We start from the raw sequence: 43,493 nt of genomic DNA on the forward strand, positions 1-43,493 counted from the left end.
GCCACATCAGACTCAGTGCTGCGCAAAAAGCGGCGACGCCGTTCGTTGGATCGACCTTCAGCGCTGAAAGACGTGCGTCGTGGGCTTCAGAAAGCCGGTAGGTTTTTTCGAACAAATTAGCGAGGTTCGTCCAAGCCTGCGTACGTAACTCCATATCGGCAGCTACGTCTTGCACCACCCTCCAATAGCATCGTCGAGCCTCAGCTCTGTGGGCACGAGTTTGTTCCTGATGATCTAACCATTCCGAACCAGCACTTCCACAGTTTGCTGCTTCCACAAGCCCGTTTGCTAAGTTGTAAGTCATATCTGCCGTGGGATACAGGTCGTGAAGCTCGCGGTATAGCTCAAGCCCCTCATGAATTGCATCTTTACGACCAAGCGAGGTGCCTGCATTGACCAAAGTGGCCGCGCGCAGGGACATCATATTTAAACGATCTCGCCCATCTAGAACGAGGTCACGAGCTTCTTGTATCGCAAGCTTGGGGTCAGTATCCACCAGGGAGTTGAGGTGTGATGAGAGTTCCGAGAATTTGCTCAACATAAAAAACGCCTTTTTTGAAATGGGCGTTACAACTGAGGCCACTTAACGGAAATCCAGAGTATCTAGGTCGTCAGTGCGCCCCAAGCCCAATCACCGCCGACAACAACGAAGATCTCAGATTTGAAAAGTCGTGCTCAAAAGGCAGCTTGTACCGCGTTACGGACATCGTTCCGTACAGCCGCCACGCTGGTGCCGTTAAAGAATCCCATCGTAGAGGTGGTAGGAATGACCACATGCTGCCCGTCGTCTCCCTTGACCACCTATGCTAGGCCAATGCGTTGAAGATCCGCATACGCATTTTCATAATCTTTGGAAGACGCGTTTTTTAGATCAAAAGTGCAGTAAACCAAATAGCTCATCACTCAAACTCCTAGAAACCTCATCACCAACTAAATGGGAGCCAGCCCAATTATGTGGCTGGCTCCCTATCAGAGACCTAACGTCCAGCCTCTATCTATTGGGTGTGGCACACCGAAGAACACGTCCGGCAACCGTTCGATTGCCGGTAGGTGTTGCGAGCTTGGCGAACAGCGGTCGCACAGGTGGTGTGGTAGCCAAGATCAAGACGGTTGTGAACTGCCGGCAAATAGATGCACGTACTGGTATGCACCTCGTGATCACCGTTGGTTTGCGCGTTGCGGTTGACGAAATACTGAGCCATTTTTACTCACCCCGCTCTTTGTTCGACTGGGCGAGCACCGAGGCCGCGAGGGTCTTGGTAGTGGCGTTGTACTTGTTGCTGTCGAGGACTTGACTGGCTTTGGTCTCCATGTCGGCACCCGTTTGCTTGCCGGTCGAAGATTGAGCCATAGCCGAACCTGCCAGTTCTTTCTGAATGGCCGAGGAGCTGTCGCTACGCAGGATTTTTGAGGCCAAGCTGGCCACAGGTGTCGAGGTTTGTTTGGTATTTTTAGGCACGGTTAGGTGCTCCTGTAACTATTTGAACATCGAGTAGGCAGGAGCGACCCTTGAGCGGAAACCCGAGCTGAATGGTTGACATCCAAAGTCGGTTTTTCTCTAATGCGCGTCCCACCAGTGTTTGCCATTGGTTCAGGGATAGGCGGGTATTCGTGCGCGGCGACCAAACTTTGCACGCATACCCGCTGTGTTCACTGAAACCTCAGCCTCCCGCCAAAAAAACACAACATATAGTGCCGATGCCGAGATGACCTACAAGATAATGTGGTCACTTTGACATTGCAAGATGACAAAGCTGTGGATAACTTGTGGGCAAACTCTGCGTTGGATCCATTTTCATCCTGTATGGATGCCCAGGCCCTCTATATTGCGGAGTGCGCCAGTGCAGGCCTGACACAGCTTGAAACATTTTCCCTACTGATGATCGCCTTATCGCCTGAAATCGGGGGCTTTGAGCATCTACGGATGACAATCCACTGGCGTCATTTATTTGGTTGAAGCAGTTTAGGGCTGAACTTTCGCTGGGTTTTCATCCAGCCAAAAGGCTGTCAGAACGCTTGGTTAGCGTGAGAGCATCCCCCTCGCCCCCTCGCCCCCTCGCCCTTTAAATCTTATCTTCCATTTGATAACGGCGTGGGCGACCAATGTCTCCACAAAAATGACAAATCTTATTTTAAGTCTCCGGCGCATCCCATTAATACTCTTCTCGCCTTAGGCAATACGTACGATAAATTTTATTTTTGCGCTGCTCACAAAAAACAAGGAATTAACCAGGTTAATATAGTTAAAAGAAATAATACTTATAGCAATGTCGACCATAGTTAGATTGCGAAAAGACGGCTTATTGCGAGCATTACCTGCGCTGGTATTTTATTTGTGCGGGCAAAGCTGGACATTTGTATCTATTCCTACTTAGCTACTGAGCTAGGCATTTTCATCAAGGCTGTGTCGTTTTCCAGATCAATCATAACTATTCTGCGCCCTGGCTATGATCTGATGGTGTAATGGCGCAACTCGAGGAGAAGAGCATGTCAAGACGTCATAATCGCAATCTATTCTTCCTGGCCGCGACAAATGAAATTCGTGGAGAAGTTAATCGGCCAGCAACACCCAATGAGGCCCAACGCTCCTTTAGATTTTCAGAGATTGTCTCTGGGACGGCGCCAGCACCGTCTGATGGATTGTTATTGGCTTTAGCCGACGCAATGACACGTCCAGGAGACGACATCGACAGTGACATTCCAGCTGGATTCACCTACCTCGCACAGTTTGTGGATCACGATCTAACACGTGATCGAACTGATGTCCCCTTTGGAACGCCTGTGACAGATCCAGGTCAACTTGAACAGGCTCGTAGTCCGGCATTGGACTTGGATTCACTATACGGGAACGGCCCGATTGTAGATCCTCAGTTTTATCTAGAGGATGGCATTCATATTAAAACAGGCCAAACGTCAGCATCACCTCCAGATGATATTGCGAACATCTCACTCGATCATTTTGACCTCCATAGAAGGGGTGCAAGTGCAACAGAGCCAAAGGAGGCGAGATCAGCTCAAATACCCGACCCGCGCAACGATGAAAACCTTGCGGTTGCCCAGACGCACTTGGCTTTCATACGATTCCACAACAACGTCTGCAATCGGTTGGCAAATGATGGACTACCAAGTGCAATGATATTCGAAAGGGCGAGGGAGTTAGTTGTAAAGCATTATCAATGGATGTTGAGGACGGACTTTCTCCCTCGCATTGTAGATCCTGCGATTGTCGATGACGTTTTTACCAATGGCCGTAAGGTCTTTGAAGTTGACGGTGTTGGATTTCCAACAATGCCACTCGAATTTTCGGTTGGAGCCTATCGCTTAGGGCATTCGATGATACGAGAGCTATATGATTGGAATGCGGTGTTCGGATTCAACGGGAGATTTCCAAGGCAGGGTACGCTTTTGAATCTGTTTAGATTTTCCGGCACTAGCGGTAACCTAAACCCTTCAAGTGATGTTAATAATCCAGTAGAAGGGACACTTGATAGGCTAGCCACAAACTGGATCGCAGACTGGACACGACTGTTTGATTTCAAAGCCGATGGCACACCGGAATTGGAACCTGAAGAGGGAGCAGTATTGAACTTTGCTCATCCGATAGACATTCGCCTTACCGATCCATTAAAAAATTTGCCATTGGGGTCGTTTGGCGCGCGAACCCCGAATGCCACTGTCCCACCAGAACAAATGAATTTGGCGTTTAGAAATCTGGCCAGAGCTAGGATGGTTGGTCTCGCTACTGGGCAGGAAGTCGCCGCACACATCGCAACGAAAGTTAATGGCGTCACCACGCTGACACGCGAACAGATCATTGGAAATGATCTCGATGCTCTCACTGATGAGCAAAAGGAAGAATTAGCCGTATCAACGCCGCTTTGGTTTTACGTTCTTCGAGAGGCATCTCTCAATCTAGCGGCTGGCGCTGGCACAGGTCGAATGGGGGCTGTTGGAGGGCGAATTATCGCGGAAGTCTTCCACCGCGCAATGGAAGGCGGTGACGTGTCAATTATTCGTGATCCAACGTTCGTACCATCCTTCGGAAAGCTGGTGGGTGTTTTTCGAATGACTGATCTTTTGCAAGTTGCGTACGATGCTACGAAGGGAGAACTTCGCCCACTTTCCCCAGGCGCAAAGAGGCCTTAATGATTTCAGGCCGAGTGGCTCTGCCGGACGATCTCCGGTTACTGCTGCGTTAGATACGGACAGCGCCGGTCTCTGACTGGCGCATGTATCTGAGGAGCACAAACCGCCACTCTGGAATGACTGCTAATGGCTGAAAGTAGTTATTGTAAGCGGCGTGATATTAAGCTGCAGATACCATCGCTACATGACTCTCAGCGCACAACTAATCTAGTTTCGTCGCATAGCGACGACTTGTCAGTTCCTCACGCATCGCCCAACCAAGCGCCACCGGCACGCTGGACAGCCGAAGCCCCTTTCCACAGCGGAACTTAATCTTATTCAGCCCCCATCACCTTGTCCGCTATCACATGCTGCGAATGCGCGAAAGGTCATTAGTGAATCCGCAGGGTTGTAGCTTCATTAGCACCACCGCAGAGGTAAAGGCAGCCCTATTTTACAACGTTGAAAGAGTAGGTTCCTATGCTCCTCGCCGGTCTGGCGGAGGTGCACGAAAGCTTGGAGCCAGATGACCGCGACGGTTTCGTCACCATCACAGCTGCAAGTGACCAGGACATGGTCGATATCCATGATGGCAAGCCGCTGGTTTGGGCACCTGAGCATGCTCGTGAATGGATTGATCCCGACACGCCACCTGAACGAGCGCGCGAATTAGCGATGGAGCATTGCCGACCAGCAGCAGACTTTCATTGGTACAAGGTTGGTAAGGATGTCGGAAATGTTCGAAACCAGGGCCCGCATCTGATTGAGCCGCTTTCCTTGGCCTCGGATGCCGATGATTGAGCGCAGATGCGACAACCTTGTCTTGGAGCGTCACGCTCTGCTTAGGCACGCGGACACCTACCTAAATTAGCTCACCCCGTTTTTTAAATCGGTATAACCGAGACCACTTCCACGTACTTGTACTTCTGTCTGGCAGCCTTCACAGCATCTTGCTCAGCCAGCAACGAGCTCAACGTGTCGGCGTCCTGAATGAGCTCGTGCATCTCCCCCTCGTATTCGTTTCCAACTCGAAGCGTGACCCTGAGCCTAGGCGTAAACGCTTTCGCCGCTTTTTTCGTAGCTATAGGCGCCGCTATCACCTTTGTGAATACGACTTCTGTCACAGGCTCCGGTACTGGAGAGGCAGGCACCTCTCCGGGTTTAGCCGTACCAAACAAGGCGCGGCGCATCTCTTCTTCAGTTAAATCAGCTTTCATAAATCGTCTCTATAGAACAGCAATTAGCTCAACAAGTTGTTCGGGAAGGCTTACGCCAAGAAGAGCTGTGGAGAAGCAGGTGATTTCAAATACCCACGTCGATTTCAAGACAAGAACCCCTCCAGGCTCGGGAAAGTTGCTCCTTCGGCAGTCGCGTAATAAGGCCGTCCACTAGGTCACTGGCGTGCCGGCAGTACAGTGTTACGGTGTCCGGAACCGGTGTCCGACCCGCAACGAATGCACCCACTCGCTCCTGGGCAATTTTCAGTATATTCAGGACTTCTTGGCTCACCTGTTTGGTGGACAGGTATTCAACGACTGGTTTGGGGGGAGGAGCGGCGTGACTCCATATTTCTAGGACTACCTTAAGGAGTCCGTCTGAGCCAAAATGCTTGAGGGCCATTTCCCACAACTCACCTTCCTGCACCATATCCAAGCGAGCCCTAGTCATTACGGAGTTCCAGCAAAGTGAGGCTCTTTCTTGATTGCGAGTTTACCCAGCTCTCAGCCACAGCGAAGCTGATATCACTCGCACTGGTAGCTGAGAATGGACGCGAATTCTACGTGGAATTGCTCGACACATGGCGAGTAGAAGATTGTAGCGACTTCGTCGTAGAGATCGTTCTTCCGCAGCTCTGGGGCGGTGGCAATGAACAACCCATTATCGGGGCGAGAGCTGCACTGCTCGATTTCCTCGCGTCGTTCGACGAAGTCCTGGAAATTGTCACAGACGCTCCACAGTACGACTGGGAGCTTTTCTGCGAACTCGCATATAAAGGTGGTAAATGGCCAAGGAACGTTCGGAATTACCCCACCAACGCAACCACTCTAGAGGCCTCAAGTGACGGGGATCCGCTTCCGCATCACGCTCTCCTTGATGCCCGTATCATCGCTAGCATGTTCACCACAAGCAATCCAAAAGGGCTACCCTGGGAAGGCACATGAATCAGTAGTCTGTATGTGTCATTCAAGTGGAGCGAAGTATGAAATGGAAAGCGCGCACGACCGAGCAAGTCGCCGAGTTGATCTGCGGTGACAACACGGACGGCTATTTTCGCTACCTAACCGGCCCAAACCTGACGCGGTTTTTCAGAGATGCCGAGACAGAGTTTGTCCATGACGGCTCAACGCGCCGATTCTGGGTCGCGAATGTTCTGCAGCAGATTCTGGATCTCCCAAGCTCAAACCCACTGATGCCGTCTGACGCCATGCTGCGAGTAATTCGCCTACTTATGGATAGCGAGGATGCGTTCAACGAAAAAACACCTCGCTTGAATGCGCTCAAAGCGCTGAACGGAGCGATCAAGCGTGAGGGCTTTGAAGCATTTTTCGCAGATGACGATCAGTGCTATCTCTGCCACTCCCGCACCGGCACGGTCGGAAATGAATTCGCTAGCCCCCACCGCCCTCTTACTACCGCAGAAATGGGGAAGAGAAGCCAACTGATCTCTTACCTTGATCAGTGCTCAGAAGATGATCTTATTGAGCATGTTCTGCTTCCTCTATTCAGGCAGCTCGGATTCACGCGAATTACTTCTGCCGGGCACAAGGACAAAGCCTTGGAATACGGAAAGGACATCTGGATGAAGTTCACACTTCCTACCCAGCATGTCATCTACTTTGGTATTCAGGTGAAGAAGGGGAAACTCGACTCGTCGGGAGTGACGAAGGGAGGACAAGCCAACGTCGCCGAGATCCATAACCAGGTGCTGATGATGCTAGGCCACGAGATCTTCGACTCAGAGCTCAGTCGGCGCGTACTGGTCGACCACGCTTTTATCGTGGCCGGGGGTGAAATCACCAAGGCCGCACGCAACTGGATAGGTGGCAAGCTCGACCAATCCAAACGGAGCCAGATCCTCTTCATGGATAGAGAGGACATCATTAATCTATTTGTAGTGTCGTCTTTGACCGTGCCGCTCGTGCCTAAAAAGGCATCGAGCCAGTTTGACGATCCAATCCCGTTCTAGCTAATTCGGCGGCAGGTTTTTTGTTAGAGAACGCATCCCTATTGCAGAGCTGCAGCAGCTTGTCTTAGATTCACTCCCCTTTAAGCATGGCGGTAGGCTGCCAGTCCCGGGATTCTGAGGTTACGGCTAATGAGCTCCACGATTAATTGGGAAGTCGAACTTACCAGCGGCATACCCATGTACTTGCATCAGCTTTCTCGTGAAAACGATAACAACGGGCATTTTTGGGTCTGGGGAGGAGTCGACGACTACCTCGACTGCACAAATGACCACTTCAGCTTCAGCTCCTCACATTTCGACGATATCGAAGACAACCCTGATGTTGCCTGGCAGGTAGCGCACGAGCTTCTGTCTCTGTTCAATGGAGCCATGGCTTTGCTGTGGAACCAGCAACATCCATTCCGAATTGCGCGCCTCTTGTGTGAGGGCCGGAGCGTAAACTACGTCGAAAAGCGTAACCTGCATGGCCTTCTGGGTGCTCTCCCAGATTCAGCGAAGCGAGGCAGGGATCGGGAAGACAGTGCGTATATTTTTCACCTTGTATCGCTTGCTTGCGAGTACCAAGATGCGTACCACGTGGTCAAGCTCTTTGAGCAAAAGGGCGGTTGGACTACCTACTACAAGATTCTCGAAACAATTGAGTCCTATACGGTGAAGTACGGTTTAAATGTGCATGTAGACAAAAAGATTAAGAAAAGCTTTGAGCTGACTGCTAACAATTTTTCGATTAGTGGATTTGAGTCGCGGCATGGATTCAAGCAGCAAGCGAAGGAAATCAAAACCGCCTCGCTGACTATCGAGGAAGGTTATAAATTCATCAGTGGGTACGCCAGGCGGTATCTGTCCGCGCGGTTCGGCCCCACACTCCGGCAGAGACCGGCTGTTAGATAGTTTCGTGTGCGAGCTGATAGCCTTAAACAGAACGTTTGCCAAGGGCACCGTACAACAACGATGCAGGATTTATTGCAGCCGACTAGGCGTCGGGACAAAACGACCACCTGCAATACGTATGAATTCCCGCAAGCTACGGCGCCCAACGTCCCGCCTGAAAGTCGCAATGACGTACTTCGAGTTGACCGTGTTGATCACCCAAAACCTACCTTCCTTCGTAACGGACTGAATGTCCGATGTCCGGATCAGCCTACCATCTGCAAATCGTTGGTATGGCCCAGGGCAAATGTGACTGAACACCACGCCAACGGCACTGCACGCATGAATATGGACATTTACCAGGTAGGCCGTGACCAGGCCGTCGTATTCTTGATTCACTGCCTTGGCGATGCGAAGTAGGTCGAAGTCCGAGTAGCGCTTTTCGTGTAAATCGACTGCGATGGTATCGATGTAGTCCATGGCTACATGTCCTCCGACGTTGATGCTAAACCGGTGGTCTCAGAACGGTGCCGATATAGCTCTCTGACCCCAACTAGGGCTGCAACATCTAGGTCGCGCTGATGCGTATTGACGTAGACATCACCACTCTCGACCCGCAGAACGCAGACCGGCACCTCCACCTGATTGAATCCCATGGACAAGGAGGTCAGCATTTCCATTTTCCAACACGAGCCTTTGTTCATCCATGCCGGGGTCACGACCTGGACTTCTTGAACGACCAAGTTTTCGTCTTGGGAGATTAGTAACTCCACCAAGCGTGGCTCATCGTTGAGCATCTCTTCGTAGGCTACGAACCGTCCCTCATGCCGGCGCTTGAGATTGACGTGATACCAATGAGTAGCCAAGGATCGCGATATGGCGTGGAAGTGAGCGAGACCGTCCCCGAACATACCCACCGGGCCGGCCTGGTCTTGCATGCTAATCCTGAACATCGCGTATCTCGTGTGGAGCAGGCCTGCTTAGCGCCTGCGATTAACATAAGCCGAATATTGTCTTGAGCGATGCGGTCATCTCACGCCCCTTGCCCACCAGGGCATACACCGTGTTACGAGTCTCGAACAAGCAAACGCCGTCGAACGACTTGCACAGGGTCGAGCGTACCCAGCCCCCTGGAGGGAACCGGCCCTGGCTGTCGTAGGTGACGCAATGGGAATAAAGGAACATTGTCTGCAGGCCTATGGCGCGCACCCTGGCGAGCGATTCAGGAGGCTCGTCCACATGAAAGATCAGCCAATCCTCGACCAAACAGTAGGGTTTCCGACCGAAACGATCCGCCACCAATGCCTCTATTTCGGCTTTACGCAGCTCTGTTCCAAAGGACGATATCTCACCCTCGCGGAGCAACTCATGCTCCGAAGAATTACCCATAAATTGATGATCCTCATGGTGCGAACCCAAAAATCAGGCTCTGCGAACACGCAAAATACCGGGCAACAAGCCGGAAATCCCATCGATATGATTATATGCATTTGTGTGGGATCTATCAAACGGGTCATACCGTCTCTTTTTTGGAGAGGTAGGTTGGATGTCCCTGCGGAAGGCTTATGCGGCGACGCTACAGTGGCTGAGGATTCGAAATGGCTTATCTCAAGCAGACCTCCAGCATCAAGCTGACCAGGCTCACATAAGCCGCTTGGAGGCTGCGACGACGACACCGACTATTGATCTGAGTGCGGATCTGGCTCATGCGCTGGGCCTAACACCTCTGTCGCTGCTCACGCTGGTGGCCGCAGCCGACGAGGGCAAGACAGCACGCTCTGTCTTGAATGAATCGATGAGAGAACTCATGCGGCTAGGAGTTCTTGATGAGGCACTGCCTGCCGAGCCGCATAAGATCACCACACCACAGAGAATCGCTGCCGCAGAAAGGCTCGAGGCAGTACGCAAACTCAAGGCAGAAGGTCTTTCTCAGGCAGAGATATGCCGGTACTTAGAATTACCCAGAAGCACTGTTGGCCGCCTGTGGCACGTAGACGATTAAAAGTCCCACCTCAGCTCAAAGCAACAGAGGCACGTCACTGATCAATAAGCCAAACTTCTTGCCATTCTTACGATGCTTTCCTGTATCCATTGCTCCACGATGGGCCGTGTAGCAGGGATGAAAAGTCGTGACTCACTAACGAGCTTTTCACGGCGCATAGGCATCGAATAGCTGCTGGGGGCAGTCGCTGGCGGCTCTTCTATCTTCGCCATGTCTAAATTCTTCAAGGTAATGCGATACCAACCGCTGTTGAATCCGGCCACCTCGAAGCTGGACATAATTAGCTTTGATAGGTTGGTCGGAGACACGAAATAGAGACCAGCCGTACGCCCCTCGACTGGCACACTTGCGTCAGTTTCCAAAAGGACGAGCCCGTCGTCAAAAAGGCGCCAAGACGTGTCTCCGGACTTCAGTCCTGTGAACAACTTGTCATCCCAGTCTTCGTAACCTTGCTTGAACTTCGCCAAGCCGAGATTATGGAAGCTATGGAAAATCTCATCACGGCGTTGGGCCGCTCCGTGCACCGCGTGCTGCTCAACGGGCTGTGGCAGAAACGCGAACTCAAGCTGTGGCGCATAGGAGTGACCGCCGTAGGAGCGAGCGCTTGATGCATCTGTAATGCGCTCGTGAAAGGCTTTCTCAGAAATTGCGCTTTTGGATTTCTCCATTCTACTCAGGCCCTGGACAATGGCTTTCAACAGCTCTTGGGGGTCTGAGAATGAGGCTCTGAAAAAACCTTGTTTGTAGTCAGACACCTCGTTGACGAACACGGCCTGCTTCGCGTCAAAGTCAGTCTGCTGGATGAAAACCAAAATCGGTTTACGCTTGCTCACTGCCTGGTGGAATTCTTGCTGCGTAACCGAGAGACCTGGCTGAGGTTCATAGCCGAAGTTAGCGCCAAGAATCAGTATATAAACGTCGCACTGGTCGACCTCTGTCAGGCAGGCGTGCTCCGAGGAATAGGTTCGCGCTCCGAAGTGCTCGCTCATGACCGGCTTCATGTCCAGTGTCTCCACCGCGTCTTTGGCGGCGGCTCTGAACTGCTCGAATCCTCTTACTACGGAGCTTATGAACACCTTCATCAGTGCATCCTCTGAACGCTGGCATATGTGTCCTTTTGGACTGTAACTAGGTGTGATCGCTGCAGATTGTCTCAATGGTGAACAGCAGATCAGACACCGTATCGTTTGTTACCGCCAGAGGTAATGCAATATCGACCACCACGAGGCCCGATACACACGTTCCCAGAGGAACAAGGACAGGATGAACCGTAAGCTGGGGTCTGTTGGCGAGCTGGCTGTTTCGGCTGAATCGCTGTTCTTGGCTTCAAAACGACGTAGCAGTCTGAGCCGCTACACAGGCTTTTGGACGAAAGCCACTTTGAAGGTTGACCATCAATGCTGATGCGCGCCCAATCCTTTCGGGTCTCAAAAACTTGAACCTTCTCCCCGCGCTTCAGTTTTGAGATGACCTTTCCGCTTGGTTGATCCCGGACATTGAGGTTGTCAGCGCTCACGAACTGCTCAGTTGCGGAGGTCGGCGTGGGTGGGGATGGAGACGTTGGCGTGGTTGATAGAAGCGTGCTCAGAGTGCTCGGCTCTACCGGGGTTTGAGGCGTGTCTTTTTTTCCCATTGCCCATAGGACGGCAAAAAGAATCAGGAGCGGTATAAACCACGACTGGGAGTTTTTGCGCATATCCATTGCTCCCGCCTAAGACTCAATACGCCGGCTGCCATGCAGACCTTTCCTTCGGACTACTGCGAGCTTAGCCAAGCTTCCATTTTTTGCAGCTTGTCAAAATCTAAAAGTTTGCGCCTTCCCGAATTCAGGATCTCTAAAAGCCGCTTCTTCGTTTCGGACGAGGGAAACCAATCAGCGACCTCGACGTTGCAGTGCTTAGAATCACTTAGCACCCATTTCATCACCATGTCTGCTGCGGCTCTGCAGTGATCCGCCATGAACAGCCTTTTACCGTCTTCTGACCAGCCTCGCATCGCAAGCTCGTCGGTTACGTCGATGACTCCAGCGTCTCCAAAAAAATCGGTCGTATCTGGATAATGAATACCTGCCAAGGACACTTTCGCTATGCCCGAATCCCGGTCGAAGTAGGACAGGAAATGCCATCCGCCAGTGATGCTTCCAGGGTGCGGAAAGTTGATCGCAGCCTTGCCAGTGATGTAGTGCGTGCGGCAAACGCGTTTGAGATCAAAATCGAAAAGCGGCTGGGTCATGGGAGCCTTCTGATTTGCTTGCGCACGTATTCCAGCGAAACGTCGGTCATCTGCTGGGTCAAGGGTAAGCTGCCATTGTTAAAACTCCACAGTTCAATGCATTGAGATACCAGGATAGATGGAGTGATTCCGGCTGATTCACGTCGGAGAAAATCGCAGGTTTCAAACTGACATATGTTTCGAGCTTTTTGCGCATCAGATCGATCTGATTGGCATATTCGGTAAAGCACGGTTGCGGCTTACGATTCTCCTCATTGATGAACTAAAAAATGAGGCCATTGCTGTGACTGAATACAAGATTGCTTTGCTGGGTTTCGGCGGTGTCAACCGAGCGCTTGCACAGTTGGTTGCTGAAAAAAACGAAGCTTGGGCTGATGAGCTCGGGTTCAAATTAAGAATCGTAGGTGTGAGCGATATCTTCTTGGGTTCCGTGATCGACAAGCACGGTCTTGACCCGCAAAAATTGATCGCACTGCCAGCAGAAAAAGGTGCATTCGCTTCCTTGGAAAATGGGATTGCGGAGCCTGCGAACGAGAATGTCATTTGCCACTCAGGGGCGGACATCGTAGCTGAGGCTACTTTCACCAATCCTGTAGACGGTGAGCCGGCAACGTCGTTTTGCCGCGCCGCCCTTCAACAAGGTATCAGTGTTGTTACGACCAATAAGGGCCCGGTAGCTCTGCATGCGGCAAGCCTGAAGAATCTTGCGATGACCACTGGCTCGTCGTTCGAATTTGAAGGGGCAGTAATGAGCGGCACGCCGGTAATCCGCATGGCGCAAGAAACCTTGGCGGGTTCGGAGATCACTGGTTTCAAAGGTATTCTGAACGGAACCTCAAACTTCATTTTGAGCAGCATGCAAGCGGGTCTGGACTTTGGAGAGGCGTTGGCTAAAGCGCAAGCATTGGGCTATGCCGAAGCAGATCCTACCGCTGACGTTGAGGGGCACGATGTCCGGCTTAAAGTAGTGATCCTAGCTAACGAGCTGCTAGGCGCGAAGCTCACGCCGAACGATGTCTCATGTGAAGGCATTTCCAAGATCACTTCTTCCGATATTCAGAGCGCCGCGAAGAACGATGCTCGGTGGAAGCTGATTGGCAGTGCCAAGCGCAGTTCGTGTGGCGCAGTGACCGCTTCGGTTAGTCCTCAGCTCCTGACAACTACTGACGCCTTGGCAGGTGTCACTGGTGCCACTAACGCCGTCACTTTTGACACCAACCTTCTCGGCCCTGTAACGGTAGTGGGCGCAGGTGCCGGTCGAATTGAGACCGCCTATGCGTTGCTTTCGGACATCGTCAGCATTCACAAGAAAAAAACCAAACAGGCCCACTGACATGAACAGCTTGACTCTGAAATTGCCTGCAGACGTGGAGACAATCACTGTCTTCAACCCGTTCGACAATACCGTGATGGGCGAGGTTTCAAGGATTCCAGCTGCGGCTGCCCATGCCGTTATCAACGTTGCCCTAGAGGGGGCCGTCATCGCTCGTGAACTCTCCCGAGCTGAACGCTCGCGCATTTTGGAGCAGGCAGCAATTCTTGTAGAGCGAGACAAGGACGATTTCGCACAACTTATCTCTGGTGAATCGGGCAAAACCATTCGCCAGGCACGCAAAGAAGTTCTCCGCTGTGTAAACACGCTCAAGCTGTCATCTGAGGAGGCCAAGCGCAATGCTGGGGAGGTGATTCCGTTCGACTCCTATGTCGGATCGGAGTCACGCCAAGGTTGGTTCACCCGTGAACCTTTGGGTGTAATCCTTGCCATCACGCCTTACAACGACCCGCTGAATCTGGTCGCACATAAGCTTGGCCCGGCCATCGCAGGCGGTAACTCAGTAGTGCTAAAGCCTTCTGAGCTGACACCGCTCTCGGCGATAAAGCTGGTCAGTTACTTGAGCAACGCAGGTCTGCCGTCAGGAGTTGTATCGGTAGCGACTGGTGACGCAGAACTGGGCAAAGCCTTGGTTGCCCATCGTGCTGTGCGCATGATTTCGTTCACCGGCGGTTTTGCTACCGGGGAGCAGATAACCAAGACTGCCGGCCTCAAGAAGATGGCTATGGATCTCGGTGGCAATGCACCTGTGATTGTCATGGGAGATTGTGACCTTGACGCGGCTGTTGAGTCTTGCGTCTCTGGCGCGTACTGGGCGGCAGGGCAGAACTGCATTGGTACTCAGCGAATTCTCATTGAAACCAAGATCTACCCGGCATTCAAAGAGCGCTTTGTTGCGAAGTCGCGAAACCTGATAGTCGGAAACCAAGCTGACGAGAGCACGGACGTCGGCCCAATGATCTCTGAAGCAGCTGCCATGCGTGCGGAAGCGTCTGTGCAAGATGCTGTCAGCAAAGGGGCTAAGATTCTGCTCGGCAACAAACGGGAAGGCACGCTGTTCTATCCGACCGTACTTGAGGACGTGAACTCCGAATGCAAGGTTTGGCAAGAGGAGGTTTTCAGCCCCATCGTGATCCTGCAGGAGATCAACACTCTGGAAGACGCTCTGGCTCTCGCCAACGCGCCGGAGTACAGCCTGCATGCCGGCATTTTTACAAGCAACCTGAACACGGCGATGAAGGCTGCCAAGCTACTTGAGGCTGGCGGTGTGATGATCAATGACTCGTCAGATTACAGGTTCGACGCAATGCCGTTTGGTGGCTTCAAATATGGGAGCATGGGCCGGGAAGGCGTTCGATTTGCCTATGAAGATATGACTCAGCCCAAAGTTGTATGCATTAACGGGTCGAGCTTGTAAGGCTAAATACTTACCAGGATCGGTAGAGATGGAAGGGATTAGGTGAATTCTTATTCGGAGTAGATATGCAGTACGTAAGCACACGTGGTTCTGCAGAGACATCCAGTTTTCGGAGCGTCGTGTTGTCCGGGATTGCATCGGATGGCGGCCTGTATGTGCCTCAGAGCCTACCCCACTTCGCTAGCGATGTAATCGCTAGCTGGTCGTGGCTTCCCTTTGACTCACTCGCTTACCAGGTCATTTCCCCTTTTGTAGGGGACGAGATCGACAACTCAACCTTGAAAGCGATCCTGAAGGATTGTTATAGCCAGTTTGATCACCGAGCCGTAGCTCCGCTACAGCAAATTGGCCAAAATGAATGGCTGTTGCAGCTCCACCATGGGCCAACGCAAGCATCCAAGGATTTTGCTGCTCAGCTCCAGTCGAGGCTTGTCGAGCATTTTTTGACGCCATCTGAAAGCGCTTTCCTGATTGGGGCTACGAATGGAGACACGGGGCTCGCAGCTATCGAGGCCTTCAAGGATCAGCCCAATGTAAAAGTGGTGGCGTTATATCCGAATGACGGGGTGCCACCTGAACGCTCGGCCAGCCTGATGGGATCAACCTCTGAGCAAGTGCAGTTGATTGGAGTTGATGGAAGCTTCGATGACTGCCAAACCCTTGTCTCAAGGGTGCTGAGAAATTGGCCTGTTAAGGGTGTGATGCCTATCAGCTTCAACTCCACGAATTGGATCGGCGTACTGGCTCAAATCGTATTCTTCTTCCATAGTGCTTTGCAGCTAGGCGGAAGCGTTCGGCCACTAGGGTTCAGTGTCCCAGGAGCGAGTTTTGCAGAGATCTACGCTTGCTTCATCGCACAGAAGATGGGGTTGCCAATCAACCAAGTTATCGTGTCTACAAATACCAACGATGCTTTACATCGTTTTATAAACCAAAACAGCTATTCAACGCGCGAGCTTAGTCATTCCTTATCACCATCGATGGATTTCTCGCTGTTCTCAAACCTGGAGCGGTTCATCTGGGAGCTGTACGACCATGATGGCTCGGCTGTGCAGCGGCTGATGGATGCTTTCGAGGATTCCGGGAAGCTGAGCATTGGCAATAAACAATGGTTGCAAGCGCGGATGCTCTTCGACTCTTATGCTGTTGATGATGAGCAGGTAAAAGAGGAGCTGCTCTCTATTTTTAGAGAGGCTGGGACGGCTGTTGATCCGCAGACTGCTACAGGGTCGCTGGCGGGAAGGCTGCATCGTCGTAGTATCGGAAGTCCTATGGTCACCTTGGCACAGTTAGCACCGAGCAAATCATCCCGTCTGCTCACAGAACTGAAAATATGGAACGGAGATGTTCCCGTTAAGGCGCACCCGAGCGTCAATTCTGTTGTGTTAAGCAAAGGTGATATTGATGGGCTCTCCCTGCTCCTTGACGGTTTATAGGATCAACGAATGAAACGCTTACTCGATCCTCTAGATGAGCGCATTTTGGCAGCGCTCACTGCGAACGCAAAAATCTCCCATGCTGAGCTGGGATTAAAGGTTCACCTTTCTCGAAATGCGGTTCGTCAGCGTATTGAGCGCATGGAGCGCGACGGGGCCATCCAAGGCTACACAATCGTTGCAGGTGAAGGACGGAACCCATCACCTCCTATCACCGCCATCATCTTCGTGTATCGGCATGACCGTATGCGAGGCGATGATGTGGTTAAGGGAATCAAATCGATCCCAGAGGTGACCATGTGTGAGGTCATGAGCGGTGAATTCGACTTGATGGTTCGGATTGAGGCGGTTCACGCAGAGCGTGTTCACGCGGTATGGAAGATGATCGCTGCAATGCCAGGTGTTGAGAATACCGTCACGACGTTCGTTTTAGGTAAGTTGATGTAAAAGGCCAGAGAAAGTCTATTGGCAGACGACCAAAATATCTGCGATACCTCTCTTCGCTTAACAAATGCTGCCAGTCACTGCACTTGCAATAGGTGTAGCCAGGGGGGGGCGATGTCTCTATGTACTCGACTGTTGACGATAGCACCACGTTTACGGTGAATTTCACGGTGGGCTACCCGTTTAAGGCGAACCTAGACGCGCAAGACAACTGAAGATGCCGGGGGCTGTCACATGCGAGGCGTTGTCACCGACAGCGCGGTGTTGTGAGCGCAATTGACCAGATGGCATGATTACAGCGAGAACAATCAGCCTGTTGGGCCGCCGCGATATGCTGAGAGAAACCGCAATTTACGCAGCAGTACAAGGCCGATGCAGGCGCAGTTTCAAACTCGGCACGATGCTCTAAAGGTAGGACGGACAGCCCAGGGCGCAGGTCTTTCTGTTCGAAGAAATAAAGGCTGACGTCGCCGTCGGTCTCAACGAGACCGAGCCTCACTTGTCCGAGATGTTCAACCCCTTGCTGTCGTAACTCCATCAACAATTCGTTAGATGAGATGTTCAGAGTTTCTAAAGATTTGAGCTCATAGAGACCGTCGCGGATTACGGTTACCGGCAGCCCATCCATCCAGGCTTCGAATCTTTTGCTCTTCGTCATCACCAGTACGGTGAGGCGGTAAAGAAGCAGGAGCGTGAGAAATACTACTGCGACCGGCAGCAGCGGAACATCGTGGTAGAAGGACACGTCTCCTGCGGCGGAGCCCAATGTCAAAATCACGACCAGCTCAAAAAGTGAAAGCTGTCTTATCCCTCGTCGACCGCTGGATTTCAGAAAAAGAAAAACCGCGAGAAAGGCGAAAGTGGCCCTGAAACCTACCTCAAGCAAAAACGCTAAGGGAAATTCGTCTATCAGCATCCGCTGGATATCAAAAGGCGACATCGTGACCTCGATTTTATTGTGATAGTAGACGACGGATCGATTCAGCCTTTAATTCCAAAAGCTGGAGCCAGGTTTTTCATCGGGTAAGCGGACGCTGAGGGCGGCTGCGACGCGAAGCAGACTCAGCACATACCCTCCAGAACGCAAAATGTTAGGTTGAGCTGGCTCGCCAGGTGACATCGGTGATGCCATATTTTTCGGCTTGAGGTTTGGACACCATCTTCAGCGGCGGGCGACCGGGACGAGGAATGGGCGCTACGCCCGCGTCGCAACTAGCCCAGTGCCAAGCTTGAGCGTTTTGCATCGCTTTGCTACGGATGATGAAGGTCTTCGGCACACCATGAAGCTTGTAGTTGATGACGAATAAATTGTTTTCCATGACTTACTCCGTCTGCTCTTTTCAAACGGAGTCATCGGGCGTGGAAAAATTCAGAAAACTCAGGGACTTCACCACCGAACGGTTTTCACTCGAGGTAGAGTCGCGAGTCTCAGGAGCTAAGCACTATCCGTGTCCTACTTGGCCTCATACTTTCAAGCCAGGCTCAGCGTTTACTAATCGGGTTACCGGGCTGCAAAAGCTCCGCCACTGCCACCACCATCTCATCCAGCGACCAAGGCTTGTGCAGGTAAATAGTTTGAGCTGGTACTGCGATGCTCTCGATCAGATAACCCGAGGTAAGTATCGCAGCGATGTGAGGCCACCTGCCTTTGACCATCTCTATGAACTCGATGCCTTGGATTTGGCCGGGGACGCCGTGATCAGCGATCACTAGAGCGCATTCACCATGTGCTTCCAGCAGGTAGGTCAACGCATCATCCGCCGTCGCGAACGGGACAGTCTTCGCGCCAATCTCATCCATGATATCGGTCATGAGCGACTGCAGAGTTGGGTCGTCCTCAATGACGATGACCTCTCCGCGAATCGGCAGCAATCCTTCCCAATTTACGTTCAATCAATCCCCCTTAAATCAGAGACACCGACCGAGCAAACGGTACGGTTGCATGAGTTTAAGCGAAAATTCCGCGTCTACCATGAAAGTGCTTGAAGAACGCGGAACACCCGACTTCAGGTCTTGTCCCTACCCTCAGGGGCAAAAGAGTGGTGAACGCAGCCAAAATTCAACAATTTTCAAAGCCGTTTTTTAGAGCATTTTTCGCATAGTTTTCTTTGGTAGAAATTGTCCCTATGTGGATATGCCACCGGAACAGCCCCGCTCCAGAGAGGTCAGAGCCATCGGCCAGTTTTTTATCAACACGGCGCAATGCCTCGGGTTGGTGCAACCTTCCAAGCGAGTAACCCTGAAATACCTTGGCGAATAATGCTTTCCGCCATTCTTTGACTAATTTCACATGTGGACAACAATCAATGAAACTGCTCGAAGGACTAATTCGATGAGCTCCGCCATATCATTGAGTGTAGTTTTCTGCCGCTGTCGTGCTCATGCACCATGAATGCGGATGGTTCGCTAATGATTCAGGTTACTGAGACTTCTTCCGGCAGGGTTGAGCTGTTGGTCACGGGTGTGTCGACGACGACGCTGACTTCGAGTCGCGCCATTGCCGATCTGGTAAGCGAGCTTCGCAGTGAAATGGATGGGCGCGAAATCAGCTTTCAATCGAGTGAATGAAGGACGCGAGAGCGCCGAATGGATGGGCTACGGAGGGAAGTAACCTGGCAGGTGACCTTTGATGCCAAAATGATATCAGGGCATACTAGGCCTTCATTTTTCAGGGAGCTGGTCTCGTGGCCTTCGATAGAACTCAGCAACTTGAGCAAGCACTTTTAGCGGTAATCGCGGCAGCCACTAAGATGGGTGTGAGTAGTGATGCGTTATGTGCAGAAGCCGTTGGAGGCCTGATGGCGGATCGGAACTGGCAGTGGTCGCTGTCGGAACATAAACACGGCGCCGCTGATGAGATCGAGGAGGCATTGACCAAGTACCTGCTGGCGGGAGTAGCTAAGTCGCCTCCAACCTACAGGGAATCCCCGCTGCTATGAATCACGTTTTCATAGTCGCGATACCAGATCGAACCCCTTAGATTCGACACGTACGCCATGGTCTACGATCCTGGCCCGAGCTCAAATGCGGGTTGAAGACGTTGATAGGAATTTTGGGTCGTGAAGCGGGCATTACTCTGACTCACAATGGGCGTCTGGTGGACTGCTCGCCAGCTTCCGAGATCTACTCTCATCACTTTCACGTCAAAGGCTTTTCCTGGGTTCACTACAAGCAAGCGCTTGCTAATCTTGTATCGCCCACAGCCCAGACAAACAATGTCCTCCCAGTCGCCATAAGCCCCAAGCAACCAAGAATCACCCCAGCAGATCCGGCATGCACACTTCATGTATTGACTCCCACTTAGCATCATTGATGCGAGGTTTATCGGGGAGTTCAGACATAGCTGAGCTATGCCGACCAAGGGGCTTCGTCACCAAATCAGATATTGGGTTACTGAGAGGCTAGCCACGCTTCAAGTCGTTGCAGGCGACCTAACTCGAGCAGTCTTTGTTTCGCCAGGCTCATAAGCGTGAAGAGTCGCTGTCGGTCAGCATGCGTAGGAAACCAATCAGCTATCTCAACGTTGCAACATGTCGAATCGCTGAGAGCCCATTTGATAATCAAGTCACCGGCGGCGCGGTAATGGTCTGCAATGAAGACGTGCCTGCCCTCCAATTCCCAGCCACGCGCTGCGAGCTCGTCGGTAACGTCGATGATGCCAGCGTGTCCAAAGAAATCGGTGGTATCTGGATAGTGGATGCCTGCCAAAGACACCTTCGCTACACCCGTATCCCGGTCGAAGTACGACATAAAATGCCATCCACCCGTTGTGCTCCCAACGTTTGGAAAATTGATGGCGGCTTTACCAGTTATGTAGTGCTCGCGTGACACACGCTTGAGATCAAAATCAAAGAGCGGCTGCCTCATCGGAGTTTTTTGAGCCGGGCCAGCCCCTGTTTGATATGACCAGCGTTTTCACCAATCGTGTAAAGCGCGCCACGGACGTTTTCGCCGACTTCCGCATGTCCCTGCGCTTCTACCTGTAGGGTCAGCTCCATGAGCGCAGCTTCGAGAGCGAGCTGATTTTGGTACATCCTTTCCAGTACATCTGAAAGGGAATACTCACCCTGCATTTGTCTCACCTCCATGTTGGAAGCAACAGCATAGCAACAGGCTTAAACGAGTGGGCGCTTTTCCAGACTGGCCTACAGCTCATCACCACTGAACTAATCATCAACCGCACGTCCCTAATGTCGTGCTGATAGCCACTCGGTTAGCGCGGTTCGGAGCCCCCACTCACACGCAAAGGTTTGATGAATCATGAAGAGCGAACAAGTTGAAGGTGTAGCAGAAAAGCTGGCCGGCAAGGCGCAGAGCACTGTCGGGAAACTAATTGGTGATTCGAAGATGGAAGCTGAAGGTGCGGGACATCAAGCAGCTGGTCAGCTGACTAAAACTTATGGCGATACACTGAATAGCGTATCCACGTTCGTTAAAGAAAAACCAGTCGCCGCTCTCGCGATTGGTGCTGCAGCGTTGATCTTGATAAATCGCATTTTTCGTCGTTGAACGTGGAGGAGGTGTCTCCAGCCAGGTGACACCTCTCGCTAACGTCCTTCCCTCTTCGCACTCCCGCTACAGTTTTCTGCCAGGAGAGTGCGAGGGTAATAAACCTGCAGCCTCTTTTGCCTCCAGCAGCCTTTGCTCAGCGTACATAGCCGGATCATCGTCTGGCAGCGGGTAGCCTGCAGCCGATAGGGCCTGGGCCCGCTCCTCAATCAGCAGGCGCTCGGGATCGCGAACCGCTTGGTAGGATCTGCCTGGTACGCGTTGAGGTACGCCAACTCGCAACTCCCAGGACTTACTCTCCAGCCGGCATCGTCTGGGTGCTTGGTAAGCTTGTAACCAGAGCAGTTAGGCACGTGGTTAGTGGTCTCGTACTCTCGCCATTCGGCCATAGCTTGACCGTCAATCTTCTGTGGCCTGCACTCAATCAGCCATGCCACCGCATTGATGAGTTGCCCATGTGAAAACACGGCGATGTCTTGGGCAGGATGCTCTGCAAGTCTATCTAAGAAAGACTGAGCTCTAGATATAAAGTCCAGGAATGACTCGGCGCCTTCACCATCCGTGAACGCTGGGTCTGACTTGGCCCAGTATCCCTCCACCCAAGCTCGTCTCTGGGCAACGGTCGTGTTGATACACCGTGCAGGCTCAAGATAGGTAAATTCGTGGATGGGCCATATTTCAAACGGCACTGAAGGGAAAGCAGCCACTGTCTGCATTGCAGTTGCTTGCGCTCGGGAGAACGGCGAGGCAACGATCAAATCTGGGGCCTGAGCGAATGCCCCGGCCACCGAGTGCGCTTGTTCAACACCCCTTGGCGTTAGGGGGATGCTCGCATGATCCGAACTGGCTTCTCCAGCGTTCGCGGCGCTTTCCCCGTGGCGAATCAGTCTGACGTGCTTCACCGACCAAATACCCCCACTATTTCAGCCATCCGAACCTGCTCTCTACATTATGGGCAACACCACAAGTGCCTACCTTGCCCAAGGATACACCGCAGCCATGAGCACGAAAGACATCACGTAGAGAAAGAGGGATCGCGATAACTTGGAGGTTTATGTATTCCAATATTTTTGAACTGTGCTTCTGGCAATGCCGAGCTTTTCAGCGATTGTTTTCCTGTCGAAACCTTGCGCTTTCAAGGCTCGAATGTATTCCGCTTTAAGCGGCTGCTTTGGCTTTCCCTGAGAGCGCTTGATGAGCTTTCCATCACGGAATTGCTCCTCTACTAACTGCCACCCTCCAGACATCTCGAACTCCCTGATTCGCAGGGCAGTACGCTGCAAAGCTTCTGAAGGAAGTTCTTCACCCTGCGCAGCAATGGTAAGGGTGACCAGAGTCAAAAGGTCGAGGCCTAAGTAGTCAGCGATCTCGTCCAGTTTCTCCAGCGTCGGCGTCGTCCTGGCCTGTTCAAGCTTCCCTACATTCGTTCTATGCGTTGCTCCCGCCAGATCCTCGTAACTCAACCCTTGGTGTGCACGGGCTCCGCGTAATGCCCCCGCCAGCGCTTCCTTCAGATTCATGAGTCGGATCCCCAAAAGCGAGGATAGAGCCACGGGGAGCATGTTTCGATAAACAGACCATAGTGATATTATAGTGACATATGGTTGGCCAAGCCGTCGTTTGATCATAGCGGCGCGATGTCTGGATTAGTGATGGATTGGTCATGAGAGCAGCACCTAAGAGACGGCCAGGGACTTCTCGATGGGAGACGCGCTCATCAAGTCCGGCGTTCATGGCCCGCGTGAGCCCGCCTGCAATAGTCACTGAGCGACGTCTTGGCAAGAACCAGATCCACTTTTTGAGCGATGGCAGGGATAGTGAGTGATGAAGTTCGATTGCGTGAAAGTTTCAGGAAAAGTTGACTACGTTCGATCTGTTGATCGAATCAGCGGCGGACATAAAGCTAAAGTCAGCATTGATGGTGCAGTTATCCCGAATTTACAAGTATCGAACAAGCTTTATGAAGAGATTGAGGTTGGCGAGAGTGTAACTTTGTATGGACTTTTTAAAAGAAATAATGACAAGGAGAAAAACACAGGCATCTTGTACGGGCTAGCGAAGCAGAACGGCGAGAAATCATTTGCAACCCATTATAGATATCAAGTCCCGCTTTTCCTGACGGTCACTGCGGCCATCGCATTTTGCTTAACTTTCGTCGCCGGCTGGATCGCTTCGATATTTCCAGTGCTGTTTTTCTTCGGAGAAAATTCAGACTATATGTATACAACTACGGTATTTGCAGTAATTGAGTCGAGCTTGGTTGCCGCTTTTTTCCTGTGGAGGGCATTGGTGATGTTCAACGCTACGTCTGATCCTGAAGCTTGGGAAACTACCGAAGCTGCAGTGCTATCGAGTCGCTTCAGTAAGCTCCATAAGTAATAATCTTGTACGTAGGGCACGGTTAAACCTGCCTTGGCTTCGGACTCGCTGCGCCAGACTTTCCTTGCAAGTATCGGGCAAGCGGAGCGCGCAGGCGTACAGGATGAGCGCCCAACGGGCTGAGACACGGCGCAGCCGTGGCTCAGTTCTCGCCAGCCTTCCGCCGCAGGCGGCACGCCATAGCTACTGTCCGATATCAAATCAACAAGGATGCGGCTGAAGTGACCCAGGATGACTCCGTCAGCCTGAGAGCGCTAGGCGAAGGCGTCACGCCAGTAATGAGGGGAGAACTGAAATGACTGAAGACGAACTCCGCGAGGTGGAAACCGCTAGGCGAAAGGCGATCTGGGCGCTTGCAAGCCTCCGCCCTGGTGATCCAAATGCACTGCCACACCTTTCGATCCTGAATAACTTCCACTCTCAGGAACGCAACAGCAGGCCTTCCATGGATAACACACTAGAGCTCAAGAAGGTTCGCGAGTCTGTCCAGGTTAGGCCTCATCACACTGGTATGGATATCGTTCTAGAGTTCGATATCCCACAGCCGTGGAGGGAGCGTTTCCGCCAAGCATCTACCGGATCAACAAGGCTGATGGAGGGACTTTTCGCTGCTGACTGGGACAAATTTCTCAATGAGTGGGAGAGCGAAATGCTCCACCTACAGAGCCATCGTGCAGCACAAACGCGAGACAACTAAATGGCTACGCGCTCCTAGTAATCTCGACCTATTCACCTGCCTACAGCACTGACTATACTGCCATCACTAAATACCTGAGGTGTTATATGTCCCGCCTTGCTGAGTTCCGCGCCCTCGAACAAAAGCTCGCCGCCCAGCTGGCTGAGCTTGAGACACTTAAAAACGATTCTGGTCTCAAGCGTGAGATCGAGTTCGAAGAGAAACTACGTGATCTGCTGGCTGAGTACGGTTTCAGCTTGCGCCACATCGTCGCGATCCTTGATCCCCAGTCTTCAAGCCGCCGCACTCCTGCTGTCGCTGAGACCAAAGGCACCCGGAGGGCTCGCTCAGTCAAGGTTTACAAGAATCCACACTCTGGTGAGATTGTTGAGACTAAGGGCGGCAATCACAAGCTGCTGAAAGAATGGAAAACGGAGTACGGGTCGGAGACGGTCGAGAGTTGGGCTACTCGATGAAACCGGTTGAATCAATGGGGCCCTGCGGGGCCCTTATTTTTTCAATCAGATATTTTAGATCGTCATTTTTGAACTGACCCAACCTGAAAAACGAACATGCAAAATCTCAAAGCGTTATTGAATACCCTCGAGGGAATGAAATCCTATCGTCCTCGTAAAGCCTTGACGAAAATTGAAGCCATCTTAGATCGTATTTCCAAATACGGGATCATGGCAGCCACGGTGCCATTTTCCGTCCTCATAGCTCTCGCTCTCTGGCACAAATTCATCTCTAAGCTATCAGATGGATGGGTGGATGTTGCAATCTGGAGCGCGGGACTTTCCCAACTGGTCGCCGGCCTATCTTTGCTCTGCCCGCCTGTTGTCATGGTATGCAGTATTTGGATGTGGAAGGAGCGGTCTCGGATTCTCCGAGATGCGGAGATCGACCATGACCAGAACTTCGCGGCTCAACTCAGAGGGTACGACGTGAAACACCTTAAGCGAGCTAAACACCATCTAGAACTTAAGATTAGAAGACTAGAGCGGCGCCTGGGTTATTTCATTGAGGCTGATGGCAAGAAATTTGCCGCATTTTCGCTGCTCATCTTAAACTTCACGGTAGGCAACATGCTGTTGCAAGGAAACTGGTCATCTCTCTTTTCGACAAGCTTGGACAGCCCGATATCCACTCAAATCGTGACGATATTGATGGGATTCGTTTTTGCAATCTCCATCAGCGCAATGTGTGTACGCTTCATCACCAACCGTGACACTTACCGTATAGAGCTGATTGAATTATCACTGGCGTCCCGAGACCTCGGATAACTTGGCATTCTCCGAACCAGGCCACAACCGAGTTCTCCTACGATGGGTTTATTTTCCTATCAGTTCTGCCCTCAAATGCCTCATCGCCAAAGAGCATCAGCGCAGTCCATCGTAGTGCCGCGTCGGTTGGCCAGAACCGAGCTGAAGTGCTTAAAGCTATGAGCGCTTCTGCCGATCAGATAATGAACGTAGCGCCTTGAGTTAGCTACTCTACGCTAGGCAATGCCACCATGAACATTGTGAGGCCCCATGGCTATAAGCATCATCCTACTCATCGTCCAGATTTTGATGATGACCGCCTGGGGCGAAGGGAATCTCCGAAAGACTCCTGAGGGACAGAAGGTTTTAGCGACACTGTCGTCATTAGGCCTGTTTTTTTTGCGTTGGCGTGCGAATGCGGATTACAAAAAAGAGATGGCTTTTTTAGGCAGAGCAATGGGATGGCTGGCTATCGCGTCAGTGGTAGCGTTTTACATCCTGCCAGAGTCTGCCAGGCCTGTTGTATCTGTCTACTGTGTAACATTCATGGGGCTTTGGGTATCCATTCGGGTTGGCATGGACATCAAAAGCCAATTGGTGGATGTCTTGGGATGGGCAGCGTTTCTCTTTTGCATCCCATTCATTCTCTTGGTAGGTGATTACTTTCACGTATTTCCCAATAGCTTGCTGCGTGCAACGGCAGCACCTATTAGTCTAATGCTGGGGCACGAGCTGCTAGACTACCAAGTCGCGTTTGCAATGGCGGTTGTAGGTGCGATTTTTGGTCTAGTTATGGCTCTTATGAACATGATCATATTTTCAATCGTGCCATTATTACTTTTGTTCTTTATGGTTACTGTTTCTAGATTGTCCAAGTTCTTATTAGGTCGATCTGTGAACGCGGCGAGGAACTTTGTTGCGCTCTATGTTCTAGTGGTAGGGCCTACCTTATTAGTTCTACACTCGTTACAGGTGTTTTGAGCTCTTCAGGACGCAACTGCTTTGATTAACGCCTGACGCGTTTTTTCCAGGCTTGAGCTACCAAAAGGTGGTTAACTCCCTGTGCTATACCGATCAGCTTGCGAGAGATATTTCCTGGGGGAAGGCGGTGCCATATCTGATCAATGATGAATGGTTTGCAACGAAGGACGCAGTCAAGAATCGCTGCCGAGAGATCCTGGCTAGGACACCTGACGGGACGATGGTAAGTGATCCTGATTCTGATTTTCTGTATGGCCTTTTCCAACACCACGATGAGTGGGCAGAGAAAGCCGGAGGGGGCGTCAAGTGCATCACCACCCAAATGACATCTCACGGTACTCGCTGCTTTATGCTTCGTCGGCATTGCGATACGGAAATTGATATTGGATTTACGCATTCGGTAAAGCTCATTCCTAGCACTCGAGCAAAAGAGCGTCAGCCCCAAAAGCTCCTCGACTTTCGCGCAGGTGCTCGCACAGCAATCACAGAACAGATCCGACTCTTCCGAGACCAAGGGTTGGTCGGTGCTGCTTCGTGTCCGGTGACAGGAGAATCACTGGGTCGACATAACGTGGCTGTAGATCACCTAGCCCCCAACACTTTTGATCAACTGCTTTTCAGTTTCTGTCAGGCAAACCAAATCAATCCGCTCGGTGTGGTGGTGGGATCGCGCGATGGTGTGGTCGCCTTTCTGGAGGACACCAGCCTGCGCGTATCCTGGGAAGACTTTCACCTCAAGCACGCACAGCTGAGGATCATCTCCAAGACCGGTAACCTCAGGCTGCCCAAGCCATCCATCCCTTGGGCGGAGGTATGCAGCCCTTTATGAGAGGCCGGTGGCCTGTAGATGCCGGCAGCTCGGTCTGCAGTTGCATGTCGTTGGTTAGACGAGGGAGGTCAATGGGATTCTTCCATGTGGCTTTTCAGTTTCTCTAGAATATAGATTGCTATCGAGCCTGCCAGATTGTTAGCTAGACGGGCTTCTGCTTGATATGCAACCTTATTGCCTCCATGCGCACTGCTAGCATGTGTGCGTAGTACACCTATCCCCTGGGCTACTGACTTCACTCCACCAAAAAGCGATTTGATGTCATTACCATAATCCGTACCGTCTGGCAGCTTGAGCGCAGGAAAGTCATTTACTACCTGCCCTATCAGCTTGGTTACCACCAGTTCCGATGGAAGTGGCAGTCCTCGAGTTTCGAGATAATGACGACATACGGATTCCACAAAAGTGTTGGTGTGAGAAATCGAGTCGGTGGGGTCAGTCAGAATTGCGATACGAGCCTTAGCCCATTGCTTCTCCAGGTAGTTGCCATCCATCAACTCAGTCAGATCGTCATGGACGCCCTCGCTTTGAGCATTGGAAAATTCCGAAAGCAGTTGCGCCGAGCTCATAGCCTCACCAAGAAGCTGCATCAGCCGCTGCTCGACGGCACTCCAAATGGAGTCTATCGACCCAGGTGACGCCAGCTTAGTGAGCTTCTCGTCACTTAGTTCGTCAATGTTGTTCCAAGTCATATGCCCTTCATAGGGCGTGCCTTGGCTCATCGCGTCGTCCACAGTTGATGAGGTCAAGACTCGAAGGTGCTGCCCATCGAATGCAAAGCAGCCATACTCCCAGTCGTCCTCGTCGATATAGCCAAGATTTACGTTCGCGCCTGTAGCGTAGAGGTTTAACTCTCCCACGGCGTCTCGCAATTCTTTCTCGACGGCTTCCAAGCCTGCACGTATTTCACTGCGAGACTCCCGCACCTTTTGAGCCAGTTTGGCTAGGACATCTTTTCTGGTCGTCATGGAGAACTCGAATAGTCATCTGTTGTGAAGGTTTTACAGAACAGGGTGGAGGTTCGCAACGTAAAGGCAGGAAGCCGACACTACATTCAGATAGCTGCATCCCACTCATCCATCGCCCCGCCCACAGTCGTGAACCACCTGAGCTCTGAATCCTGTAGGGCATTCGCAAGTTGCCTGTCGGTATTGCCGTCGACCCATGTCGGAAGGCTCTCTGAAGCTCCCGAAAATAAACTGGTCGCCGCTACAGCGAATAGACCTTTACTTAGGCATTGGAGACATGTGTAGCGCACAGCAGACCCACTGGGAAGCCGACGCCAAGCCACCACCTCAATACAGTCCCGCAGCTCTACAGGTGCATCGGCAGAGGGATCAGCCTCCCGCACCACATCGACAGCCGCTACAGCCTGGCATTGCCCACTAGGCGCTCCTGGCTTGTAGACAAGGTGCTTCAACTGCTCACGTGCGGAGACAATTTGATCTCGGAGTTCTTCAGGATCGATGGACATGCCTCCCTCAGGTGTCACCCGTAAGGTCTTGAGGCTATTCGCTGCCTGAATGAACTCCCGTTCACGCTTCTGCTCCCAGTCGGGACGGCGGTCGGGAAACAACCAGGAGATTAAGCGATGAAGGTTGATCATGTGGCGCTCCGATGACGCAGATAGTAAGGCACCCCGGTAGGCTATCACCCAAAGCACCTCTGCTCGAAACGATGACATTTGAGCAGCCGCTGATATCGAGCACTGCTGACTCAAAGCAAACAGTCGACTGGAGATTCCCCCGCCAAGCAAGCGGAGCGCGCCGGCCCGCCGGGCCAAAGGCGTGAGGATGGAAGCCCGAAGGGCCGAGACTTGGCAGCGCCAAGGCTCGGTACACGACAGCCGCTACCCGCAGGGGCACGCCCAAACTGAAAGCACAGGGTCATCAGCCCCCAGAGAAGATGATCAGGGCTTGGATGTCGCACCGGATTTTTCCGGGCGCAGAGATAAAAAAACCGGCCCTAAGGCCGGTCTCATCACTCGATGCCGCTGAAAATCAAATCGATACAGGCGCCGCGATATGCGGGTGCGGATCGTAGCCCACAACCTCAAAGTCTTCGAACTTGTAGTCGTAGATCGATGCAGGCTTTCGAAGCAGCTTCAGCTCAGGCAACCGACGTGGTTCACGAGTGAGCTGAGTCTTCACCTGCTCCATGTGGTTGGAGTAAATGTGGACATCGCTGAGCGAGATAACGATCTCACCCACGTCGAGATCACACTGCTGGGCGAGCATGTGCGTCAGGCATGCCAGGGATGCCGTGTTGTATGGGAGACCCAAAAAGCTATCGGACGAACGAATGAATAGGTGCGCGGACAGCTTATTGTTCACGACATAGAACTGGTAAAGCAGATGGCACGGAGGAAGCGCCATCTTGCCTTGCCGAGCATTTTCCTGAGGGCTTACCTTCTCGTCCGGGAGGTACTCTACGTTCCAACCATGGAACAGGATTCGCCGGCTATTGGGATTGGTCTTCAGGGCGTTAACGACGTAGTCGATCTGGTTGATAGTGCCGCCATCTTTGGTTGGCCAGGCTGTCCACTGCTTCCCGTAAACAGGCCCCAGGTCACCTTCTTCGGTTGCCCACTCGTTCCAGATCTTGACGCCATTCTCGTTGAGCCATTTGACGTTGGTATCGCCGCCTAGGAACCAAATCAACTCATTTATGATGCTCTTAAAATGCAGCTTCTTGGTCGTAAGCAAAGGAAAGCCTTTGGATAGGTCATGGCGGAACTGCCTACCAAAAACACTCAACGTCCCAGTGCCTGTACGGTCTCCTTTCTGAGCGCCGTTCTCTAAAACATCGCTCAATAGATCTAGATAACTTCTCATGAATTCTTTTCCGCCCGCTCGGACTGCAAGACATCGATAACCTGTCGGAGTCTAGCAATTTCACCATTGAGCTCCAACAGCTTGCTGTCCCTTTCCGCCAAGAAGGCCTCATATTTAGGGATAGTATGTTTGATAAAATCGACCCGCGCCGTCTGCTGGTTAGCGCGGTCATTAGCCTTCAGATATTGATCGAACCAGTGCAGCACCTCGCACCGAGAGGCTTCCAGTTTGTCAGTGAGAACGCTCACAGGATCAGCAACCGTCCCTTTGGCCTGACGTTGCCGAATTTCAGAAACGACACGATCCTCCTTGATCGCTTTGAGCCGCTGAACGGGCCATAGACGCTGGCGCAAGGTATTTCGATGAATCCCTGTAATTCGACTGAGCTCTGCCACCGTCGCTTTAATCGAAGTGTCGGCGGCGATTGCCATTAACCCGCTGCTGATGATTTCAGTGTTGTTGTCGAAGTCGGCCAGGTTCCGTTTGTCGAAAGCACTACCTGATGCGGAAGACGCCATCATTCATCTACCTCAATTCCAAGTTTGCACAACACAGCCCGAGCTTCATCCATCGCTGCCTGATAATGCTCACGACTATGCTGCAAGCGAGGGTCGGCAAGCGACTTCTTGTTCTGCTGGTACACTTTTTTCCAGGCTGGGGCATGAGCCACTGTGACAATCGAGTTTTTACAACGAAATGGATTGCAGCGAAGACCACCGATACAAGGAAGGCTCTCGTCGTGTTCTTCCTGTCTGCTGCCATAGCAGAAGCCCTGCCCTACACTAATAATGGCAATATGCTGCTCTGTCATCGCCTCGAAGACTTGATCTTCTGAATATCCCGCAGCCATGTAGCCGGCAAATTCCTTCTGTAAGCCCGCTTTGTGTTCAGCGGCATTCGCACCGGCATAGTTACCGTTTGGGTCATACATACTCTTAACGCATTCAAGCTCAGCTAGATGCTTGATTGAGTATTTACCTTCCCGCCCTTTACCTTTCGAAAGCATGTCTGCGATCTCGCCATATGCCAAGGTGGTCTCACTGAAAGCCCGACCAATTTGTGGCCGTCCTACGAGCTCACCGAAATGCTTGAGTTGATGGGAAATAAACGGAAGCCCAAGATCAGCACGGTAGAGCTGGTATGCCAAGGTATGACGAAGCATGTATGGATGAATGCCTAAGGATTCGACCTCTTCAGATGACAAGAAGCCTTTGAAAAAAGAGCGTGAGGAATCTCTGACTCCAGCTGAAGATAGCGGGTCAGCTGCTTCCCCGAACTGAATAGTGTTGGCCCGCGAAAAGACGTATGGATTCTGCTTAATTTTACTGAGAATAATACTGGCCTCGATAGCATCCCGTATAATTGGAATCGCGACCCAATAGTCATCGAACAAACCAACTAGATTTTCCTGGTTTTTTTCCAATTGACTTTCAAGCAGCCAACAACCAGATTCTTCATCCTCCTTGAGGCATGAATCTGCAAGAAGCCTGACCAATTCACTTGGTCGCATACCTGTATATTGAGCAACCAGGTACATGCAGCAGTAACCGACGTAACTGATGTACTGCTTGAAGTCCAGATCAAAATCTGATCCTACCAGTGCTGCGCACGCTTTTCGAAAAGCGTATTCGTCATCGTTCGCGAATAAATGATCAATTGCAGAAGCACCGTCCGGCCAAATTTTTTTGATGTGTTCTATGGAGTAGCCCGCGCGAAAAAGACGCATAGACATATATACGTTCAGCTTGAGCGGAGTGAGATCATTATCTCTGCTCTGAAAAAACTGCCTGTCGTTGCGAATCTCCAGCATAGAAGCATCAACAACGGTCTTTCCCAGCGAATCTAGAAAATCCACGACAACCATTGAAGCCACAGAAGATGAATGCTCAAAAATATTGTTCTGAAGAACTTTACTTACCTTTGGAGACTTTTCACTTTCCGGCTGCTTTTCGCGCCCTAACCGAAACCATGGAAGATGATCCATATCAACAGCGGGCAAGCTTTCGGGAAAAAGGGTACCTTTTAGAGACGGTGACTGTAGAACCTTGAAAAAACTACCGATCAAGTAATTATACGAGAATTCGTAGACACCTGCCGCCTCCGCATAATAAGAAGATGGCACGAAAGATAGTGACTGCAACGTTCGGTCGATGTATTCGTCACCGAGCTCTTCTCGCAGAACAGCATAGAGTTTATCGATGAACATCAAACCCGCACCCACAATGGGAGCAATAGTTTGCGCTTTAAGAACCTTCGCAGCTTTCTTGCGGTTAGCCTCTCCAACGACTAGCACTCCTGGCGCTTGGGAGAACAGCAGGGTAACGCACTTCAGTTCAAGCAATACGGCTGCAGGGATGCTCCCGTAACGGGAGAAATCTATCCTCAGCCGAACCCCCCTCAGTAGTCGCGAGATGTTCGGATTATCTTCATTGAAATCCCAAACTGGATCTTTGAAACAAGACAGCTTGGAGACTGGCACGTTATCCAAGGCTTCTAAGATGGCAATCGCCTGCAAAGACTCAAGGTCAGCCTCCGACGAGCGCGATGCCTGCAGGATGGAAAGGGTTTCACGATTGATCTGACCAAGCGAGAAAATAGACTGAATTAACGTCTCACTCAAAATCACACGCCCACCCCATCAATCAAAATTGTTGTCTCAACGTACTCAGAAAGACGCTGCGCATCCATCAATTCTTCTTCAGAGAAATCGGAAGTTTCAGGATGGAGCATCACTTTAAGCAAAGCCATATTTTCTTTAACTACAAATCCATAAGGAGTATCCATCACCCTCGACACTTCAACCAAGCGCGAGTAATCCCTATACATGGCAAACAACTGCGGCAAATGCGAAACCGTGATGATTGAATTGTCACATGCCAAATACTTGTTATACATTGCACAGGGAGTACCTGGAACATAAGAGGCAAGACGAGTAACAAATTCTGGCGGGTTAAAAATATTCACGCAATCAGCCAGCGGGGTTTTGAATACTACCTTTGGGGCGCTCTCTCGAGAGATTGAATGCGACTCTTCCTTCACATTTGTCACATCCATAACATCGATTCGCTTATAGCTTTCAACAGCACCTCGATGGATTAATGTCAGCGTGGCATCCAGCTTCTTTCGAGCGAAGCGGTTAAAATCCATACGATCAAGATATCCGATTGTCGTTCGCAAATTAGCGTGACCGAGAACTACCTGGATCTCCCTGGGAGATACACCCTTGTCTACCAGTTCGCTAATAAAACTCGGACGAAGACGTGATGCTGATAGCGAAAGCGGCTCAGCATTATCATCAAGAAGATTTTTAGCCTTGGCGTAGTTAGAGAAAATTCGAGAGACAATGGACTTCTGAGCCGTAGCTAGACTTTTAATTTCCCCATACGACGCAGCACCCGTGGACTGCCAAATGAACAGCTTACTCGCAATTTCTTCTGGGGCCTCATGGCGGAAGCGGCTGGTCAAAGTTTTCATCGCTTCAAATATCTTCTCAACCTCCTTAGATTGAGCTGAGGTTAGCCAGGTAATTTCAGCTTCAACCAAGTCCAGAGGATACATTTTTTCACCATCAGACCGTTCCTTCCAATACCTCAAGCAGGGTCGTTTCGTGAAAGGATGGCATGAAGTGTAGTCTTCCAAGTCAAGCCACTTAAGAGAGTCAGCATTAAGACCTGTAATTTGAGCAAGCTTGACGACAAAGGGTGCTATAACGCTGCTATCGACATGCTGGAGTACGCCCCAAGAACTATAAACAGTCTGAATGTTACCTACTAATTTAGCTATAGTGGTGACAAATGAAAATGCATATCCAGGAGCTTTGCACTCCTCATGCATTGGAGGAATACAATTCAACCGATTCTCAAAAACCCACCTCATATTTTCTAACGTGGCATGACCCCGCCGCATCCTCTTTTGATCGTGCTCAAACGGATCAACGCCCTCCCCAGAGACAACATAAGGTTTGGATAAGCGATTATAAAGCTCAATATCGGCATCCACGCAGGATGCGATACGCTCGCGCTCCGAAGGTGAATAGGGTGTGTACAAATCCGTAACCCGGACAGAATCAATCCCTTCGACATCATAGAAAGTAAAATCTTCAGCACCAAAGACACCTCGGAGCATCTTGAGGGACTTTCGAACCTTACTTAGAGCGGTGTTTGCGGTGCTAGGAGCAATCTCTTCTCCTACAACACGATCCACCAACCATGCCCGAAAGCGAACGAGGCTATATGCACCAACTACCTCAAACAGTTTCTCAACACCAGTAAACCCTAGGCTTTTAAGAAAAGCGAAAAAATAATTGAACCCCAAGAAGCCAGACCGCCAATCGTCATTGAACGAAGAAGCATAGGCAAACAGGTGCTTGATCTCTTGAAACGGCATGGCCACGCATGACGACTCAAGTTCATCCACATGGTTAACACGAAGATTTAACATACGTTGAAACTCGAGAGTATCACTACCTATTTGTGATGCCTCGACAGTCGTTTTTTTAGAGCGATCCTTGACCACCACGTAACTTGAATCAAGATATCCAGCGTCTAAGTGCTGTGCGTTAATATTTTCAAGAGCAGAGGTTACGCCGGCGTAATTCAGACGCTTCTCGAGGGTTGAAAATTCTTCAACCTGTCGAGCCAAACCACGAATTGAGATTTTGTTACCAAAAGTGGGGATCGCTTGTTTTTCTGAATCTGTGAGGTTGGTGTACCAGCCCTGCAACTTGAGCGACAAATTGTGACCAGTGACAGAACGCTCATCAATATCAAGATAACCGTCGACGAACAACTGGCTTATTAGACAGCGTTCGGTTAGTGCGAAAAGCTCAAGAGCTTCGCACAATCCGTGTCTAGCTATGTATGCATCGCTAAGATACAGCTCGTTATCAAATTTATCTCGATCCAGCTCTAGAGCGCAAAGTTGGACTGGTGAATTACGAGTAGCTTCATACCACTCAAGTACCCGCCCTTTTTGTAGAATAACTGGAATCATTTCCGGGCCCTCAGATCAATACGGAGAGTCGTGCTCTTCCACAACAGAGCCATCGTCTGAGCTTTCGTCAAAAGATCCGATTCGGCACCACAGAGCGCCCGGTAAATATCCTGGGGAATGTGGGTGTAAACATTCGTGGTGTCAAAATGTGCATGTCCCAAAGACTTCTGAACCATCACCATTCGATCCAAAATGTCTGAACCCAAATCTGAACTGTTCAGAATTGCATAAGCATGGCCGTGCCTGAGCTTGTGAGGCGCGATTGGCCTTACCAAGCGACGGTACTTTACTCCTCGGTCAGAGACCCGCCTCAACAGGGCGCTAATAGCATCGGCATTGAATTCTTCTCCATTAGCGTTGAAGAACGCAGGAGTCGTTTCCGGGCTGGCGCAACGGAGCGAATAGCGCTTATAGAGGGCAGAGCTATGGTACTTCTTAATCCGCTCCAGTGTCGGTCGACTCACAATAGAATATCGTTGCTTCGTTTCGTCTCCCCTCCCCTTGCTGCCCTCAACTAGCAATGGACAATAAACAGGCCTAACCGGATCGGAGTTGGAATCAGAAATCATCTGCTCCTGGGAGAAGCGCACCGCCGCATTGATATCAGCTAGAGTAACTCTCCCGACCTCAGACCGGCGAAGCCCTGCATCAAAAATAAACTGAAGTATGACTCGCTCGCGCTCACTGGAGGTCGAGAGGATAAGTTGCTCCAACTCACCTGGGGAACACGCATTGACTAACTTCCTTTTAGGGGAAGGAGAGATGAAGCCACCGTCATAAGGATTATTCCTTCGCCTTGCCCCCTGATCGTTTGAGGAGAGGCATAGAAACTTAGTAAAGAAAGTTCGATAGCAGGCGTCACGATTCCGAATTGTTACCGAGTCGATACCATAAACTTTCCGAAGATCTGCGATATAAGCGGCAATTGAAGGTCGCGTCACGGTCATCAGAATCTCATCTGACGAGCACCCCTCAAAAATGGGCTGCTGACTTAAGTAACTTACTAAATAGCCTAGGTTGCGGCCATAGGTCTCTACAGAGGGGATGGATAGCTTCTTGGTTTGTGTAGATTTGGTTAGAAACTCTGACACTAAGGGCAGAAGCCTCTCCTGCTCGTCAAAGACCCCGCAACCAACAACAGTGACCTTCCCTTCTACGATGCGGCTCTCGTCATTCAACGGCGACGCGCTGAGATCAAGCACCCGACTATCTGCCACTACTACCTTCACACCAACCTCCTTCCGACAGGGCGACACATAGTATTCACAATGTGCACTTTGTCAACGTTCAGATAAAATCGGAGGAGTAGGCAAATTTTTTTACGCAGCGGCTTGGTACTGTGCACTTTTTTGACCGTCTGATAAAAGGCCCAGGTCGTTGGAGCGGATGTACAGGGTCAGGGAGATTTCGCGGGTCTGCGGGTTGGGGTGCAGTTGGTACAGCAGGTGGCATGGCGGCAGGGCCATTTCATCGAGCTGGGCGCAGTTCCAGCCGTGGAACAGGATGCGGCGGCTGCCCGGGTCATTGATGATGGTGTCGATGCACTGGCGAATCTGGTCGATGGCCTTGTACAGCACCACGAACGACTGGCCGTCTTCTTCCGATTCGGCAATCTGGCGATAACCCTGACCGAGTGCCAGTTCGATGGCGGCGACGTTGCCCGTGTCGATGCGCTTGTACGCTGGCCATTTGCGCCATTGCACGCCGTAGATCTCGCCCAGATCGTCTTCGCCCTTGCGGAACGGATTGTTCAGCCACTGGGCGTTTTCGTTGGCGTTCTGGTCCCAGACCTTGCAGCCCAGTTCGCGGAATTCGGCGGCATTGCTCACGCCACGCAAGAAACCGACCATCTCGCCAATAGCCGATTTGAACGCCATGCGCCGTGTGGTGATCGCCGGAAAACCTTCCTGCAAGTCGTAACGCAGCATGGCACCCGGAAAGCTGATGGTGTTCACGCCGGTACGGTTGGCTTGCAAGGTGCCGTGCTTGATCACGTGGGCGACCAGTTCCAGATATTGCTTCATAAATCACCTGCGTTGTTGAACGCGCCGGGCATCGTGACCCGGCGGTTCGGTGTTAAACCGCTGCCTTGCTGGCAGCCGGGTCGCGCTTGTAGGCCAGCCAGATCAGGAACAGACCAGCGATGATCATCGGCAGGCTGAGGATCTGACCCATGGTGACCCAGCCCCATGCCAGATAGCCCAGCTGGGCATCAGGAACGCGGACGAATTCGACCACAAAGCGGAAGATGCCGTAGAACAGCGCGAACATGCCGGAAACGGCCATAGTCGGGCGCGGCTTGCGGGCGTACAGATTGAGAATGATGAACAGTGCCACGCCTTCCAGTGCGAACTGATACAGCTGCGACGGGTGGCGCGCCAACTGTGCAGGGTCGCTGAATGGCGGGAAGACCATTGCCCACGGCACGTCGGTCGGCTTGCCCCACAGTTCGGCATTGATAAAGTTGCCGATCCGCCCGGCACCCAGGCCGATTGGCACCAATGGGGCGACAAAATCCATCAACTGGAAGAAGCTTTTGCCGTTACGCTTGCCGAACCACCAGGCCGCGATCATGACCCCGACAAAGCCGCCGTGGAACGCCATGCCGCCCTTCCAGACCTCGAATATCAACAGAGGATTGGCGATGTAGGCAGACAGGTCGTAGAACAGCACATAGCCCAACCGCCCACCGACGATCACGCCCATGGCCAGCCAGAAAATCAGATCGGAGAGTTTTTCCTTGGTCCAGGTCGGGTCGAACTTATTCAGACGACGCGACGCGAGCAGCCAGGCGCCACCGATGCCGACCAGGTACATCAAACCGTACCAGTGAATTTGCAGCGGGCCGATAGCGACGGCTACCGGGTCAATCTGCGGGTAAGGCAGCATTGCGACTCCTCAATTGGAACGCCCTTGCGAGCGACTGAATCAGGCGCGCATGTTACCGGAGCCCGGCAGGATGCTCTAGCGGCGACCGATGGAAGCTGGCTGAACGAAGTGAAAAAAGATCCGCCTGATGTGTCTGACTTTCAACTATCGTGCGACGCTCTGCGTCGGCATGCCGTTCTGGACGCTCTGCGTCCGGTATTGAAACAGGCGGCGCGTGGGTGAGAGTGACCGGGGGCGGCGATCCGCATTGATCACGAAGGGGCCGGTACAGCCAATGAAGATTTGCTGAACAATGGTCATCGCACCCACGCTCTGCGTGGTAGCGCCTTTCTGGACGCTCTGCGTCCGGTCCTGCAAGCGCAGCTAGTGCCCTTTGACCGAGCCCGGGTTGATCATCCGCGACAGACCGAGGTTTTTCAGTGCCAGTTGCAGGGAGCTGCTGATGACTTGCGGGTTGTCGTTGGTCATCAGTTGCGCCAGCAACTCCTTGGCCTTGCTGAGGTTGATCTGGCGCAGCATCCACTTCACTTTCGGCAGGTTGGTGGCGTTCATCGACAGGCTGTCGAAGCCCATCGCCATGAGCAGCACGGCGGCTGCCGGGTCGCCGGCCATTTCGCCGCAGATGCTCACCGGCTTGCCCTCGGCGTGGGCATCACGCACCACGCTTTGCAGCGCCTGAAGCACCGCCGGGTGCAGGTAATCGTATAGATCGGCCACACGCGGGTTGTTGCGGTCGACCGCCAGCAGGTATTGGGTCAGGTCGTTGGAGCCCACCGAGAGGAAGTCCACCTGCCGCGCCAGGTCACGAGTCTGGTAAACCGCAGCGGGTACTTCGATCATCACGCCGACAGGCGGCATCGGCACATCGGTGCCTTCGTCGCGCACTTCGCCCCAGGCCCGGTGAATCAGGTGCAGCGCCTCTTCCACTTCATGAGTGCTGGAAATCATCGGCAACAGAATGCGCAGGTTGTTCAGGCCTTCGCTGGCCTTGAGCATGGCGCGGGTCTGAACCAGAAAGATTTCCGGGTGGTCGAGGGTGACGCGAATACCGCGCCAGCCGAGAAACGGGTTGTCTTCCTTGATCGGGAAGTAGGACAGCGACTTGTCGCCGCCGATGTCCAGGCTGCGCATGGTCACCGGCAGCGGATGGAAGGCCGCCAGTTGCTCGCGGTAGATCGCCAGCTGTTCCTTTTCACTCGGGAAACGCTGGTTGATCATGAACGGCACTTCGGTGCGATACAGGCCAACCCCTTCGGCGCCACGCTGCTGGGCGCGAGCGACGTCGGCCAGCAGACCGGTGTTGACCCACAGCGGCATGCGATGCCCGTCGAGGGTCACGCACGGCAATTCGCGCAGGGCATCCAGGCCCTGGGAGAGCTGACGCTCCTCCTCCACCACCTTGCCGAACTGCTTGCGCATGATTTCGCTGGGGTTGGTGAAGACTTCGCCGTGATAGCCGTCGACCACCAGATCGATGCCATCGACCTTGGAGTACGGGAAATCCACCAGGCCCATGACCGTAGGAATACCCATCGCCCGCGCCAGAATCGCGACGTGGGAGTTGCCGGAACCTTGCACCGACACCAGACCGACCAGCTTGCCTTCCGGCACTTCGCCAAGCATGGCCGGGGTCAGCTCTTCACTGACCAGAATCGTGTTATCGGGGTAAACCAGTGCCTGTTGCCGCTCTTCCTGCAGGTACGCCAGCAGGCGGCGGCCCAGGTCCTTGACGTCCGAGGCCCGCTCACGCAGGTAAGCATCGTCCATCAGCTCAAAGCGTTTGACGTGCTCGCTGACCACCGAGCGCAAGGCACCTTGTGCCCATTCGCCGGTCTTGATGACGTTGGTCACCTCACTGCCCAGCGAAGCATCGTCGAGCATCATCAGGTAGACATCGAACAGCGCGCGCTCTTCGGGGCGCAGTTGCGTGGCGAGCTTGGCGGACAGGGTGCGCATGTCGTTGCGCACACCTTCCAGTGCATTCTGGAACAGCGTCAGCTCGGCAGCGATATCCGTGACGGTCTTGTCCGGGACAACTTCCAGATCGGCAGGCGGCAGCATGACCACTGCGACACCGACTGCGGCACCCGGCGAGCCGGCCACACCGACAAACTTGGCTTCCTGAATGCCCTTGCCCTGGCGACCCAGACCGCGAATCGAGCCGGTGGCTTCGGCATGCGCGATAACGCCCGCCAGTTGCGCACTCATGGTGACAAGGAAGGCTTCCTCGCCCTCGTCGAACTGACGGCGCTCCTTTTGCTGGATCACCAATACGCCAACCACACGACGATGGTGGATGATCGGCGCCCCCAGGAACGAGGCATAACGCTCTTCACCGGTCTCGGCGAAGTAGCGATAACGGGGGTGATCAGCGGCGTTTTCGAGGTTTAGAGGTTCTTCGCGCGTACCGACCAGACCAACAAGGCCTTCGTTCGGCGCCATGCTGACTTTGCCGATGGAACGCTTGTTGAGGCCTTCGGAGGCCATCAGCACAAAACGGTTCACTTCGGCATCGAGCAGGTAGACCGAGCAGACCTGGCTGCCCATGGCCTCCTTGACGCGCAACACAATAATGCCCAACGCCGCCTTGAGATCCTTGGCGGAGTTAACTTCCTGGACGATCTTGCGCAGCGTATTGAGCATGGCTCGGGGTCGAACTCCGTGTCAGTCGCGCGATAACAGGCGCGGGGCAAGCTCTTTGAGTGCGCGTCGATACACCTCGCGCTTGAATGTCACCACCTGGCCCAACGGATACCAATAACTGACCCAGCGCCAGCCATCGAACTCCGGTTTGCCGGTCAAATCCATCCGCACCCGCTGCTCGTTGGAGATCAGGCGCAGGAGAAACCATTTTTGCTTCTGGCCGATACACAGCGGCTGGCTGTGCGTACGGACCAATCGTTGCGGCAGACGATAACGCAACCAGCCCCGAGTGCAGGCAAGTATTTGCACATCATGCCGTTCAAGCCCGACTTCTTCGTTCAATTCACGATAAAGCGCGTCTTCAGGCGTCTCCTGCGGGTTGATTCCACCCTGGGGAAACTGCCAGGCATCCTGGTTAATACGTCGAGCCCATAGGACCTGACCAGCATCGTTTGTCAGAATAATCCCGACATTAGGACGGAAACCATCGGGGTCGATCACGGCAACAACCTCGCAAACGCATGTCGCCGCATTGTTCCACAAAGGCGATCAAACCAGCAACGAGGCTTAGCACCTTATGTGAAGACTTGTGAAAACCTCGTATTCTGGGGCTCTTTTTTCAACTATTTCAGCGAGTAACCCTATGCGCCTGGCTTTATTCGACCTCGACAACACGCTTCTGGGCGGCGACAGCGATCACGCCTGGGGCGATTACCTGTGCCAGCGTGGCATCCTCGATGCCGCCACGTACAAAAGCCGCAACGACGAGTTTTATCAGGATTACCTGGCCGGTACGCTGAACATGACCGACTACCTGAATTTTACGCTGGAGATTCTGGGCAACACTGACATGGCGCAACTGCAGGAGTGGCACCGCGAGTTCATGCGCGACTGCATCGAGCCGATCATGCTGCCCAAGGCGCTGGAGCTGATCGCCAAACACCGCGAGGCAGGCGACAAACTGGTGGTGATTACTGCGACCAATCGCTTTGTGACGGCACCGATCGTGGCGCGTCTGGGGATTGAAACGCTGCTGGCGACCGAGTGCGAGATGGTTGACGGGCGCTACACCGGCCGCACGACGGGCGTTCCATGCTTCCGTGAGGGTAAGGTGACACGTCTCAATCAGTGGCTGGAAGACAATGCGTTCAGCCTTGAAGACAGCTATTTCTACAGCGACTCGATGAATGACCTGCCGCTGCTGGAGCAGGTCGCCAACCCGGTCGCGGTAGACCCGGACGCCAGACTGCGTGCAGAAGCCGAGCAGCGCGGGTGGCCGGTGATTACCCTGCGCAGTTGATCCGCGAAAGCGTTCAGGCCGGCTTGAAGCCCATCAGACCGGCCATTGCCACAAAGCACACGACGCTGATCACGGTCAGCGCCAGGGTAAAGCCTCGTTTGCTTTTGGTAACACCAAGGCGCAACCGATTGAGCCTGAGCACCAGCCAGCCCCAACTGCACAACCCGACCGTGTAAAGCACGCTGCTGCCCAGCACCCAGGTCTGGCCCAAAGACAACCCTTTCAGGTGCACCAGCCACCAGCCGCTGAACGGCAGCGTCGCCAGACACACGGCCATCAGCACCCAGAAAAACAGCAGCGGCCGCATGAGCAGGCGATTCTGGATGGTCGCGTCACCTTCAAGACGAACCTTGATCACCCCGCTGGCCAACACCAGGGCGCTGATCAACAGAAGCGTGAGGGCGGTGATGTGCAGGGTGTTGAGGGCGGTGATGGGTTCCATTACGCGGTGTTCCTCTGGAATCGGGCTTGAGTGAGTTTAGCAGTGTGGGCACAAGGGTCGCGCCTTAAGAGCTATCGTGCCCATGCTCCGCGTGGGCATACCGATCTGGACGCTCCGCGTCCTCTTGTGACGCAGAGCGTTGGTAACTGCATTCCCATGCTGGAGCGTGAGGAACGATAGTCGTCAGGGAGAACACTATCGTGCCCATGCTCCGCGTGGGCATACCGATCTGGACGCTCCGCGTCCTCTTGCGACGCAGAGCGTCGGTAACTGCATTCCCACGCTGGAGCGTGAGGAACGATAGTCGTCAGGGAGAACACTATCGTGCCCATGCTCCGCGTGGGCATACCGATCTGGACGCTCCGCGTCCTCTAGCGACGCAGAGCGTCGGTAACTGCATTCCCATGCTTGAGCGTGAGGAACGATAGTCGTCAGGGAGAACACTATCGTGCCCATGCTCCGCGTGGGTATGCCGGTCTGGACGCTCCGCGTCCTCTAGCGACGCAGAGCGTCGGTAACTGCATTCCCATGCTGGAGCGTGAGGAACGATAGTCGTCAGGGAGAACACTATCGTGCCCATGCTCCGCGTGGGTATGCCGGTCTGGACGCTCCGCGTCCTCTTGTGACGCGGAGCGTGAGGAACGAGAAATCTCCCCTCAGCCCAAAAACAGCCGATACGCCGGGTTCTCGCTCTCGTCCCAATACCGATAA

At 52.6% G+C, this 43,493-nt stretch carries 49 protein-coding genes and 1 pseudogene (1 of these 50 only partly in view); 21 read left to right on the forward strand and 29 right to left on the reverse strand.

Annotated features, from left to right (window positions below):
- Window positions 1–541 carry the start of an LA2681 family HEPN domain-containing protein gene (locus tag QRN38_RS11870; RefSeq protein WP_057418598.1) on the reverse strand. The gene continues 998 nt to the left of window position 1, outside the view, so the window shows 541 of its 1,539 coding nt (coding positions 1–541); its start codon is at window positions 539–541; its stop codon lies beyond the left edge, outside the window.
- A gap of 663 nt (window positions 542–1,204) precedes the next feature.
- Window positions 1,205–1,459 carry a hypothetical protein gene (locus tag QRN38_RS11875; protein ID WP_057418597.1) on the reverse strand — a complete coding sequence of 85 codons (255 nt, stop codon included), beginning with the start codon at window positions 1,457–1,459 and terminating at the stop codon, window positions 1,205–1,207.
- A gap of 273 nt (window positions 1,460–1,732) precedes the next feature.
- Here QRN38_RS11875 and QRN38_RS11880 point away from each other — a divergent pair, with 273 nt between their 5' ends.
- The 3 genes from QRN38_RS11880 to QRN38_RS11890 all read left to right on the forward strand — a co-directional run bounded on the left by QRN38_RS11880 (window position 1,733) and on the right by QRN38_RS11890 (window position 4,926).
- The gene (locus QRN38_RS11880; RefSeq protein WP_144433572.1) at window positions 1,733–1,957 is read left to right on the forward strand and encodes a hypothetical protein; all 225 of its coding nucleotides are present in this window, start codon (window positions 1,733–1,735) and stop codon (window positions 1,955–1,957) included.
- A gap of 530 nt (window positions 1,958–2,487) precedes the next feature.
- Window positions 2,488–4,146, forward strand: a complete 1,659-nt coding sequence (locus QRN38_RS11885) for a peroxidase family protein (protein WP_057418605.1) — start codon at window positions 2,488–2,490, stop codon at window positions 4,144–4,146.
- Between the two features lie 459 nt (window positions 4,147–4,605).
- Entirely contained in the window at window positions 4,606–4,926 is a 321-nt protein-coding gene (locus QRN38_RS11890; protein ID WP_057418596.1) for an SOS response-associated peptidase family protein, read from the forward strand.
- Window positions 4,927–5,009: 83 nt separating this feature from the next.
- Here the strand turns inward: QRN38_RS11890 and QRN38_RS11895 are convergent, their stop codons facing one another.
- Complete coding sequence (locus tag QRN38_RS11895) at window positions 5,010–5,342, reverse strand: hypothetical protein (RefSeq protein ID WP_057418595.1); 333 nt, start codon at window positions 5,340–5,342, stop codon at window positions 5,010–5,012.
- A gap of 468 nt (window positions 5,343–5,810) precedes the next feature.
- Here QRN38_RS11895 and QRN38_RS11900 point away from each other — a divergent pair, with 468 nt between their 5' ends.
- From QRN38_RS11900 to QRN38_RS11910, 3 genes are all read left to right on the forward strand, one after another.
- Entirely contained in the window at window positions 5,811–6,287 is a 477-nt protein-coding gene (locus QRN38_RS11900) for a 3'-5' exonuclease family protein (protein WP_057418593.1), read from the forward strand.
- Between the two features lie 38 nt (window positions 6,288–6,325).
- Window positions 6,326–7,312, forward strand: coding sequence for a PDDEXK family nuclease (locus QRN38_RS11905; RefSeq protein ID WP_057418592.1), 987 nt, complete (start codon window positions 6,326–6,328; stop codon window positions 7,310–7,312).
- 129 nt (window positions 7,313–7,441) lie between these two features.
- The gene (locus QRN38_RS11910) at window positions 7,442–8,203 is read left to right on the forward strand and encodes a hypothetical protein (RefSeq protein ID WP_057418591.1); all 762 of its coding nucleotides are present in this window, start codon (window positions 7,442–7,444) and stop codon (window positions 8,201–8,203) included.
- Window positions 8,204–8,272: 69 nt separating this feature from the next.
- On the opposite strand, the gene QRN38_RS11915 is transcribed toward QRN38_RS11910, so the two are convergent.
- Genes QRN38_RS11915 through QRN38_RS11925 form a run of 3 tightly spaced genes read right to left on the reverse strand, consistent with a single transcriptional unit; the run spans window position 8,273 to window position 9,571 of the window.
- Window positions 8,273–8,662 carry a hypothetical protein gene (locus tag QRN38_RS11915; RefSeq protein ID WP_057418590.1) on the reverse strand — a complete coding sequence of 130 codons (390 nt, stop codon included), beginning with the start codon at window positions 8,660–8,662 and terminating at the stop codon, window positions 8,273–8,275.
- 2 nt (window positions 8,663–8,664) lie between these two features.
- Entirely contained in the window at window positions 8,665–9,135 is a 471-nt protein-coding gene (locus QRN38_RS11920) for a hypothetical protein (RefSeq protein WP_057418589.1), read from the reverse strand.
- A 40-nt stretch (window positions 9,136–9,175) separates the two neighbouring features.
- Window positions 9,176–9,571: a DUF6957 family protein gene (locus QRN38_RS11925; protein ID WP_057418588.1), complete on the reverse strand. Its 396-nt coding sequence runs from the start codon at window positions 9,569–9,571 to the stop codon at window positions 9,176–9,178.
- Between the two features lie 157 nt (window positions 9,572–9,728).
- Here QRN38_RS11925 and QRN38_RS11930 point away from each other — a divergent pair, with 157 nt between their 5' ends.
- Window positions 9,729–10,184 carry a helix-turn-helix domain-containing protein gene (locus QRN38_RS11930; protein ID WP_057418587.1) on the forward strand — a complete coding sequence of 152 codons (456 nt, stop codon included), beginning with the start codon at window positions 9,729–9,731 and terminating at the stop codon, window positions 10,182–10,184.
- Between the two features lie 41 nt (window positions 10,185–10,225).
- On the opposite strand, the gene QRN38_RS11935 is transcribed toward QRN38_RS11930, so the two are convergent.
- From QRN38_RS11935 to QRN38_RS11945, 3 genes are all read right to left on the reverse strand, one after another.
- Window positions 10,226–11,266 (reverse strand): DUF4062 domain-containing protein, encoded by a 1,041-nt coding sequence (locus tag QRN38_RS11935; protein ID WP_057418586.1) that lies wholly within the window; start codon window positions 11,264–11,266, stop codon window positions 10,226–10,228.
- Window positions 11,267–11,355: 89 nt separating this feature from the next.
- Complete coding sequence (locus QRN38_RS11940; protein ID WP_310887444.1) at window positions 11,356–11,886, reverse strand: SH3 domain-containing protein; 531 nt, start codon at window positions 11,884–11,886, stop codon at window positions 11,356–11,358.
- 53 nt (window positions 11,887–11,939) lie between these two features.
- Entirely contained in the window at window positions 11,940–12,416 is a 477-nt protein-coding gene (locus tag QRN38_RS11945) for a hypothetical protein (RefSeq protein WP_057418585.1), read from the reverse strand.
- A gap of 283 nt (window positions 12,417–12,699) precedes the next feature.
- Here QRN38_RS11945 and QRN38_RS11950 point away from each other — a divergent pair, with 283 nt between their 5' ends.
- The 4 genes from QRN38_RS11950 (at window position 12,700) to QRN38_RS11965 (ending at window position 17,049) form a co-directional block, all read left to right on the forward strand.
- Window positions 12,700–13,749 carry a homoserine dehydrogenase gene (locus QRN38_RS11950; RefSeq protein WP_057418584.1) on the forward strand — a complete coding sequence of 350 codons (1,050 nt, stop codon included), beginning with the start codon at window positions 12,700–12,702 and terminating at the stop codon, window positions 13,747–13,749.
- Window position 13,750: 1 nt separating this feature from the next.
- Entirely contained in the window at window positions 13,751–15,166 is a 1,416-nt protein-coding gene (locus QRN38_RS11955) for an aldehyde dehydrogenase family protein (protein WP_057418583.1), read from the forward strand.
- A gap of 65 nt (window positions 15,167–15,231) precedes the next feature.
- The gene (thrC, locus tag QRN38_RS11960) at window positions 15,232–16,602 is read left to right on the forward strand and encodes a threonine synthase (RefSeq protein WP_057418582.1); all 1,371 of its coding nucleotides are present in this window, start codon (window positions 15,232–15,234) and stop codon (window positions 16,600–16,602) included.
- Window positions 16,603–16,611: 9 nt separating this feature from the next.
- Window positions 16,612–17,049, forward strand: coding sequence for an Lrp/AsnC family transcriptional regulator (locus QRN38_RS11965; protein WP_057418581.1), 438 nt, complete (start codon window positions 16,612–16,614; stop codon window positions 17,047–17,049).
- Window positions 17,050–17,293: 244 nt separating this feature from the next.
- Here the strand turns inward: QRN38_RS11965 and QRN38_RS11970 are convergent, their stop codons facing one another.
- The 4 genes from QRN38_RS11970 to QRN38_RS11985 all read right to left on the reverse strand — a co-directional run bounded on the left by QRN38_RS11970 (window position 17,294) and on the right by QRN38_RS11985 (window position 19,336).
- On the reverse strand, window positions 17,294–17,986 hold the full coding sequence (locus QRN38_RS11970) for a DUF421 domain-containing protein (RefSeq protein ID WP_057418580.1): 693 nt from the start codon (window positions 17,984–17,986) through the stop codon (window positions 17,294–17,296).
- Between the two features lie 151 nt (window positions 17,987–18,137).
- Window positions 18,138–18,365: a DUF6555 family protein gene (locus QRN38_RS11975; RefSeq protein WP_057418579.1), complete on the reverse strand. Its 228-nt coding sequence runs from the start codon at window positions 18,363–18,365 to the stop codon at window positions 18,138–18,140.
- A gap of 163 nt (window positions 18,366–18,528) precedes the next feature.
- Window positions 18,529–18,939: a response regulator gene (locus tag QRN38_RS11980; protein ID WP_057418578.1), complete on the reverse strand. Its 411-nt coding sequence runs from the start codon at window positions 18,937–18,939 to the stop codon at window positions 18,529–18,531.
- 166 nt (window positions 18,940–19,105) lie between these two features.
- On the reverse strand, window positions 19,106–19,336 hold the full coding sequence (locus tag QRN38_RS11985; protein ID WP_144433571.1) for a hypothetical protein: 231 nt from the start codon (window positions 19,334–19,336) through the stop codon (window positions 19,106–19,108).
- 56 nt (window positions 19,337–19,392) lie between these two features.
- On the opposite strand from QRN38_RS11985, the gene QRN38_RS11990 reads away from it, so the two are divergent.
- Both QRN38_RS11990 and QRN38_RS11995 read left to right on the forward strand, forming a co-directional pair.
- Complete coding sequence (locus QRN38_RS11990; protein ID WP_057418577.1) at window positions 19,393–19,614, forward strand: DUF1652 domain-containing protein; 222 nt, start codon at window positions 19,393–19,395, stop codon at window positions 19,612–19,614.
- 116 nt (window positions 19,615–19,730) lie between these two features.
- The gene (locus tag QRN38_RS11995; RefSeq protein WP_057418576.1) at window positions 19,731–19,985 is read left to right on the forward strand and encodes a hypothetical protein; all 255 of its coding nucleotides are present in this window, start codon (window positions 19,731–19,733) and stop codon (window positions 19,983–19,985) included.
- 451 nt (window positions 19,986–20,436) lie between these two features.
- Here the strand turns inward: QRN38_RS11995 and QRN38_RS12000 are convergent, their stop codons facing one another.
- Both QRN38_RS12000 and QRN38_RS12005 read right to left on the reverse strand, forming a co-directional pair.
- On the reverse strand, window positions 20,437–20,913 hold the full coding sequence (locus tag QRN38_RS12000) for a hypothetical protein (RefSeq protein WP_057418575.1): 477 nt from the start codon (window positions 20,911–20,913) through the stop codon (window positions 20,437–20,439).
- Complete coding sequence (locus QRN38_RS12005) at window positions 20,910–21,119, reverse strand: hypothetical protein (RefSeq protein WP_057418573.1); 210 nt, start codon at window positions 21,117–21,119, stop codon at window positions 20,910–20,912. The genes QRN38_RS12000 and QRN38_RS12005 overlap by 4 nt, the downstream gene beginning before the upstream one ends.
- A gap of 187 nt (window positions 21,120–21,306) precedes the next feature.
- Between QRN38_RS12005 and QRN38_RS12010 the strand changes: the two genes are divergently transcribed.
- Window positions 21,307–21,555, forward strand: a complete 249-nt coding sequence (locus tag QRN38_RS12010) for a CsbD family protein (protein ID WP_032894809.1) — start codon at window positions 21,307–21,309, stop codon at window positions 21,553–21,555.
- A gap of 209 nt (window positions 21,556–21,764) precedes the next feature.
- On the opposite strand, the gene QRN38_RS12015 is transcribed toward QRN38_RS12010, so the two are convergent.
- The gene (locus tag QRN38_RS12015) at window positions 21,765–22,457 is read right to left on the reverse strand and encodes a histidine phosphatase family protein (RefSeq protein WP_057418571.1); all 693 of its coding nucleotides are present in this window, start codon (window positions 22,455–22,457) and stop codon (window positions 21,765–21,767) included.
- Between the two features lie 150 nt (window positions 22,458–22,607).
- Window positions 22,608–23,075: a helix-turn-helix domain-containing protein gene (locus QRN38_RS12020; protein WP_057418604.1), complete on the reverse strand. Its 468-nt coding sequence runs from the start codon at window positions 23,073–23,075 to the stop codon at window positions 22,608–22,610.
- A gap of 304 nt (window positions 23,076–23,379) precedes the next feature.
- Here QRN38_RS12020 and QRN38_RS12025 point away from each other — a divergent pair, with 304 nt between their 5' ends.
- The 6 genes from QRN38_RS12025 (at window position 23,380) to QRN38_RS12050 (ending at window position 27,682) form a co-directional block, all read left to right on the forward strand.
- Window positions 23,380–23,934: a hypothetical protein gene (locus tag QRN38_RS12025; protein WP_057418569.1), complete on the forward strand. Its 555-nt coding sequence runs from the start codon at window positions 23,380–23,382 to the stop codon at window positions 23,932–23,934.
- 295 nt (window positions 23,935–24,229) lie between these two features.
- Window positions 24,230–24,631 carry a hypothetical protein gene (locus tag QRN38_RS12030; RefSeq protein ID WP_057418567.1) on the forward strand — a complete coding sequence of 134 codons (402 nt, stop codon included), beginning with the start codon at window positions 24,230–24,232 and terminating at the stop codon, window positions 24,629–24,631.
- 86 nt (window positions 24,632–24,717) lie between these two features.
- A complete protein-coding gene (locus QRN38_RS12035) occupies window positions 24,718–25,086 on the forward strand; it encodes a histone-like nucleoid-structuring protein, MvaT/MvaU family (RefSeq protein WP_057418565.1) in 369 nt (122 codons plus the stop codon).
- 96 nt (window positions 25,087–25,182) lie between these two features.
- A complete protein-coding gene (locus QRN38_RS12040) occupies window positions 25,183–25,893 on the forward strand; it encodes a YuaM family protein (protein ID WP_057418563.1) in 711 nt (236 codons plus the stop codon).
- A gap of 249 nt (window positions 25,894–26,142) precedes the next feature.
- Window positions 26,143–26,853 (forward strand): hypothetical protein, encoded by a 711-nt coding sequence (locus QRN38_RS12045; RefSeq protein ID WP_057418561.1) that lies wholly within the window; start codon window positions 26,143–26,145, stop codon window positions 26,851–26,853.
- 67 nt (window positions 26,854–26,920) lie between these two features.
- The gene (locus QRN38_RS12050; protein ID WP_057418559.1) at window positions 26,921–27,682 is read left to right on the forward strand and encodes a DUF3223 domain-containing protein; all 762 of its coding nucleotides are present in this window, start codon (window positions 26,921–26,923) and stop codon (window positions 27,680–27,682) included.
- 68 nt (window positions 27,683–27,750) lie between these two features.
- On the opposite strand, the gene QRN38_RS12055 is transcribed toward QRN38_RS12050, so the two are convergent.
- From QRN38_RS12055 to QRN38_RS12105, 11 genes and pseudogenes are all read right to left on the reverse strand, one after another.
- Complete coding sequence (locus QRN38_RS12055; RefSeq protein WP_057418557.1) at window positions 27,751–28,650, reverse strand: abortive infection family protein; 900 nt, start codon at window positions 28,648–28,650, stop codon at window positions 27,751–27,753.
- Window positions 28,651–28,736: 86 nt separating this feature from the next.
- On the reverse strand, window positions 28,737–29,288 hold the full coding sequence (locus tag QRN38_RS12060; protein ID WP_057418555.1) for a hypothetical protein: 552 nt from the start codon (window positions 29,286–29,288) through the stop codon (window positions 28,737–28,739).
- Between the two features lie 394 nt (window positions 29,289–29,682).
- Window positions 29,683–30,516, reverse strand: a complete 834-nt coding sequence (locus QRN38_RS12065; protein ID WP_057418553.1) for a thymidylate synthase — start codon at window positions 30,514–30,516, stop codon at window positions 29,683–29,685.
- Window positions 30,513–31,037 carry a hypothetical protein gene (locus QRN38_RS12070; RefSeq protein ID WP_057418552.1) on the reverse strand — a complete coding sequence of 175 codons (525 nt, stop codon included), beginning with the start codon at window positions 31,035–31,037 and terminating at the stop codon, window positions 30,513–30,515. The genes QRN38_RS12065 and QRN38_RS12070 overlap by 4 nt, the downstream gene beginning before the upstream one ends.
- Window positions 31,034–33,136: a tyrosine-type recombinase/integrase gene (locus tag QRN38_RS12075; protein ID WP_259641479.1), complete on the reverse strand. Its 2,103-nt coding sequence runs from the start codon at window positions 33,134–33,136 to the stop codon at window positions 31,034–31,036. Before QRN38_RS12075 ends, QRN38_RS12070 begins: the two co-directional genes overlap by 4 nt.
- 2 nt (window positions 33,137–33,138) lie before the next feature.
- A complete protein-coding gene (locus QRN38_RS12080) occupies window positions 33,139–35,508 on the reverse strand; it encodes a site-specific integrase (protein ID WP_122223300.1) in 2,370 nt (789 codons plus the stop codon).
- Window positions 35,505–36,737 carry a tyrosine-type recombinase/integrase gene (locus QRN38_RS12085; protein WP_057418550.1) on the reverse strand — a complete coding sequence of 411 codons (1,233 nt, stop codon included), beginning with the start codon at window positions 36,735–36,737 and terminating at the stop codon, window positions 35,505–35,507. Before QRN38_RS12085 ends, QRN38_RS12080 begins: the two co-directional genes overlap by 4 nt.
- Before the next feature lie 135 nt (window positions 36,738–36,872).
- Window positions 36,873–37,532: pseudogene (thyA, locus tag QRN38_RS12090) on the reverse strand (thymidylate synthase); the annotation flags it as partial.
- Window positions 37,533–37,584: 52 nt separating this feature from the next.
- Window positions 37,585–38,397 (reverse strand): prolipoprotein diacylglyceryl transferase, encoded by an 813-nt coding sequence (gene lgt / locus QRN38_RS12095; RefSeq protein WP_003382072.1) that lies wholly within the window; start codon window positions 38,395–38,397, stop codon window positions 37,585–37,587.
- Between the two features lie 363 nt (window positions 38,398–38,760).
- Window positions 38,761–41,040 (reverse strand): phosphoenolpyruvate--protein phosphotransferase, encoded by a 2,280-nt coding sequence (ptsP, locus tag QRN38_RS12100; RefSeq protein ID WP_003382074.1) that lies wholly within the window; start codon window positions 41,038–41,040, stop codon window positions 38,761–38,763.
- A 21-nt stretch (window positions 41,041–41,061) separates the two neighbouring features.
- Window positions 41,062–41,541 (reverse strand): RNA pyrophosphohydrolase, encoded by a 480-nt coding sequence (locus tag QRN38_RS12105; RefSeq protein ID WP_002555745.1) that lies wholly within the window; start codon window positions 41,539–41,541, stop codon window positions 41,062–41,064.
- 142 nt (window positions 41,542–41,683) lie between these two features.
- Here QRN38_RS12105 and QRN38_RS12110 point away from each other — a divergent pair, with 142 nt between their 5' ends.
- Window positions 41,684–42,340, forward strand: a complete 657-nt coding sequence (locus tag QRN38_RS12110) for a histidinol-phosphatase (RefSeq protein WP_007247027.1) — start codon at window positions 41,684–41,686, stop codon at window positions 42,338–42,340.
- Window positions 42,341–42,353: 13 nt separating this feature from the next.
- Here the strand turns inward: QRN38_RS12110 and QRN38_RS12115 are convergent, their stop codons facing one another.
- The gene (locus QRN38_RS12115) at window positions 42,354–42,782 is read right to left on the reverse strand and encodes a DUF2269 family protein (protein ID WP_011105408.1); all 429 of its coding nucleotides are present in this window, start codon (window positions 42,780–42,782) and stop codon (window positions 42,354–42,356) included.
- Between the last annotated feature and the right edge of the window lie 711 nt (window positions 42,783–43,493).

The organism is Pseudomonas sp. CFBP2511, from assembly GCF_030209255.1.
Classification (GTDB): domain Bacteria; phylum Pseudomonadota; class Gammaproteobacteria; order Pseudomonadales; family Pseudomonadaceae; genus Aquipseudomonas; species Aquipseudomonas avellanae.

What these genes read in the sequence shown, in the direction of transcription:
- QRN38_RS11885 (WP_057418605.1), top strand. Translation starts at nt 2,488, where the DNA reads ATGTCAAGACGTCATAATCGCAATCTATTCTTCCTGGCCGCGACAAAT.
- QRN38_RS11895 (WP_057418595.1), bottom strand. Translation starts at nt 5,342, where the DNA reads ATGAAAGCTGATTTAACTGAAGAAGAGATGCGCCGCGCCTTGTTTGGT.
- QRN38_RS12065 (WP_057418553.1), bottom strand. Translation starts at nt 30,516, where the DNA reads ATGAGAAGTTATCTAGATCTATTGAGCGATGTTTTAGAGAACGGCGCT.
- QRN38_RS12115 (WP_011105408.1), bottom strand. Translation starts at nt 42,782, where the DNA reads ATGGAACCCATCACCGCCCTCAACACCCTGCACATCACCGCCCTCACG.
- QRN38_RS11915 (WP_057418590.1), bottom strand. Translation starts at nt 8,662, where the DNA reads ATGGACTACATCGATACCATCGCAGTCGATTTACACGAAAAGCGCTAC.
- QRN38_RS12110 (WP_007247027.1), top strand. Translation starts at nt 41,684, where the DNA reads ATGCGCCTGGCTTTATTCGACCTCGACAACACGCTTCTGGGCGGCGAC.
- QRN38_RS11965 (WP_057418581.1), top strand. Translation starts at nt 16,612, where the DNA reads ATGAAACGCTTACTCGATCCTCTAGATGAGCGCATTTTGGCAGCGCTC.
- QRN38_RS12000 (WP_057418575.1), bottom strand. Translation starts at nt 20,913, where the DNA reads ATGAGGCAGCCGCTCTTTGATTTTGATCTCAAGCGTGTGTCACGCGAG.
- QRN38_RS12070 (WP_057418552.1), bottom strand. Translation starts at nt 31,037, where the DNA reads ATGATGGCGTCTTCCGCATCAGGTAGTGCTTTCGACAAACGGAACCTG.
- QRN38_RS12055 (WP_057418557.1), bottom strand. Translation starts at nt 28,650, where the DNA reads ATGACGACCAGAAAAGATGTCCTAGCCAAACTGGCTCAAAAGGTGCGG.
- QRN38_RS11940 (WP_310887444.1), bottom strand. Translation starts at nt 11,886, where the DNA reads ATGGATATGCGCAAAAACTCCCAGTCGTGGTTTATACCGCTCCTGATT.
- QRN38_RS12035 (WP_057418565.1), top strand. Translation starts at nt 24,718, where the DNA reads ATGTCCCGCCTTGCTGAGTTCCGCGCCCTCGAACAAAAGCTCGCCGCC.
- QRN38_RS11975 (WP_057418579.1), bottom strand. Translation starts at nt 18,365, where the DNA reads ATGGAAAACAATTTATTCGTCATCAACTACAAGCTTCATGGTGTGCCG.
- QRN38_RS11920 (WP_057418589.1), bottom strand. Translation starts at nt 9,135, where the DNA reads ATGTTCAGGATTAGCATGCAAGACCAGGCCGGCCCGGTGGGTATGTTC.
- QRN38_RS11905 (WP_057418592.1), top strand. Translation starts at nt 6,326, where the DNA reads ATGAAATGGAAAGCGCGCACGACCGAGCAAGTCGCCGAGTTGATCTGC.
- QRN38_RS11925 (WP_057418588.1), bottom strand. Translation starts at nt 9,571, where the DNA reads ATGGGTAATTCTTCGGAGCATGAGTTGCTCCGCGAGGGTGAGATATCG.
- QRN38_RS11955 (WP_057418583.1), top strand. Translation starts at nt 13,751, where the DNA reads ATGAACAGCTTGACTCTGAAATTGCCTGCAGACGTGGAGACAATCACT.
- thrC (WP_057418582.1), top strand. Translation starts at nt 15,232, where the DNA reads ATGCAGTACGTAAGCACACGTGGTTCTGCAGAGACATCCAGTTTTCGG.
- QRN38_RS12060 (WP_057418555.1), bottom strand. Translation starts at nt 29,288, where the DNA reads ATGATCAACCTTCATCGCTTAATCTCCTGGTTGTTTCCCGACCGCCGT.
- QRN38_RS12040 (WP_057418563.1), top strand. Translation starts at nt 25,183, where the DNA reads ATGCAAAATCTCAAAGCGTTATTGAATACCCTCGAGGGAATGAAATCC.
- QRN38_RS11970 (WP_057418580.1), bottom strand. Translation starts at nt 17,986, where the DNA reads ATGTCGCCTTTTGATATCCAGCGGATGCTGATAGACGAATTTCCCTTA.
- QRN38_RS11945 (WP_057418585.1), bottom strand. Translation starts at nt 12,416, where the DNA reads ATGACCCAGCCGCTTTTCGATTTTGATCTCAAACGCGTTTGCCGCACG.
- QRN38_RS12020 (WP_057418604.1), bottom strand. Translation starts at nt 23,075, where the DNA reads ATGAATCTGAAGGAAGCGCTGGCGGGGGCATTACGCGGAGCCCGTGCA.
- ptsP (WP_003382074.1), bottom strand. Translation starts at nt 41,040, where the DNA reads ATGCTCAATACGCTGCGCAAGATCGTCCAGGAAGTTAACTCCGCCAAG.
- QRN38_RS11910 (WP_057418591.1), top strand. Translation starts at nt 7,442, where the DNA reads ATGAGCTCCACGATTAATTGGGAAGTCGAACTTACCAGCGGCATACCC.
- QRN38_RS12045 (WP_057418561.1), top strand. Translation starts at nt 26,143, where the DNA reads ATGGCTATAAGCATCATCCTACTCATCGTCCAGATTTTGATGATGACC.
- QRN38_RS11935 (WP_057418586.1), bottom strand. Translation starts at nt 11,266, where the DNA reads ATGAAGGTGTTCATAAGCTCCGTAGTAAGAGGATTCGAGCAGTTCAGA.
- QRN38_RS12010 (WP_032894809.1), top strand. Translation starts at nt 21,307, where the DNA reads ATGAAGAGCGAACAAGTTGAAGGTGTAGCAGAAAAGCTGGCCGGCAAG.
- QRN38_RS12030 (WP_057418567.1), top strand. Translation starts at nt 24,230, where the DNA reads ATGACTGAAGACGAACTCCGCGAGGTGGAAACCGCTAGGCGAAAGGCG.
- QRN38_RS11930 (WP_057418587.1), top strand. Translation starts at nt 9,729, where the DNA reads ATGTCCCTGCGGAAGGCTTATGCGGCGACGCTACAGTGGCTGAGGATT.
- lgt (WP_003382072.1), bottom strand. Translation starts at nt 38,397, where the DNA reads ATGCTGCCTTACCCGCAGATTGACCCGGTAGCCGTCGCTATCGGCCCG.
- QRN38_RS12080 (WP_122223300.1), bottom strand. Translation starts at nt 35,508, where the DNA reads ATGATTCCAGTTATTCTACAAAAAGGGCGGGTACTTGAGTGGTATGAA.
- QRN38_RS12005 (WP_057418573.1), bottom strand. Translation starts at nt 21,119, where the DNA reads ATGCAGGGTGAGTATTCCCTTTCAGATGTACTGGAAAGGATGTACCAA.
- QRN38_RS11890 (WP_057418596.1), top strand. Translation starts at nt 4,606, where the DNA reads ATGCTCCTCGCCGGTCTGGCGGAGGTGCACGAAAGCTTGGAGCCAGAT.
- QRN38_RS12025 (WP_057418569.1), top strand. Translation starts at nt 23,380, where the DNA reads ATGAAGTTCGATTGCGTGAAAGTTTCAGGAAAAGTTGACTACGTTCGA.